General features: G+C 57.8%; 41 protein-coding genes and 6 pseudogenes (2 of these 47 cut by a window edge). 17 read left to right on the forward strand and 30 right to left on the reverse strand.

Going from position 1 to position 57,671, the window contains the following annotated elements:
• Positions 1 to 254, reverse strand: partial view of a prolyl oligopeptidase family serine peptidase gene (locus HZZ13_RS23400; protein ID WP_197961873.1) — the beginning only. It extends 1,861 nt beyond the left edge of the window; 254 of the gene's 2,115 nt are visible here — the first part of the coding sequence; the start codon lies at positions 252 to 254; its stop codon lies beyond the left edge, outside the window.
• A 755-nt stretch (positions 255 to 1,009) separates the two neighbouring features.
• On the opposite strand from HZZ13_RS23400, the gene HZZ13_RS23405 reads away from it, so the two are divergent.
• On the forward strand, positions 1,010 to 1,300 hold the full coding sequence (locus HZZ13_RS23405; RefSeq protein ID WP_197961874.1) for a hypothetical protein: 291 nt from the start codon (positions 1,010 to 1,012) through the stop codon (positions 1,298 to 1,300).
• Between the two features lie 113 nt (positions 1,301 to 1,413).
• On the opposite strand, the gene HZZ13_RS37240 is transcribed toward HZZ13_RS23405, so the two are convergent.
• The 3 genes and pseudogenes from HZZ13_RS37240 to HZZ13_RS23415 all read right to left on the reverse strand — a co-directional run bounded on the left by HZZ13_RS37240 (position 1,414) and on the right by HZZ13_RS23415 (position 4,887).
• Complete coding sequence (locus HZZ13_RS37240; RefSeq protein ID WP_311972749.1) at positions 1,414 to 2,424, reverse strand: trehalose-6-phosphate synthase; 1,011 nt, start codon at positions 2,422 to 2,424, stop codon at positions 1,414 to 1,416.
• A gap of 58 nt (positions 2,425 to 2,482) precedes the next feature.
• Positions 2,483 to 3,277: pseudogene (locus HZZ13_RS37245) on the reverse strand (trehalose-6-phosphate synthase); the annotation flags it as partial.
• Positions 3,278 to 4,677: 1,400 nt separating this feature from the next.
• On the reverse strand, positions 4,678 to 4,887 hold the full coding sequence (locus HZZ13_RS23415) for a helix-turn-helix domain-containing protein (protein ID WP_197961875.1): 210 nt from the start codon (positions 4,885 to 4,887) through the stop codon (positions 4,678 to 4,680).
• A 596-nt stretch (positions 4,888 to 5,483) separates the two neighbouring features.
• On the opposite strand from HZZ13_RS23415, the gene aepX reads away from it, so the two are divergent.
• Together aepX and HZZ13_RS23425 are read left to right on the forward strand one after the other, a co-directional pair.
• Complete coding sequence (aepX, locus tag HZZ13_RS23420; protein ID WP_197961911.1) at positions 5,484 to 6,341, forward strand: phosphoenolpyruvate mutase; 858 nt, start codon at positions 5,484 to 5,486, stop codon at positions 6,339 to 6,341.
• Between the two features lie 310 nt (positions 6,342 to 6,651).
• A complete protein-coding gene (locus HZZ13_RS23425) occupies positions 6,652 to 7,422 on the forward strand; it encodes a phosphocholine cytidylyltransferase family protein (RefSeq protein ID WP_197961876.1) in 771 nt (256 codons plus the stop codon).
• 218 nt (positions 7,423 to 7,640) lie between these two features.
• On the opposite strand, the gene HZZ13_RS23430 is transcribed toward HZZ13_RS23425, so the two are convergent.
• Positions 7,641 to 8,075 carry a UTRA domain-containing protein gene (locus tag HZZ13_RS23430; protein ID WP_197961877.1) on the reverse strand — a complete coding sequence of 145 codons (435 nt, stop codon included), beginning with the start codon at positions 8,073 to 8,075 and terminating at the stop codon, positions 7,641 to 7,643.
• A gap of 605 nt (positions 8,076 to 8,680) precedes the next feature.
• Between HZZ13_RS23430 and HZZ13_RS23435 the strand changes: the two genes are divergently transcribed.
• Positions 8,681 to 8,914, forward strand: a complete 234-nt coding sequence (locus tag HZZ13_RS23435) for a hypothetical protein (protein WP_197961878.1) — start codon at positions 8,681 to 8,683, stop codon at positions 8,912 to 8,914.
• 848 nt (positions 8,915 to 9,762) lie between these two features.
• Here the strand turns inward: HZZ13_RS23435 and HZZ13_RS23440 are convergent.
• Positions 9,763 to 10,017 carry a hypothetical protein gene (locus HZZ13_RS23440; protein WP_197961879.1) on the reverse strand — a complete coding sequence of 85 codons (255 nt, stop codon included), beginning with the start codon at positions 10,015 to 10,017 and terminating at the stop codon, positions 9,763 to 9,765.
• Between the two features lie 316 nt (positions 10,018 to 10,333).
• Here HZZ13_RS23440 and HZZ13_RS23445 point away from each other — a divergent pair, with 316 nt between their 5' ends.
• Together HZZ13_RS23445 and HZZ13_RS23450 are read left to right on the forward strand one after the other, a co-directional pair.
• Positions 10,334 to 10,615 (forward strand): helix-turn-helix domain-containing protein, encoded by a 282-nt coding sequence (locus HZZ13_RS23445; protein WP_197961880.1) that lies wholly within the window; start codon positions 10,334 to 10,336, stop codon positions 10,613 to 10,615.
• 166 nt (positions 10,616 to 10,781) lie between these two features.
• A complete protein-coding gene (locus HZZ13_RS23450) occupies positions 10,782 to 11,690 on the forward strand; it encodes a LysR family transcriptional regulator (RefSeq protein ID WP_246504533.1) in 909 nt (302 codons plus the stop codon).
• A 263-nt stretch (positions 11,691 to 11,953) separates the two neighbouring features.
• On the opposite strand, the gene HZZ13_RS23455 is transcribed toward HZZ13_RS23450, so the two are convergent.
• The 3 genes from HZZ13_RS23455 to HZZ13_RS23460 form a co-directional block, all read right to left on the reverse strand.
• Positions 11,954 to 12,493, reverse strand: coding sequence for a DUF2285 domain-containing protein (locus tag HZZ13_RS23455; protein WP_197961882.1), 540 nt, complete (start codon positions 12,491 to 12,493; stop codon positions 11,954 to 11,956).
• A gap of 46 nt (positions 12,494 to 12,539) precedes the next feature.
• The gene (locus HZZ13_RS36940; RefSeq protein WP_311972750.1) at positions 12,540 to 12,782 is read right to left on the reverse strand and encodes a transcriptional regulator domain-containing protein; all 243 of its coding nucleotides are present in this window, start codon (positions 12,780 to 12,782) and stop codon (positions 12,540 to 12,542) included.
• Positions 12,783 to 12,900: 118 nt separating this feature from the next.
• Positions 12,901 to 13,173, reverse strand: a complete 273-nt coding sequence (locus HZZ13_RS23460) for a DNA -binding domain-containing protein (protein WP_197961883.1) — start codon at positions 13,171 to 13,173, stop codon at positions 12,901 to 12,903.
• 632 nt (positions 13,174 to 13,805) lie between these two features.
• Between HZZ13_RS23460 and HZZ13_RS23465 the strand changes: the two genes are divergently transcribed.
• Positions 13,806 to 14,087: a helix-turn-helix domain-containing protein gene (locus tag HZZ13_RS23465; RefSeq protein ID WP_197961884.1), complete on the forward strand. Its 282-nt coding sequence runs from the start codon at positions 13,806 to 13,808 to the stop codon at positions 14,085 to 14,087.
• A gap of 407 nt (positions 14,088 to 14,494) precedes the next feature.
• Here HZZ13_RS23465 and HZZ13_RS23470 read toward each other — a convergent pair whose 3' ends face one another.
• Positions 14,495 to 14,887 (reverse strand): hypothetical protein, encoded by a 393-nt coding sequence (locus HZZ13_RS23470; protein WP_197961885.1) that lies wholly within the window; start codon positions 14,885 to 14,887, stop codon positions 14,495 to 14,497.
• 576 nt (positions 14,888 to 15,463) lie between these two features.
• Here HZZ13_RS23470 and hisC point away from each other — a divergent pair.
• Positions 15,464 to 16,564, forward strand: coding sequence for a histidinol-phosphate transaminase (gene hisC / locus HZZ13_RS23475; protein WP_197961886.1), 1,101 nt, complete (start codon positions 15,464 to 15,466; stop codon positions 16,562 to 16,564).
• A gap of 168 nt (positions 16,565 to 16,732) precedes the next feature.
• Here hisC and HZZ13_RS23480 read toward each other — a convergent pair.
• Positions 16,733 to 17,164: pseudogene (locus HZZ13_RS23480) on the reverse strand (cation:dicarboxylate symporter family transporter); the annotation flags it as partial.
• Between the two features lie 816 nt (positions 17,165 to 17,980).
• Between HZZ13_RS23480 and HZZ13_RS37660 the strand changes: the two are divergent.
• Complete coding sequence (locus tag HZZ13_RS37660; RefSeq protein ID WP_376707075.1) at positions 17,981 to 18,199, forward strand: FAD-dependent oxidoreductase; 219 nt, start codon at positions 17,981 to 17,983, stop codon at positions 18,197 to 18,199.
• 579 nt (positions 18,200 to 18,778) lie between these two features.
• On the forward strand, positions 18,779 to 19,255 hold the full coding sequence (locus HZZ13_RS23485; protein ID WP_197961887.1) for an Lrp/AsnC family transcriptional regulator: 477 nt from the start codon (positions 18,779 to 18,781) through the stop codon (positions 19,253 to 19,255).
• Between the two features lie 327 nt (positions 19,256 to 19,582).
• Here HZZ13_RS23485 and HZZ13_RS23490 read toward each other — a convergent pair whose 3' ends face one another.
• Both HZZ13_RS23490 and HZZ13_RS23495 read right to left on the reverse strand, forming a co-directional pair.
• Positions 19,583 to 19,990, reverse strand: coding sequence for a ubiquitination-like system serine protease family protein (locus HZZ13_RS23490; RefSeq protein WP_197961888.1), 408 nt, complete (start codon positions 19,988 to 19,990; stop codon positions 19,583 to 19,585).
• 363 nt (positions 19,991 to 20,353) lie between these two features.
• A complete protein-coding gene (locus HZZ13_RS23495; protein WP_197961889.1) occupies positions 20,354 to 20,563 on the reverse strand; it encodes a helix-turn-helix domain-containing protein in 210 nt (69 codons plus the stop codon).
• 580 nt (positions 20,564 to 21,143) lie between these two features.
• On the opposite strand from HZZ13_RS23495, the pseudogene HZZ13_RS37665 reads away from it, so the two are divergent.
• The 4 genes and pseudogenes from HZZ13_RS37665 (at position 21,144) to HZZ13_RS23520 (ending at position 26,157) form a co-directional block, all read left to right on the forward strand.
• Positions 21,144 to 22,102: pseudogene (locus HZZ13_RS37665) on the forward strand (isocitrate lyase/phosphoenolpyruvate mutase family protein).
• A 7-nt stretch (positions 22,103 to 22,109) separates the two neighbouring features.
• Positions 22,110 to 22,715 carry a CDP-alcohol phosphatidyltransferase family protein gene (locus HZZ13_RS23510; protein WP_197961890.1) on the forward strand — a complete coding sequence of 202 codons (606 nt, stop codon included), beginning with the start codon at positions 22,110 to 22,112 and terminating at the stop codon, positions 22,713 to 22,715.
• 240 nt (positions 22,716 to 22,955) lie between these two features.
• The gene (locus HZZ13_RS23515; protein WP_197961891.1) at positions 22,956 to 24,065 is read left to right on the forward strand and encodes a pyridoxal phosphate-dependent aminotransferase; all 1,110 of its coding nucleotides are present in this window, start codon (positions 22,956 to 22,958) and stop codon (positions 24,063 to 24,065) included.
• Positions 24,066 to 25,212: 1,147 nt separating this feature from the next.
• A complete protein-coding gene (locus tag HZZ13_RS23520; protein ID WP_197961892.1) occupies positions 25,213 to 26,157 on the forward strand; it encodes an XRE family transcriptional regulator in 945 nt (314 codons plus the stop codon).
• Between the two features lie 25 nt (positions 26,158 to 26,182).
• Here the strand turns inward: HZZ13_RS23520 and HZZ13_RS23525 are convergent.
• The 4 genes and pseudogenes from HZZ13_RS23525 to HZZ13_RS23540 all read right to left on the reverse strand — a co-directional run.
• A pseudogene (locus tag HZZ13_RS23525) lies at positions 26,183 to 27,288 on the reverse strand (IS3 family transposase); the annotation flags it as partial.
• A 382-nt stretch (positions 27,289 to 27,670) separates the two neighbouring features.
• On the reverse strand, positions 27,671 to 28,876 hold the full coding sequence (locus HZZ13_RS23530) for a pentapeptide repeat-containing protein (protein ID WP_197961893.1): 1,206 nt from the start codon (positions 28,874 to 28,876) through the stop codon (positions 27,671 to 27,673).
• A gap of 1,364 nt (positions 28,877 to 30,240) precedes the next feature.
• Positions 30,241 to 31,743: an alkaline phosphatase family protein gene (locus tag HZZ13_RS23535; protein ID WP_246504535.1), complete on the reverse strand. Its 1,503-nt coding sequence runs from the start codon at positions 31,741 to 31,743 to the stop codon at positions 30,241 to 30,243.
• 999 nt (positions 31,744 to 32,742) lie between these two features.
• Positions 32,743 to 34,158: an MATE family efflux transporter gene (locus HZZ13_RS23540; protein WP_197961895.1), complete on the reverse strand. Its 1,416-nt coding sequence runs from the start codon at positions 34,156 to 34,158 to the stop codon at positions 32,743 to 32,745.
• A gap of 1,664 nt (positions 34,159 to 35,822) precedes the next feature.
• Here HZZ13_RS23540 and HZZ13_RS23545 point away from each other — a divergent pair.
• Positions 35,823 to 36,029, forward strand: coding sequence for a cold-shock protein (locus HZZ13_RS23545; RefSeq protein ID WP_091886187.1), 207 nt, complete (start codon positions 35,823 to 35,825; stop codon positions 36,027 to 36,029).
• Positions 36,030 to 36,764: 735 nt separating this feature from the next.
• Here the strand turns inward: HZZ13_RS23545 and HZZ13_RS23550 are convergent.
• From HZZ13_RS23550 to HZZ13_RS23580, 7 genes are all read right to left on the reverse strand, one after another.
• Entirely contained in the window at positions 36,765 to 38,333 is a 1,569-nt protein-coding gene (locus HZZ13_RS23550) for a porin (RefSeq protein ID WP_197961896.1), read from the reverse strand.
• Between the two features lie 1,285 nt (positions 38,334 to 39,618).
• Entirely contained in the window at positions 39,619 to 40,392 is a 774-nt protein-coding gene (locus tag HZZ13_RS23555) for an ABC transporter permease (protein ID WP_512699607.1), read from the reverse strand.
• Positions 40,393 to 40,497: 105 nt separating this feature from the next.
• Entirely contained in the window at positions 40,498 to 41,430 is a 933-nt protein-coding gene (locus HZZ13_RS23560; protein WP_197961913.1) for an ABC transporter permease, read from the reverse strand.
• Positions 41,430 to 42,428: an ABC transporter ATP-binding protein gene (locus HZZ13_RS23565; RefSeq protein ID WP_197961897.1), complete on the reverse strand. Its 999-nt coding sequence runs from the start codon at positions 42,426 to 42,428 to the stop codon at positions 41,430 to 41,432. The genes HZZ13_RS23560 and HZZ13_RS23565 overlap by 1 nt, the downstream gene beginning before the upstream one ends.
• Positions 42,425 to 43,411, reverse strand: coding sequence for an ABC transporter ATP-binding protein (locus HZZ13_RS23570; protein ID WP_197961898.1), 987 nt, complete (start codon positions 43,409 to 43,411; stop codon positions 42,425 to 42,427). The genes HZZ13_RS23565 and HZZ13_RS23570 overlap by 4 nt, the downstream gene beginning before the upstream one ends.
• A 23-nt stretch (positions 43,412 to 43,434) precedes the next feature.
• A complete protein-coding gene (locus HZZ13_RS23575) occupies positions 43,435 to 43,920 on the reverse strand; it encodes a hypothetical protein (RefSeq protein WP_197961899.1) in 486 nt (161 codons plus the stop codon).
• 82 nt (positions 43,921 to 44,002) lie between these two features.
• On the reverse strand, positions 44,003 to 45,583 hold the full coding sequence (locus tag HZZ13_RS23580) for an ABC transporter substrate-binding protein (protein ID WP_197961900.1): 1,581 nt from the start codon (positions 45,581 to 45,583) through the stop codon (positions 44,003 to 44,005).
• 407 nt (positions 45,584 to 45,990) lie between these two features.
• Between HZZ13_RS23580 and HZZ13_RS23585 the strand changes: the two genes are divergently transcribed.
• Positions 45,991 to 46,545 (forward strand): aminotransferase class I/II-fold pyridoxal phosphate-dependent enzyme, encoded by a 555-nt coding sequence (locus tag HZZ13_RS23585; RefSeq protein ID WP_246504536.1) that lies wholly within the window; start codon positions 45,991 to 45,993, stop codon positions 46,543 to 46,545.
• 55 nt (positions 46,546 to 46,600) lie between these two features.
• Here the strand turns inward: HZZ13_RS23585 and HZZ13_RS23590 are convergent, their stop codons facing one another.
• From HZZ13_RS23590 to HZZ13_RS23615, 6 genes and pseudogenes are all read right to left on the reverse strand, one after another.
• Positions 46,601 to 47,956: an aspartate aminotransferase family protein gene (locus HZZ13_RS23590; RefSeq protein WP_197961901.1), complete on the reverse strand. Its 1,356-nt coding sequence runs from the start codon at positions 47,954 to 47,956 to the stop codon at positions 46,601 to 46,603.
• An 882-nt stretch (positions 47,957 to 48,838) separates the two neighbouring features.
• Positions 48,839 to 51,376, reverse strand: a complete 2,538-nt coding sequence (locus tag HZZ13_RS23595) for a CaiB/BaiF CoA transferase family protein (RefSeq protein ID WP_246504537.1) — start codon at positions 51,374 to 51,376, stop codon at positions 48,839 to 48,841.
• A 289-nt stretch (positions 51,377 to 51,665) separates the two neighbouring features.
• Positions 51,666 to 52,454 (reverse strand): SDR family NAD(P)-dependent oxidoreductase, encoded by a 789-nt coding sequence (locus HZZ13_RS23600; RefSeq protein ID WP_197961902.1) that lies wholly within the window; start codon positions 52,452 to 52,454, stop codon positions 51,666 to 51,668.
• A gap of 579 nt (positions 52,455 to 53,033) precedes the next feature.
• Entirely contained in the window at positions 53,034 to 54,311 is a 1,278-nt protein-coding gene (locus HZZ13_RS23605; protein ID WP_197961916.1) for an aminotransferase class I/II-fold pyridoxal phosphate-dependent enzyme, read from the reverse strand.
• 635 nt (positions 54,312 to 54,946) lie between these two features.
• Positions 54,947 to 55,967, reverse strand: a pseudogene (locus HZZ13_RS37670) (IS3 family transposase).
• Positions 55,968 to 56,061: 94 nt separating this feature from the next.
• Positions 56,062 to 56,559, reverse strand: a complete 498-nt coding sequence (locus HZZ13_RS23615) for a hypothetical protein (RefSeq protein ID WP_197961904.1) — start codon at positions 56,557 to 56,559, stop codon at positions 56,062 to 56,064.
• A gap of 666 nt (positions 56,560 to 57,225) precedes the next feature.
• On the opposite strand from HZZ13_RS23615, the pseudogene HZZ13_RS23620 reads away from it, so the two are divergent.
• Positions 57,226 to 57,671: pseudogene (locus tag HZZ13_RS23620) on the forward strand (IS3 family transposase); it runs 725 nt beyond the window's last position.

A 57,671-nucleotide genomic window follows, 5' to 3' on the forward strand; every position in this document is an offset into this window, starting at 1 on the left:
GAAACATATGCGATCCGATCCTTGGCCTGCAGGATGGAGAGCGCCTGTCCGTAGAAGTGCCCATAGCGAGGATCTGACTGAAGCACCCCAAGCGTCTTCTCGTTCTCGGCGCGAGTCCAAGCCACTGCGTCTGGCCCTTCGATCTCCTCGAGCCAAAGGAATGGGTCATCAGTCACCGCCGCATCCGTTCGCAGCGCCGTGGAGGCGAAGCAGGCAATCGAAAGCAACGTGGCGGAGAGGAGTGATGTCTTCATGGATTCGCTCCGGCTAAGGTCGAGAGGCCACCATCGCAGGCCGCGGCGCGTCAAGCAGAAGCGGCGGAAAGCACGCAAACGCATGACATAGCGCGGCTTGCGCTATGTGGCGGGCCGTTCACTGCAAGCTGCGTGCCGGCTAAAGAGTCGCAAGTTTCAGCCGTTCGGAGCTGCACGACCCTGTTCGGTTGCCGACATTGGTTGCCAAGCGGACATCACAGCGTGTCGGCGAACCGCCTGCCAGACAGCGCCTTTGATTTTAGTCTTCAGTGGCAAAAACCCGGGACGCAGCGATGCTCCTTTCCTCCGCATATGAGCTTGTTCCTTTCGCTAGCGTCACCGGACCGGCTTGTCGACAGGCATCATCCCCACGAAGAGCTGCGCATTGATCAGCAGCCAAGTCGACGTCGGCAAGGGTGGTATGCATTGGCGACGTCCGACTCGTTGACTGCAAGCGCTGCCCATTTTGAACGAGCTTTTTCCTCGCGAAATCCACTAGTCACGCCGATAGCTCGGTTCGTTGACTGATTGCCGAGAGGATTGCGCTCGAGACGAGGAGAGTAAAAGCGCCCTAGCAACGGCCTACGTTGCAACACGTCTTGAGATTGAGCCAGCAATCAACAACAGGTACAAGCACCAGATCAGGTTGTTCGGCGCAAAACGGCGAAATGAAGCTGGGCATCAGCAGCAATGGAGGGAGCTACGGTCCAGCTTAAGCGATCCTGATCCACCCGGCGGGGACCCAGGCACGAGCCGTGGTCCTCATCGACCCCTATTACGCAAAGAAGATCAACGGCGAGATTTTCGATCGAGAATGCCCGCTGCTGCCGGATCATCCGGGCTGGTTCAAGGCTAGTGCAAACCCTACTGCGAACTGTTCCGTAACGGTGCTGTTGCGGCTCAGAGCAAGCGCCGCTTTCCGGGGCGGAGCGATCAACGGGCAGCAGCGCGCCGACTGGCGCCGCCACCACTCGCTTCAGCGTCGTTTAGAGATAGAACCTGAGTTGACTGTATCGCCCCCTTCTGATCATGGACCACTCGCATGATGTCTTGATTTTCATGCGGCCCTGCGCCGCCCGCGAGAATCGCGTCAGCGCCCTGGATTGCTTCTCCGTCCTGCTATAGAAGCCTGTCATCCGCCGCGCTATGCTTTTCGCGGTCAGTCCTCGCGGGCACCGAGCTCTTGTCCACGATGACCATCGCGTGAAGCTGCCGGCGCCGGCAGATCCCAGAGTCTGTCCTGTGTATGCTTCAGTGGGGCCGCCAAAGCCTCAAAGGCCAACTTCACGTCTTCATAGGCAGCCTGCTTCAAAGCGGCATCAGCGGGATCGATCTCGCTATAGGCGGTCAGCGCCGCGGCATAGTTTTGATACAGGGGCATTTGAGCCTCGTTGGTCCAGCCGAGACCGAGATGGTGGAACTGATCAGCCGGAATGGTGATGCGGCTCTTGTCCAGCTCCCGGAGGTAGTCCGCCGACCAGTCGTGGATGGTATAGGATTCAATCTTATCCATCATCGACCGCCAGCGTTTCACACGCTCGTCAAGCGGCATATTGGCCGCTTTCGAAATAGCGTCCGCAATTTCTTCGGGATGGTTTGGATCTACCAGCAGGGCCTCGTCCTCGTTGAAGTCTTCAGCCGCCCCAGCAAACTTCGATAATACCAGAACGCCGGGATCCTCCGGATCTTGGGCAGCAACATATTCTTTCGCGACCAGATTCATGCCGTCCCGCAGCGGCGTGACGACACCTACATGTGCCGCGCGGTAAAGACGCGCGAGTGCAGCCTGGCTGAACGGCTCATTCGTGTAGTGGATCGGCCTCCACTCCTCTGTGCCATGCTCGGCATTGACATGGTTGATCGCATTCTCCACGTCCTCCTTGTACTTTCGATACTCGTCGACGTCGGCGCGTGAGGACGGCGCGATCTGCAACAGCGAGATGCTGCCCGGCTCGGCCGCCAAGAGCTGGTTAAACGCTTCGACGCGTTTGTCGATGCCTTTCGTGTAGTCGAGCCGGTCCACGCCGATTGCGAACTTGGCGCCCTCGAAGCTTTGCAATAATGACGAGATTTTTTCTTGCTCTGCGGGCGAGAGCTCTGCCGCAAGATACTGTGCGAATTGCCTGGGGTCGATACCGATTGGGATTTTTTTGAAGTCGCGTCTGGCCACGCTCCGTGGTCACGACGCCATCCTTGCTCTCCAGCCCGAAATAGGTTCGCAAGGAGGCCAAGAAATTGTTCAGATCCCGGTTTGTCTGAAAGCCGAGCAGATCGTATTCCAGCATCGACTTCATCAGTTCGCGATAATTGGGTACGCGCTCTATCATGTCGGGCGTCGGCCATGGCGTGTGCAGAAAGAAGCCGGTCGGCCGCTCGATGCCGAGGTTATGCAGATCGCCCCCGAGCGGGAGCAAATGATAATCATGCACCCAGAATGCGTCCCGATCCCGCAAGTCGAACGCCGCACGCGCGATGAAGTTGTTCATCTGTCGATAGCTGTCGTATCCCTCTTCCGCGCGCGACATCCGGTCGGACAGGGAGTGTAATACCGGCCACAAGGTTGAATTCGAATAATCTCGATAGTAGCCGCGATAGTGCGCGGCCGGCAGATCGAGTTCGGCCACATGGCCTTCGCCAGCCTTCACGAGTGGCAGGGGCCGCTCAGTCCCGTCGCCGCGGTTCTCCGAGGAGAACATCCAGACCGCGCCGGAACGTTCGACGACCGGCTCGAGGGCTGCGGCAAGTCCGCCGGTCTGGGGTTTATTGGGGTCGAATGGCGCGCCGCGGTTCGAAATGACGACCAGCTTCATGTCGGGTTGCTGGTTTACCGAGCGATGTTCCGCGTCGGCGGAGGCAACAGCATGGGAAGGACCTGCACCTCCTTCTTGCTCCTGCTCCAAGGGTATCGCATCGAGGTGCAGGGCGAAGGCCGCTTGGCCTAAGGTTTCATCTTGCTGGGTCGCGCCTGATGTGCTGCTGGAATCCAACCTTGCGGTGTGGAGGGTGTCATGGATTCGAACCATCTCGTAACTCCCTTTGGCGATGTTTAAGTTCGATGCAGGTCGCAGATCGGCCCCGAGATATCTCCATTACGCCACGATGACAGGTCCAGCTTTCCGGAAGCTGACCAGTCGAGCAAATTCGTCGGATTACGCATCCAACCAGGACTTCAAGGTGGTCGTGGGGGATGAGGCGAGAATTTGTCGGCCTAAGGCAAGACGACGGTCGGCTTGAACGATTTAATGAGTGCAAGCAGAGCGTTGCCGTCGTAGCCGGCGACGCACAATCGGTCTCGACGCTAGGAAGATTCGGGCGCTCTGGCGAAGTCACCGTCCTGATCGGCTCCCTTTGAACGGCGCGAGCGCGCATTGACGAGGTCTATGGAGTAGGTCAATCCTCTGGATGTCGCAGATCGGCTCGCGAACATCGGCGGCGCTGCGGCATCCTGACGGTACGATATAGACGGCCATCATAGGGCTCCTGGGGTGGTGCTCCGTGGCGTATCAGCGCCCATCCGAATGCGAGGTAAAAACCTGCAGAGAAGCTTCTTTCAAGCTGCAGCGGCCCACGACCTTGGCTCTATCAGGTTGTGGCCCTGTGCGACGATACGATCCGCTTCCATGACATGCCCCTTCATACCGTGAGGACGATACCTCCGATGTGGTCGGCTTGATGCTCTGGCGGCGGCACAAACAATCCGGCCGGCTCCCACTATGCGATAACGAACGAAATTGCAGCTCGAATGCTTGACCAGTTTAGCGGGGGACGTGCGTGATTAATGGCTCCGTGCGAGTCGTACCCACCTCGCGGAGAATGCATAATGAGCGCACCGATTTGTGGCCACGTTGCGCGCCTCGACTCCTCCTTTCGAAATCATCGATGACGCCCTCTGGTCGTGGTCCAACTCAGTAAAATCGACTTCGGGTCGCCTGCCTTTCCAGAAACACCGGGATCGCGGCCCCGCCGCAAACATATCCAGCTTATGGCTCAAATCCGCTAGATCATCGAGAAACGCGAAGGGCAATTCATCAGCTAGCTACGCTTGTGAGGATCGGCCGCACTTGGTTGAGCGCGCAGAGCGTGTGCTGGAGCGTCTACCAGCAGCACGCGTTTCGAACTGCGTTTACGAACTATCACTGCCGTCTTCGTATACGGGCTAGTCCGTCTATCCCGCCGTTCCGATCAGCACGACTTCAGCACCTAAGCCGCGACGATCACCTCTCTTCAGCTTGCGTCCCGCATACGGCCGCCGCGCCCCCGCAGCGGGGGGCGGACCGACCACAACGCTTATACAGGAAGCCGACGGCCGTCGAACTTCGTTATGCGCCGGTGATCTCATCTCGCCTAGTGGTCCACGGCGCCGCGTGACAATCGGCGACGAAATAGAAGCAGGCCCTCTTCAGGGGCAACGGAACTGCGACCGTTACTCAAGAAGACCCAGACGCCGCGCCTTGACGACGCACTGGGTCCGGCTGGTCGTTTCCAGCTTTCGCATCGCATTCTTGATATGAAAGTTGACGGTGTTATCGCTCACGCCCAGGATGACTGCAATCGCCCAGGATGACTTCCCCTCCTCCACCCATCGCAAACACTGTCTCTCCCGTTCCGACAGCACAACCTCTTCATCCGCCATGAATTTCTCCTGGAGCCGAGAGGCCAAGAACGAGATCAGCAAGTGCCATGCCACTCAGTGACACCCGCAAATTCTCGCGCCAGGACAAGTTCTTGGGAGATTGCCGGTCCGTTCTCGGGAGACTGCCATCGAACTGCAGCCTTCTCGACGGGATTGCGACATATGTCTCAACGCAATAGCAGCATTTACGACAATCGTAGCAGTCGATATTTCAACATCTGTGTGAGCTGGATATCACCCTTTGACCAGGCGCTCTTCCCGCCAGGGCTGAATGCTCTGTGAAGGGCCGTAGCACGGGGCTCGCGAGCCCAGATCTTTCACTTGCACCAAAGCTTTCCTTTCCAGCGTGTCGGCTCGACGCTCATCGACCATAACGATTGGCTAGCGTTCGGCGCCAATCCTATGGCGATCATGCAAGCTTTTACGCCCCAATAAACTACCAACGCTGGTCATTGATCGACATCACGACAAAACAATATGAATAGTGAAGTTTGCGCCAATCGAAGCTCGGCTTTCAGGATTTCTGTATGCAGTATCAGCCACAATCCGTGCGGCCAAACGCAGGTCATCAATGCACTCGTCCGTCGTCTGTCGAAATGCTTCGCGCCCAGGTGTGCTCGAATGATGATCTGTCGTTTTTGATGGAAGCGCATGATGGCCTGTCTGCCACGATCGCCCAGCGCTCGGGATTCAAGGGGCTCTGGGCCTCTGGTTTGTCGATTGCCAGTTCGCTCGGCTATCGCGATGCCAATGAAGCTTCATGGACCCAGCTCGTCCAGAGCGTCGAACGCATAGTGGACTCGACCGATTTACCTGTGCTCGTTGACGGTGACGGGGGCTTCGGCAATTTCAACAATGCTCGCCTCCTCACACGAAAACTTCATCAGGCTGGCGCGGCGGGCGTTTCGCTTGAGGACAGCTGCTTCCCGAAGATGAACTCGCTCATTGGTGAGCGGCATCCGCTCGCCGATATCGATGAATTCGCCGGTCGCCTGCGGGCTGTGAAAGATACGGTCGCTGAACACCTTGTTCTCGTGGCTAGGATCGAAGCGCTGATCGCTGGACATGGATTGAACGAAGCCATCTTGCGTGCTCATGCCTATGCCGAGGCAGGCGCCGATGCAATCTTGATTCACTCGCGAAAAAGTACCGCATACGAAATGCTTTCGTTTGTCAGCGAGTGGCGGAACCGGCTACCCGTTGTGATTGTTCCGACGACCTACTATCGAACGCCAGTGTCAACTTTTCGCGATGCGGGGATCTCCACGGTCATCTGGGCCAATCACTCTATGCGAGCTGCAGCAGCTGCAATGCGGCGTGTCTGCGATAGCATCGCAGCTCACGAGAGCGTTGCGAGCATTGAATCTCATATCGCCCCCGTCAGCGAGATCTTCGAGCTCCTGAGGTACGACGAACTCGCATTGGCCGAAAAACGATATCTGCAGCCCCGCTAATCTATGGTGACAGGTTTTGTCTTTTAAGGTTGCTCTCTTGAAAGCCCGCGCGATGCGAACACCCCTCGCCTCTCGTCAGTCTTGCTTCAGTGTCAACCAACAGGCAGTCAACTTTGTAATCCTTGTAACGCTCTGACGCGGCGGAACAGCTTTCCCCTGCCACTTGGTAAGAAAGCCCTATCCGCGGATGACGATCATACCGACGTGTTTCAATCTTCGGGGCCATCTGACAGGTCTGCGGCGGTCCGCAAGACTGAACAGAGACGTTCGAAACGCTCGCGCGTCATACACGGGATAGAAAGCGAATGAAATGCCTGCGAATCCTCCCAAGAATGCTGTCATTCTTGCCGCTGGAGTTGGCTCTCGTCTGCGGCCGCTAACGGAGCTAAACCCGAAACCTCTAGTCCAAGTTCATGGCACTCCCATCCTGCACAACGCGCTACATAACCTTGGGCGTGTCGGCGTGGAACAGGTGACGATTGTTGTCGGGTATCGCAAAGAGGCGATCCAAGACGCCTGCGGCAGCCGCTTTGGCGGCGTTGCAATCAAATACGTCGAATCCCCTGTTTACGACCGTACTGGGAGCGCGTATTCGCTCTGGCAGGCGCGTGACGCGCTCGCTTCCGGGGACCACTTCCTTCTTGAGGGCGACGTCTTCTTCGAGGAAAATGTATTGCGGCAGCTGCTCATCAGTGAAGCGCCCGACGCGGCTGCTGTCGCTCCCTTCCCCGAGCTGATGCAGGGATCAGCGGTCCTGTTGTCCGATCTTGGCTTCATTTCAGAGTTTCGTTTGAAACAAACAGCGAGAAATCTCATCGCGGGTGACCCGCCTCTTTACAAGACGATGAATCTGTTACGGCTGTCCGCGTCTACTCTGCGGACAGAGGTTATTCCGGCCCTAGACGATATGATCAAGTCCGGAGCTATCCAAGCCTACACCGAGGAGCTACTTTCCTTTCTCGTGGAAACACAAGGCCTGCTGCTTGCTGCGGTGAGATGCGATGATCTCAGGTGGTACGAAATCGACGACGCGGAAGATCTGCGTACCGCCGAACGCATCTTCGCAAGAGCCGACGTTTGATCCAACCGCGCAGGGCGAGGTTCACGACCGAGTTGGCGCCAGAGAATTTGTCCAGCGGTCCGAGAGTGCGTTTCGCCGGAAAGTAGCTATGCGCAACGATCACGGAAGATTTGACGCTGCGCCTCTTCACGACCTGCGGCTGCCTCCGATACCGGCCGTGTAATGATGCCAAGCCCGCCAGCTTGATGGGGCCGCAACCAACGCGGCCGCTGATTGCCTCAGATGATTTCGAAAGCAGATGATTTCGATTTGCTCGCTTGCGCTTTTCCGGATCGAGGCTTTCCTGTAAGCGGCTGCTCCGCGGAACTAATCTCTTTAAAATCGAATCTGAAGCTGATTCTTGGTGCGCACAGTACATTCTCGCCAAATTTGATCGGAATACCCCCGGAGCAGTCAAGGCTCTCTTTGACGAAGACCGGCGCCGAAGTGGACATTCCAAGCAGGCGCGCCTCCTGCGCAGAGGGCAGACGTGCGCTTATCGTCACCCACTGTCGCGAGTAGTCGTCAATTCCGATGCGCCTGAGAGCAGTCGAGATCGAGTTGGCGCCAGAGAATTTGTCCAGCGGTCCGGGAGTGCGTTTCGCCGGAAAGTAGCTATGCGCAATGACGATTGGGATCTCGTCCTGATAGCTCAGTGTGTCGATGCGCAGCACATCGTCACGAGCCCGCAAGTCGAGTAGCCGGCGAGCCGCTCGTCTGCCTTTATCGTTGCAGCAGACAGGATCTTACGACGTGCCAGGCGGCCTTGCGAGATGAGATTATCGGTCAGCCGGGTTTGAGAGGAGAGCAGATAAGATGTTGGATGTTCGACAACGAGGTGCCTCTCCCCTGCTCGACACGTAGCAGTCCCTCCTGCTGGCGAACTGCGGCGCGTATGACGGTGGCCCAGCGTCATGTTGATCTTGGCCCAAGGGGTGAGTAGGCCGGGGCCCTTAAGCATCGATCGCGTCGTTGGCCCAAAGCAACGGCAGAGCCAAAGTCCTCAGGCATACTCAGTATACTCCGGATTCTTTGTTGACCCCAGAACTGGTAGCAGAACTCGGTTCAGCTTTGACGTATTCTGTAGGCAAAGTCGGTGGCTGGCGACCAGAGCCTCGACCTATGGGCGGCCGGCAGTGAAACCGATGTTTGACGCCACCAGTGTCTCGAGAGCGGTCATGCAAGATAGCGTCACAATTTCGATCACGAGCTGGAAGCCGGGCGATGGATTTTTAGCATCTCGACTGGTGAACCTGAACCGCCAGGTCACGGATGAGACATGATGACTCAGCTCTGCGAGCCTCCGTCGCGTGGCTCGGCACCGCCGATTGTTTTTGTTGGCAGGAACCGACGCGGTAACTGGGTCGCCCGTGAACAAAGGGGCTGCTTTGGCGGCCTTTTTGTCAACCGCGCCCAAGCTTTGAAATACGCTTTTGTCGAGAACGGCCGCCATCCAGAGAGCATAATCGAGGTGACGCGTGAGATCGAACTCGATTTTCGGACCGATCCATGAACTACATGCAAAGAGCGTAGGCGTTGGCCGCCTGCCCCCATGACCGGAATCCCATCACTCATGTCGTGATAGCCTCGTGTGATGATCAGATTTCAAGCTGTGGCGTCATCCGACCTGGACCTCGTAATATTCTGTGAGCAGCGGTTACTCAGGCCATTTATTCACGAACAAAGTTGACGGCTTTAGAGGTAAAGCTCGCTATAAGCCAGCCTACCCGATTCCTTCATTTTCTATCAAGTCTCTGAGGGTCTGCGCTCGACACACCGCTAAGCCTCGACCGAAAAGGCAGGCAAATCGCACGCTTGCGAGCTTTGGTCTTCTCAGCGATGAGAGGACCCGAGGCACAAGGCAATCAGCTGCTGATCGAAGAGAGGACCCGCGGACGGAAGTATTACGGCGTGACCCTCCCTTTCTGCCCATCGACCGCGAGATTGCCGCTGCTGAGATTGGTCGACTTGAAGTAAGCACCGGACGGGTCGCCTGGCGTCGCGCCGCAATAGCTATATCTGCCGATACCGCCTCCCGGTCCAGGCGTTACGAAATCTCCTCAATGCCAGGCGGGCCACCGTTTCCACCGCCGCCACCGTTGCTGCCTCCCCCCGATCTAACCCGCGGAAGAGAAACACAATGTTCAGCAGACCAGGTGGGATTGGCCCGCTTGGATGGACCAGTTCGCCTACCACGACATACACGTCTTGGAGCTGCTTAGTGAATGCCCCAAGGCCGGGTCCGCCAGGCCCCAAGGATAGCCAGATTTCGTTTCTGTTTGTCTCGCTGGAATGATCCCCGCCCGTTGCATCGGGTGCTCCAGGGCTCCCGTTACCGGCGCTGAGCTTCGAACTGTGTTTCTAGATAATACTGTAGGCACCGGGCCTGGTAACTTTGATCCGTTGCGCTGCCAGTACAATCGAGGGAGCGTCAAGTTTGGTCATACTCATTCGTGCTACTTCGCAGAACGCGATCTGATCGGTCTTGATGATCTGTTGTGAATACTTTTCCTCTACCGAGATCAGGATAAGCGTTTGCGTCAGGGCGCGACCTTGATCGCGCCAGCAATCTCCGCCGGTGGAGTTCCGACTGCTGGTTTGCGCCGGCTCATTCATCAGGACTGCAAGTCCATTTCGTTGAATGGAGGACCATCGGCTCCCTGGCAGTCAGCCTCTTTGCCTTTGGATCGCGGCCATTTGCGCGAATGGGCAGCGAAATCGAACGGCTGCCGAGCCAGTGGAACGGCTGAGCGTCGGTCAGCGCTCGCAAAACCTGCGCCGCCGCAAATTGATAGACGGTCGACATAGCGTCAGGCGAACAACGATTCGGTGACACGCACCGAATAGCTCGATCGAAAACCTCCAACTTTGTGAATTTTTATGTAGGTTATAGGCAGTGGTTTGATGACCATCGAAATGGCTGCCTTCGCGCATGAGAGCTCGTGCGCTTGTGGCTTACAATGTGCGCCGGATCCGCGTCGAGCGCGGTATTCCGCAAGAGCAATTGGCCTACGATGCAGGTGTTGATCGCTCCTATATGAGCGGACTGGAGCGCCAGCAGGCGAACCCGACAATCGATCTTCTTGATCGTCTTGCCGACACGCTCGGTGTTGCTGTCTCCGAGCTGTTTGTTCGGCCATCCAAGGGTGCGCCGCCGCCCGCCACCTTACCTAAAGGTCGCAAGCCCAAGGCGGCACGCCGCAAAAGGACCTAGTCCCTCTGACAGGACCGAGCCGTGAACGCCGATCTTGTGCGGTACTGGACCAAGTATGAAGGCGCTCCCACGCGGATTTTGTGCGCAGCCGAGCCTTGATTCGCGGCGATCCCGCCATGGACATCGAATAATGTGATGGATGTTCAATCTGGCGCCGGAGCAGACAATGGCGGCTCAAGACGATGAAGTTCCTCTAAACGCCATCCGCGCGTTTGTGATCGTCGCCCGCGAAGGCAGCGTCACGCGCGCCGCCAGCAGCTTGGGAACGACTCAAAGCTCGGTCAGCCGTTATTTGTCCGTCCTGCGGGACTATCTCGGTGCGGACCTCATCGAGCGGCGCGGCCGACGCAGTCATTTGACCGAGTTCGGAAGACTATTTGCTAACGCAGTCTCTGAACCGCTCGAGACAGTCGGCTTCACCGCCAAGAGAATGCGACGGCGGGCGGCCGCGGGCACCAATCGGATTGTCGTTCGCACATCACTATCGACTTTTGCTTCCTCGCTTCTGATTCCAAATCTGCAAGCATTCTCTGCTGAAGCTGGCGGTGTTATCGTGGACGTCGTCAGCTCGCTGTCGCCGCCGACATCTTCGGATGGCTACGATATATTGATTACACGCGACCTTTCCGTCATCGAACCTGCCGATAGCTGGGAGATCTACAATGAGGAGCTGGTATGCGTGGGGCCGCCAAATCTAGTCGCGGGCAGAGAGCTCTCGATTGTTCGATCAACGCCGATACTGAACATCACATCTCGTCCCGACATCCTGCCGACATGGCTGAGGGCGATGAACCTGTCCTCAAACGACATCCGAGCGGGCGCGCGCTATGATCACAACTATCTTGCTCTGCCGGCAGTCATGACAGGAAAATGCCTTCTTGTCGCACCAGAAATCATCGTCAGTGATATGGTGCGAGGGGGCGCTTTGCAAATCATTCCCGGCTCACGCGCTCCAAGTGGCATGCAATATCGCGCCTATGCGGTGGATCGCAGCGAGCATCCCGAGATCGCTCGTTCTTTTTGCCGATGGGTTGCTCGTCTTTGCAAGAAGGCGACGCTAGCTCGGGCTACCTGAAACGCCTCTCCAGGTCTCCGCCATGACTCTGCGCCAGATCGCTGTACCGCCCCCATTCATGTCGAGAGCCGTCAACCAGAAAGACAATCCGAACAAGGGGCGACGTCTTCCTTCCGGCTGCGATTACCTCTCGGTTGCATTCATCCCGACGACAAGGGACAGAGTGAGAGATCGGAACGCAAAGATCTCCTGCTATCCGCCATCGTGCCATATCAGAAGAATGGCTTGGCAGAGCGGAGGTATGCCATTGATCGCCCGAGAGCTCATGAACTGTCATTCCTGCGTCGGCCCTTGTGGAGCAATGCGCGGCAGCGAAGGCGCATGAGGCGCCGCCCCAGCTTAACCAGTCGAATGGTTTGGGCGCGCAGTTCGTCTGTTTTCCAGCCCCGCTCGGCAATACGATGGCTTCCAAACAGACCTTGCGCGATTTGGCGATAGTTATTTCCTTCCTGCCATCCATCCAGTGCGCGCAGCGCGAGGATAAGGCGACGCCGCTTCAAAGCTGGCAAATCAAGAGGAGGCGTTCCGAGCGGCCGATGCTCAAGGGCGAGCCAAAATCGACGTGCGGCCTGCAAGCGAAGCTCGAAATCCGCGTCGAGCGGCAGATCGAGCACGACAACAGACCCACTCGCCGGAAGGCTCCTCAGCCAAAGGCGATGCTTCGCGCCTCCGAGCGGCACGATGGCGTGCCAGCCATCCGGCGCGCGACGAACGTCGCTGCCCGGCAGATTGCCGAAATCGATCTGGTAGCTTTTGGGCGCCACGCAGTTGGCCGCCCGCACATGCAGTACGGTCGACAGCACTTCGGGTGCCCAGAAGACTGCTTGCTTGTCGAATGCCTTTTGCGGATCAGCTGGAAAACGAGAGCCCCCACTTCCGTCGCAACTGCTCCGTGGTTGCGCTGGATCGTTGGCGGCGAGACAAGCGCCTATAATCCTGATGGTAATCGGGATCTCGGCGCAGCCACTCCCAGGCCACGTCGGCAGCTTCTGCCTTCTTGAGGTTGCTGTATGCTTCCTCAGATCTCCAGTCAGTACCCGGCATTGTCACAATCTCCCCGCAAGATTTCACACGCGAGGAAGTGCACCCCATGATTGTGGCACATTCCGGTTAGGTACGTACCGCGTACCGGCCCTGCACGCACTTAATCGATGGAATGATAGTTATTTGCGATTGCTAGAAATTCCCCCGATCCTGAGAGCGACGGTGTTCATTGCTTTGGCCAACCGCCACGCAGCAGATCGCGATAGCCGTGGCCTGCTAGCCACTTTGCCCGCGTCAGATGACTTACGAAGGTGCGTCGCGCACGATCCGGTTCAACGGTCGGGTCAAGCCCAAGCACAACGCGCGCGATTTCGCTCCAATCCGCTTTATCAGCGTCGGCATCGAGAAGTCGCATGTAGGTGACGGCGTGCTCCTTGTCATATGACGTGAGCTCGTGCGCGCTGGGAGCCAGTTCTGCGATCTTCGGGTCGGCCGGCACTGACTGAAACTCCTACCGAACTGAAAATTCTATCGAAATCCGAGCAACGATAACGAACTTAGGGTCATTTTGGTACCGCTCGAATCGTCGCGGCCCCTTGGCTTTTTGATCGTACCCTAACCGCGAACGCATCTGGAACGGCTCCATTCTGTGCACTTGCTCTTTGATCGGCGCTGAATCTGCCTGCAGTCCATACGGTGGCTGATCGCAGACTGGCCACACAGCTGAGGCTGTCCTTGCCTCCTCACCCTACGGGCAACGGAGTGGAGGCCAGTCGTTTACCCGCCGGCTGGTGAAGGCCGCAGCCCAAAAGGGCAGCCAAGTGGAAACAATTCGTTGACTTTTCGAGCTCCAGCTGAACTGTCGTCCTATAGGGTCGCGGCGCCGGCAAAAAGCCGCAGGAAACTCTGGGGGCATTTTGCTGTCCCGCCAGTAGCGAGTTGTCGCGCTGCGAGGTCGCTTGTGATGGGCCAACGGCATTAAGAAGACAAACTCCAGGACATCTGCGTCTCACGTGACCTGCTGCGTTAAAGCAATAGTCCGCCGACAGCCAACTGCTTGTGTCGGAGCTTATCGGAATAGCTCGGCTATAACCAGTGGTTTCATAGCCGTCAGAATGACTGGCTTTGCGCATGAACGCTCGTGCGCTTGTGGCCTGGAATGTGCGCCGGATCCGTGTAGATCGCGGCATTCCGCAAGAGCGATTGGCTTATGATGCCGGGATCGACCGCTCATATTTGGGCGGCATTGAGCAGCAGAAAGAGAACCCGAGCATCGATCTCCTGGACTGTATCGCCGGCACGTTAAGTATTCACTTGTCCGAATTGTTCGCTGAGCCGGCCAGGGGTGCGGCGCCTCCCAAACCGATGTCCAGAGGACGCAAGCCAGCCCACCCGTGTCGGAACAGGAGGTAAATATCGAGAGAGCGATGTTTATCGCGAACGACGGGGGCCCCGGAGCGGCTCACGTGCCCCCTTCGAGTCTACGGCGGCCATTCCGACCTCCGGCTGCAAAACAGCGCTCAGCGCCATCTGTGCCCAAGTAAGCCAGAGCATCTTCGAGATGAGCGCTTACGCCGCTCGCGTAAATCGATTGACCGGCCGCTTGAGCCCGAGGCTTTCTCTAAGAGTGCGTCCGGAGCTTGCCGACCTAAACTTGCCGCGTCGGCGCAATTCTGGACCAACAAACTCCGTGAACCCGCTCGAACCGATCTTCGGAATCACATGGAATCCATCGGCTGCATATTGAACGCGCCACACTAAGTCGTGCTCTCCCGAACGACTGAAGCATCATCGTCACGAAGCTCTCAGTACCAAAAAACTCAAAAGAAATGGAAAACGATACAAATCGAGGCGGCAATTTCCGTGACGTTCCCGCTATCGCTGAACAGCTTGACCAAAGGTTGGGTAAAACTCACAACGGCCGCAGAAGACACAACCGAAAGCGCGACAGTCATCGACAGCATGAGCGTTGCGGCCTTGAATAACCGAAACCCAGAACAGCTTGATAGCCCATAAAAAAGCTGGTGGTAATGCAGTGCGCCGATCGGGAGCAATCGCACAGCTATTCCCCTGGCCGCGATGCAATCGTCCCCGAACGGCGCAGCAGCCCCGTACAAGAGCATGGAGGCACTGGCAGATAAAATGCCGGTCTTGGTCGCTGGCGCTCCGACCGCATATGACGGAAATGTCGCGGTCGTCCATAACGGAATCATCGAGAACTTTCGCGAGTTGCGCGCTCAACTTAACAGAATGGCGCCAAATTTGCCTCCGACACGGACACTGAGGTCGTGAGACGGGTCCAGGGCGAAGAGGCGGCGCGGAAAATGGCGCTGCAAACCCGCTCGATGGTTCAAGCTCGCGCCAGCCGCCCGCCGAGCACGTCGACAGGACTTGATTCGCACGTAGCGTCAAATTGTAGTTTCGAGAAACAAGCCGCCACGGCCGTTGGAAAAGCCGGCGCAGGCCAGTGCCTCACCCGGGAGCATCGCATGACGCCACCTATGTACCGACTATAGGCCAAGGCTCGCGGCTTCGGTTTGGAAGGGCTTGGCTTGGCAACTCCGCACCGCTGCACGCAGTTGCGCTGAGATCGACAAAGCGCTCGCAACTTGGCGCACCACCGACTAGGGCCTACGAGCAATGGGCTGTACTTTAACCGCCCACTGTCGGCTCGCGCACCGCCAACGCCGCAGACTGCGCCATGCCACGTCCACGAAACGGACTGTTATTGGATCGTCTTGCGCACTCTCGATGGCAACTGCCGTCTGCGCATCAACAGGGAAACCGACATGATCGATGCAAAGCTGCAAAGTGTGCTCTCTTCTCTTGCGCAGCCGGCTAAGGAGCTAGGCGCTCAATCACCCGGACGGCGGGCGCCAGATGCACGTTACGTGAAGCTAAACACCAATGAGAACCCATTTCCACTACCAACAATGGTATGGCGAAGTGCGATCTCGGCGCTCGAACGTCAGTATTTGTATCCGGAAGACGACAACATCGGCCTGAGAGAAGCCGCCGCTGACGCCTACGGCCTCTCAAAGGACCATGTGATCGCCGGCAACGGCTCGTCGGAGCTTCTCGCCCTGATCTACAGGGCCTTCCTTGGACCCGGCGACAGCGTCGCAATGATATCTCCTGGATTCTCGTTCAATCGAAAGCTTGCTCTGTTGCAGAGCGCCAGGCTCCTCGAAGTATCGTGGATCGACTCGCATTCGATTCCGATTGACCAATTGCTCTTCGGTCCGGCAAAGGAGGCCAAGTTCATCTTGCTGGCCAATCCCAATAACCCAACCGGGACGTTCGTCTCTATCGCCGACATCGAACGGCTCGTTGCACAGTCTGATCGCTTAATCGTGCTGGACGAGGCCTATGTCGACTTCGCGCCGGATAACGGTCTGAGGCTCGTCCGCCGCTATCCCAACCTTCTGCTCCTGAGGACTTTGTCGAAGAGCTATGCGGCCGCGGGCATTCGCGTCGGCTTCGGCCTTGGTCACCCAGAGATTATTGGACGGCTGCGAAACATCCAGAACGTTTTCAACATGAACATCATAGGGCAAGCGGTCGGAGTCAGCATCCTTTCACATCGCGCGGCCTACGAGGAGAATCATAGGCATATCAAACACGAAAGAGAACGAGTTGCGGCCCAACTGCGTCAATTCGGATTCGGTGTAGCGCCTTCTCATACCAATTTCTTGCTGGCGCGGGTGCCGAATGGACACGACGGCAGTTGGTGGCATGCCGCGCTGGAAAGTCACGGCATACTCGTTGCTGTCTTTGCAGATGAAGGTCTTGACGACTGCATTCGCATCAGCATCGGCACAAGGGAGCAAATGGACTCGTTCTTGACAGCGGTTGCGGCGATCTCAGAGCGCATGAAAAGAGATGAATAGCCAACCGCACGCCGATGTGCGCTCGTTTCACTATACTGCTAGTGGAACGAGAAGGCCGCAACAGCGCCTCGCAGCAGACACCCCATGCAGCTGAGCGCCAAGCGGTCGCCAATACTGGCTTCCCCCGCGGATCCTGCGGAGCCGAAGCGTCACCACGATGTCGCGCCTCGTGAGTTGCTGGTCAAAACTAAGATCGAGCCAGAGGGCCGCGCGATGAACAATGTCTCCAGGGGGATATAAATGTTGGTGCCGTCGAGCTTGAAGGAATAGCCGGTCGGAACGACGAGCCCAGCCACGGGCTCCGAGCAGCCGAGCCGCTCGAACTTCTCCATCGATTGTGGCGGCGCACTCTCTGACGACGATGTGCCGAGCACAATCAAGAGCTCGTCTTTGAGATAGGCGATGAACCTGAAATAGGCGAAGCCGACGAACCGCGCGATCAACCCGCGATCACGAATAGCGCAGCCGCCGCTTAGAACAGCGCGATCAATCCGGTAAGATTGGCTAGCGCCGAGGTCCGAAACTGCCGATTGTAAATACCATGGCGGCGAACGCTCCGATCGGCGCGTCTTTCAGGATAATGGCGAACACGCCGAACACAGGCGGCCTCAGACGGGCCGCGCATGCTGGTGAGCTGGTTAGAAGGCTTCGATTTCAGCCGTTTGGTCGAAATGGGGCATATTCACCCGGATGTCCGCGTTCCTGAGTGTGTCGGCGACCGAGAATGCCGTTGCCGTGATTCCCCCTTTCGGCCTCCGCGCGGGAAGCCTCGATTTGGGTGCGCTGTCAGGCCTCGCCACGCTCTGTTGTCGGATAGCAGCTTCACCTCAGCGTTCCGAATGAAGCGGCAGCCGACTTGGTTGCGGACGGCCCAAGACTTGTCAAGACGATGAAACCTTCCGCGATTCTCGTCGCCGCCCTCAGGACAACGTGAGCCGGAGCGACGCGGGCCTACAGAGGAGCTTGTCGCCAAGCGAGATGGCGAGGCCTGCAGTTCGCGGCTGCGGGACGGGATGAACTTAGGCGATATGAGATTGAGAGTATCGATTGATCCGCGGCTCACGGAAGCGCATTTTCGCATTAAGCTTGCATGTCTCAGGCGTCGATAATCGATGGAACAGATGATGATGGCGATGTTTTCACTGGCCGGCCGTGCGCACGCCCGTAGCGACGATTGGATGAAAATCTCTCCCAATTTGGTGCGATCAAAGACTCGTCGGTTCGCTTTCTGTGAAGGGCGGTGCGAATGTTGATGTTCTCTTTCCTTTTGCGTACGCTACCAAAGTTAGCAATTGGTCAGGATCAAAGACGCGTGTCACTGACAGGTTGATGAACGTCGGACCAATCAAACGTTAGCTGCAGGTGTTCGGACATGGAGCATCAACCACAATTGGTTCTCACCGGCGGCGCTGATCGATGCGCAGACTTGTCGCCTGCGGAAAAGCTGTGCGCTTCCTCCAACGAGCGTCCGGCTGGCTGAGAGAGGACTCATTGTTGGTCGCTGTTGCCGGAGCCGGGATTATGGGCGTGTCGCTCGCGCTTCATTTCGCCGCGAACGAAATGACGGTATTGTTGTTTGATGGTACTGTCCCCGGCTCTGGAGCGACTGCAAAAAGTTTCGCGTGCCTAAACTAAGTGATGATTGCAATATCACCGCGCGAAAGTCGAGCGCCGGGGACTGCGCTTCGCGTCTCCAGCAAGATGGGGTTACGAGCAGGCTGCAGCCTGTGCCGGTCGCGGCTGGCAAAACGAGCCGCGCACAAAAGGCGTCCTGCGATCCGGAGTAGCTCCGGCGGCTGTTATCGAGCTGGAGGACGAGGTCGATAAGGTTCGCGTCTGCGAGGCAAACGGCGCCTTGGCGCGCACTCCTCGGCGGGCGCGTAGCTGGCTAACTTCAATCAAGATGACCTTTCGGTATGGATTTATCACGCGGCATGGCTCGGTTGCGTTTTGGCTTCGCTTTGGTTCACATCTTTGTCGAAAACGAAGACTCGGGGTCTCATCCGAAAGGCCGGCCTTGCGGCTTCGCTCCTTGCCGCGCCACAGCATGCCGGTGGCAAGGCCCATCATCTCCACTTTGATAGTGCTATGCGACAACACCCATCCAAGTTTGGCCTTTGTCACGGAAGATTTCCTCGTATTTTTCACCCTCGAGGATTTCCTGCGCATAGTGGTTATATGGCGGCGGAATTCGTCTCAGGCTGGGAGGTGGTTATGCAGTACGACCGAATAGACGCCCGCATTCTCGAGATCGTGCAAAAGAATAACCGTCTGACTTCAGATGTGATCGGCGAGATGGCCGGGCTTTCTGCTACCGCGTGCCAACGACGGTTGAAGAGACTCCGCTCGGAGGGCATCATCCAGGCCGACGTGTCGGTTGTATCGCCGAGGGCGGTCGGGCGACCTATTCAAGTACTTGCGCTGGTGACCTTGGAGCGCGAAAGCGCCGATATCATCGATAAGTTCAAAAAAGCCATCAAATCATCGATCGACGTCGTCAACGGCTTTTACGTCACGGGCGATGCCGACTTCGTCCTGTACATTACCGCGCGGTCCATGGAGGAGTATGAGGAGTTCACACGGCGCTTCTTCTACGAAAATCGCGATATCAAGGGCTTCAAGAGCATGGTCATATTGGATCGCGTAAAGGCCGGATTTGCCGTTCCGGTTGAGCTTCCCCCAGACGATTGACTGCACCGATAAGGGCGATCGTCTCGCGCCCGCAATTGAGGTTTTGACCTGACCGTTCCAGCCCGGTCATGCGGCAATGCCGTGGACGCAATCATCGCACAGCTAGACTAACGGCAAGATACAAAAAGAAAATATGTAGTGCGTTGAGTCCGACCATTAGCGGGCACGCTGGACAAGGCCGGCGAGTAATCTCACGCTCAGAATTGTGATTGTAGCCTAGGCCAGCGCGAACCAATCCCTCTGTTTACCAGATCCCCAAATAGCCAATTTGCGGCGCACGCGCGTCTGTCCTGCCCGTGAGAATTCCCATTTAATCTCGTCGAGTCCTTAGGATTTCCTCGGCGCTACGCAGTTCGTGTCCTCGCAACGAATCCAGAACGCGCCGAGCGCGACGAGGTCGAAGTTCGGCTCGACGGTACCTTCTTCAAAGCGGTCACACCACAGGAGCTGGCCGCGCCAGATTATAAAATGACTGCAGCATCCTCCGTCTCGCCAAACCGACGGATAGAGGGTTGGCTTGTCGGCCGCATATCTGGTCTCCAAGACTTTTCCTACGCGTGGATCGAGATTGACGACGAGCGCTTCGCCGCATCCGTCGGGACAGCGTATCAGGACCGAGCGCAGCGCGCCTCGCTGAATGACCACCACATCGCCCGGAGCGGCAAGGCATCTTTTCTCGCTCATGCGGTATTCCGCAAAACCGAGCAGGTTCGCCCTCCTCGCAACCATGCTCATGTCTTCCTCGCCGCGTCTGGATCGCTCGCAGCGGATGATCACGCCGCACCCGCGCCTACAGATCAAACGTAGCTAAATAGCTCGCGCGTTCGATTGTCACCACCGCGCACGCATCTCCGTATCTCATCGGGGTCAATGAATCGTGGGCGCTGGTCGGCGGCCAGCGCCGTTTCCTACGGCCATGCTAGTGGTCCGCGGAGCCCGCAGTGATGATCGGCGACCAAATAGAAGCACGATTCATAGTAACGGCGCCTGTAATATGGCTATACAGCTGCGGGCCCGCATTTCCGCCGGGGCAACCCACAGTGGCCCCTTACATTTCGCTATATCTGTATTAGCGGGAACCGAACCGCGGCCGCCACCTTAAATAAGGCGCAGACGCCGTCCCTTGACGACGCACTGGGTACGGCTGGTCTCTTCCAGCTTTCGCATTGCATTTTTGACATGAAAGTTGACGGTGTTGTCGCTCACTTTCAGGATGACTCCGATGGCCCAGGATGACTTCCCCTCCTCGACCCATCGTAAGCACTGTCTTTCCCGCGCCGACGAAACAATCTCTTTCACATCGGCCATGAGTTTCTCCTGGAGCAGAGAGGACGTGGAATGAGATCAGCAAACGCCATACCAGTCAGTGGCATCGCAAACTCTCGGGGAGATTTCCGGTTCACTTGTCCGGAGACTGCCACCCAACTGCAGCCCTATCGACGGGATTGCGACATATGTCGAAAACGCAACAGCAGTAACTACGACAACCGGAGCAGTCGATATTTGCTCAACGTCTGTGTGAGCTGGATATCACTTTTTGGCGAGACGTCCTCCCGCAAGGGGTGAATGCTCTGTGAAGGCGCCGTAACACCCGGCTTGCGAGCCGAGATCCTTCATTTGCACCAAAGCTTTCCTTTCCAGCGTGTCGCTCGGATCCACCCATCACAACGGCCCGGCGTTCGGCGTCCATCCTGAGGCGATCATGCAAGCTTTTACGTCCCAATCACCTACCAACGCTGGTCATTGATCGGCAGCACAGCAAAAAGGTATGAGCAGTGCGGTTTGCGCCAATCGACCGCCGGCTAACAGGAACTTCTGTATGAAGTATCAACCACAATCCGCTCGGCCCAACGCCGGTCATCAATGCACTCGGCCGTCGCCTGTCGAAATGCTTCGTGCCCAGGTCTGCTCGAATGGCGAGCTCTCATTTCTGATGGAGGCGCATGACGGCCTGTCCGCCACAATCGCCGAGAGCTCAGGATTCAAGGGTCTCTGGGCGTCCGGTCTGTCGATTGCCTGTTCCCTAGGTTACCGCGAGGCGAACGAAGCATCGTGGAGCCAGCTTGTCGGGGCCGTTGAGCGGATCGTTGATTCGAGCCAACTTCCTGTCCTGGTTGACGGCGACGAGGCTTCGGGAATTTCAACAATGCTCGCCTGTTGGCGCGCAAGCTCCTCCAGCGCGGCGCTGCCGGCGTCGCACTGGAGGACAGCTGTTTTCCGAAGATGAACTCGTTTGTTGGGGATCGGCATCCCCCTCGCCGATATCGACGACTCAGAATCAAATATGTCGAGTCGACTGTTTTTGACCGCACCGGAAGCGCCTATTCTTTGTGGCTGGCGCGCGACGCTCTTCTCTCCGGCGACTGCTTTCTTCTCGAGGGCGACGTCTTTTTCGAAGAGGATGCGTTGCGATATTTGATTATCTGCCGGGAGACTGACGTGGCTGCAGTCGTTCCCTTCGATGATTCCATGGAAGGATCAGCCGTTCTGTTGTCTTAGAACGGCTTCATCTCAGGCTTTCGAATGAAGCAAACGGCGTCAAATCTTGTTGCGGATGGCCCAAAGCTATTCAAGACGATGAACCTATTACGTCTCTCGGCGCCGACACTCAAGGCAACGATCGTTCCGACCCTGGACGATATCATCGCTGCCGGGGCTAGGCAGACCTACACCGAAGAACTTTTGGGTTATCTGATAGAGAGACGAGGTTTACAGCTCGCCGCGGCGCGATGCGATGGCCTCAACTGGTACGAAATTGATAATGCTGAGGATTTGCAAATTGCCGAGCGCATTTTCAGGAACCGAATGAACGCCTACACGCCGACACGTGATTTGCAGACTAGGTGAGAGTCCAATGCTAAAATACCTTTGGGATCCAGCGAACGCCATAACAATCACAGGTCTCCTCTTTTCCTCCACCAGCCTATTTCTTGCTCTCTCTGAGCGCCTCGAGCTATCTGTGGCAGTAGCGCTTTGGGCTGTTCTATCGGACCACCTCGATGGTTTTGTGGCAGGTCGTACGAAGGGTCGCGATCCAGATGTTGCAAAGATGGGAGCGAGCCTCGACGGGTTTGCCGATATTGTCTATGGAGCCGTTCTGCCTGCGGTAATTGTGGTACAAGTCAGCCAAGCCTCGCCGCTCGCCCTTGCGACCGCAACGATGCTACTGGTCGCCGGTGCAATAAGACTTAGCTACTTTGCGAACTTTGGCCGGTCGTGCGATGGGTGCTTCTTAGGCGTTCCGTTGTCTTACGACGTGCCGTTCCTGGCGCTCTTATTTCTTCTCAAGCCTCTCATTCCTGCTGAAGCATTTTCTGACGTCGTGAGCATTGGCTTCTTGCTGCTCGCCATGGCGCATGTCGCGCCTGTTCGTGTGCCACCACTCAGCGCAATAATGTATGCGGCAATAAGCATCTTCGCAGTCGCATCATCGGTGGCTTTGGCTAGTCGGTCCCTTTGATTGCGGATGGCAGTATGATCCAGCGAGTGAGCTGCTGCGTGTTGCAGGCTTTCCCCACCGCGCAGGTCGCGTGATGACGTGTAGTCTCGCCAATCGCAATGTGCGCGCACCAGTCCTATTGCCGGGCAAATTTACACGCGAATCGGCGCTCCCCGATGGTTGTTCGCCGTGAGCTAGTCGAGAGAATGCGATCGTTCTCGAATTTTAGTCGTCCCTGAAACGTTTCAGCTAGTCTCAAACATGAACAGCACTGCACAATTCAACGTACCGCTTAGGTCGAGCGACGTCTCCGACCTCATCAACCGATTCCCCGGCGGCTATTGGAAATATGATATCAAGGACTTTGTCCTTCTGGTGAATCCTTATTTTCCACCGCAAGCGTTCCTTGATGAACTTAAGGACGCTCTACCGCGGCTTATCACCTGCTATCCCTCTCCTAATGTGCAGATGCTTCAGCTTCTTGCGGATGCGGTGAAGATTCCGGCGCATAATCTTGTCATTTGCAATGGCGTGGCTGAACTGATTCCCATCCTTCTTGGTCGACTGGGTATGAGGATTGCGGTCCCGGTCCCAACCTTCAATCCCTATGAAACCACCGCCTTGCCCGGGCGGTTGTCTCGCTTCATCCTGCCACCGCCAGATTTTGAACTCGATGTGCACGGCTATGCAGCGTTTGCGCGTGCAAATGGTGTCGACGGCGCGGTCGTGATATCGCCGAATAATCCAACTTCGCGGGCCGTTCCCTATGCGGATTTGCTATATCTCGCTTCCGCGCTTCGAGATCAACAGCGGCTCCTATTGATCGATGAGTCATTCATCGAGTTTAGTGAAGTCGGACGAAGTGCGAGCCTGGAAAATCACTTGCTCGAATTTCCCAATGTGATCGTTCTCAAAAGCCTGGGAAAGATTTACGGGACATGCGGTTTGCGGCTCGGGTATGCGGCATCGTCAAATCCACAGACGATGAACGAAATTAGAGCTGCCCTGCCCGCGTGGAATGTCAACACGTTTGCGGAGTTTTTTCTAAGCAAGCTTCCTCACATGGCGCACGCGGCGAAGCAGAGCTGGATGAGGGTAGGCAGCGATAGGGACAAATTGTACGCAGACCTGCGCAGCATCGACGGAATGAGGGTTCTGAAGCCAGATGCAAATTTCGTGTTCTGCGAACTCCCGCCCCATTTTCCCGATGGGGACGTGATCGCCTCAAAACTTTTGAAAGATGGACGGATATTGATCAGGCACAATGGCGGCAAGACGCTTCAGAATGGCAAACGATTCTTGCGCATCGCAAGCCGCACTGAAGACGACAATAGGCTTTTGGTGGAAGCACTGAAAGTCATTTCTGATTAGCGCAACTTACCGAGCCTTCGAATTCGCCGGGACAGCTCCCCCAGACTCTCTTTGCCACCGCGCGAAAGGCACAGCCCGCGCGGAGCGGGGGCCCCTCATATACGAGCTGTTACAGCGTTGGTTAGCGAGTCGCGATCTGAAGATGGACGCACTTCATTCGCGGAATTTCGGATCGGCCCTCAACGAATTCGACGACTGATAGTGGCGGTTGGCGAGTTGAAAATCCACCCGGCACATGTCGTAGGAAGCGAGACGCTCCTTCGATCTCCATTCGCCGATCCGATGGCTTGCAACACTCCGCATATGGCCGGCTTTCCGAGCCGCATCCGCAGAGTTCGTTGTCCTTGCACTCGCGCAGCCGGTAGTAGGCCTGCACCAGGGGATCGGCACCGGTCAGTCCATATTGCTTTCCCGGCCAACGATCGAAAACTTCGAGGTACAGATGGCGCGCTGCCCAGGCGCTGTAGAGATCGAGCAGTGTTCTCAGATCGCCGCCGTCGAACCACGCTCCATCATTTGGGGAGAAGGCGCAGATCGATCCGTCTCGGAAGTTGGTGTGTCGCGGTCCGATCCAACTACACGAACCAGCAGCTGCCCAAAATCCCCATGCTCGGGGACCTACTTCTGATCGGTATGGAAGAGCGACAAGAAACGTGGCTTCCCGCTCCAAGCCCGGGATGATCGAGCTTCTTGCAAGGAGCCACATTCCGTCGTCGTCTGGAAAGGTCCGAAGCGAGGGGTACGCTTCGGTAACGCATTTTAACTGGCCCTCGTACGCGGCGCGGAGCACGTCGCGGCTGACCCGTGGTGGGGGACTGGCCGACCGTGGTCCACTGGCTGTCCCTTTCCGTCGGGTGGGCCTTTCCCGTGATCGGGCTGCGGATCTTGTCTTTCCTTGTCGTTCATTGCCGAACTCCTTCGCTGAGGCTGTTACGGAGGCTTCCAGGGCGATTAGCCCGTGATTACGCACTCGAAGCGGGCGGTGCTCGTCCAGAGCGGCCCCGATTTGCTGCAACACGGATCGAGCCTCCCCCTCCGGAGCCAAGGCGGCTTCACCTGGTAGCGGAAATGTGCGAATCTGTGTCACGCGCACACGCTGGGCCCAAAGCCCCTGGTGTGTCAAGGCGTGTCATTCGCACGGAACAAGATGCCCCCAACTGACGAAAAGCTAGTCCAAGCCATAAAAAAGAAGCGGGAGGCAGACGGGCTCAGCATCCGCGCCCTGTCAGCAGCGATAGGGGTAAGTTTTTCTACGTTAGCCCGCATCGAACGTGGAGAGGGACAGCCGGACAACAACTCAAAAATCCGGCTTCTGCAGTGGCTCGGTGCAGAGGCAGAAGAAGCGGGACTCAGCTTCGATAGTGTAGCTTTCGTGCACTTCCGTGCAGGCAAGAACATTCAGTCTTCGACCGTGCACACGTTGCTAACGGCTGCCGAGCGTTTAGTTCAATCAATTGGACGCCCCAGCAATTCGAGAGGACAGGAAGCTATCGAGGACAACTCCCCTACCAATAGTGATTCGCTGTCAAAGGAAGATCTTGAGCGAGCTGCAGCGAAGTTCAGAGCGGACTTGGGTTTGTCGCAAAATGAGGCGCTAGACAGTCTTCGCGTCGAAGTTGACGGCGTCAGGGTTATTCCAGTCGGAAAGGCAGACTGTTTGGAAGCCCGAACCATAAGCCAGTTGAGGGGCAAAGCCGGCGACGAATGGTCCGCAATGAGCGTGCCGCTTGATCCTGATCACGAGAATTGGGCGGTGCTCTTGAACGATACCCACACCGTGGAGCGTCAGCGGGTTACGCTATTGGAGGAGTTCTGGCACATCTTGCTCGGGCACAAACTCACTAAGATTGCCAGGATCGCTGACGCTTACGGACGCACCTATGACAAGGCCGAGGAACATGACGCATACTATCTCGCCTCGGCGACGCTCCTACCGAAAGCAGCCATTGTTGCTGCCGTGAGTAAGAAGCGCTCTTCGGAGCAGATCGCTGCAGCATTCGGGACATCCTCTGAGCTGGTCGACTACAGAATCAAGCGGCTCGGACTTTGGCGGGAACACGTGGGCAAGCAGATCAGACTCTCCTCAGTCTGAATGCTGCTGACCTTGCCCCCAAGTTTTATCCAGTCCTGAGTTCGCTCTGGCAGTTGGGTCTGCCCTTTTGGGCGGTGGTAGCGACGGGAGCTGGCGCGGAGCCCTCGGCATAGCGCAGCGCCAGGTCCCGGCGCGGGTTGCAGGTGATGGCGAACTCGGACGGCGTCTTCCATCCGAGCCCCGAGTGTGGTCGTGCATCGTTGTAGTCGGCGCGCCAGCATCCGAGTGCGACGCGAGCCTGGGCCAGCGAGGTGAACAGCGTCTCGTTCAACAATTCATCCCGTAGCCGGCCGTTGAAGCTCTCGATGAAGGCATTCTGCATGGGCTTGCCCGGCGCGATGTAGTGCCAGGGAACGCGGCTCCGATCGGCCCATGTCAGGATGACGTTGCTGGTGAGCTCGCTGCCCTTGTCGCTGACCACCATCTTCGGCTTGCCACGCTCGGCCATCAGCCGGTACAGTTCCCGTGCCACTCGGGTGCCCGACCACGGTCAAGATACGGAAGCGGCGGCCGTCGGTCAGCTGATCCGACACGAAGTCGAGCGACCAGCGATCGTTGGGAGCCATCGGCACCATCATCGGTGCCCTGGTCCCGATCGCCCGCTTGCGGCCGCCGCGGCGGCGCACTGCAAGCTTCTCCTCCCGGTAAAGCCGGAAGAGCTTCTTATGGTTGATCAGATAGCCCTCCCGCTTGAGCAGAACGTGCAGGCGCCGATAGCCGAAGCGGCGGCGCTCCTGGGCGATCGCTTTCATGCGCTGGCGAAGGCTGGCATCGTCCGCCCGGGCTGTCTGATATCTCATGGTCATGCGGCAACAGCCGATGGCTTTACACGCCCGCCGTTCGCTCATCCCGTAGAGGTCCACGAGGTGGGCGACAGCTTTCCGCTTTCCGGCGGGCGTCACCATTTCTTTCCCAACAGGTCCTTCAAGGCCGCATTGTCCAGCATGGCGTCGGCCAAAAGTCGCTTTAGCCGCGTGTTCTCATCCTCCAGCGTCTTCAGCCGCTTGGCCTCCGAGACCTCCATCCCGCCGAACTTGGCCTTCCATTTGTAGATGCTGGCGTCGCTGACGCCATGCTTGCGGCACAGATCGGCGACCGACACGCCGGCCTCATGCTCCTTCAAAATCCCATGATCTGCTCTTCCGAAAAGCGACTGCGCAATGCTCTGGTCCTTATGTGGGCCAGAGCGAACTTCAAACTGGATTAAGCCCGTGGGGCAAGGTCAAAGCTGATCTCCAGTGTCGTCAATCTCACACACCTTTAAGCCCTCAAAAAGTATTCGTACCTCTGTGTGTACGCGCTGCCTGATCTCGTGGATGCACTTGTAGTGCTCATCGATGCTCTGTTTAGTCGCGAGGCGAAACTTTTCGTGCAGTTTGGCTAAGGACGACGACCGGCCAAAGATCCTATCCGCAGACCGTCAAGAACTACTTGACCCCAAATCGGGGACTAGGCCTGCGGTATCCGTAGCCCTCAGCGTAACGCTAGGACTCCAGATGATGCCGTTATGTGCTTAGTCAGATGCACATCGCTGAAGGTCTTTTAAAATCGACGCCGGCAATTCGGTTTTTTCGTCAATACAAGCGCCTTCAAAGTTTGCTCTGTCAACATTGATCGCATTCATGAAGCGCGCCTTCGTCAGCTTGGTTTGCGCGAAATTGACTTCAGCAACGTCAACGCCGGAAAAGTCTGCTTCGATCAGTCTCGCCTTGTAGAAATGAGCCTTCTTGCCCTTCAAATCGCAATTTGCCGTATTGCCCAGGTTCGCGTTCTTGAAAAGGGCTCGAGATAGATCGGTTTCGTAAAAACGAGCTCCGGCGAGACAGGATTCTATGAACGATGCGCCTCCCATGGCGACATGATCAAATCCCGCGTCTTTGAGCGTAGCGCTCGCGAAGTTAACGGTGTAATCTTGGCGGGTATTCTCATAATCGTCGGGATTCGCAATTTTCTTCTCCCACTCGGTACCATATGCCTCCCAGTCGGCCATGTAGGAACCGTCAAATTTCGCACCTGTGAGATCTAAGCCGCTAAAGTTAGCTCCGTAGAGTCTTGCGCCCTGAAAGTTTGCTACGACGAACGCTTTAGTGTCTCTTAGCCTGAAGTCTCCGCCTACTAAGTAAGATTTGCGCAAATCGACATCTATCTGGTGGTTTAGATTGAGATTGGCTAGGATGCTGATCGCTGATTGTGCATCTCCTTGAATAGGATGATCGATCGGATTTCCACTTTGGCTAGCATCGCCAATACTCATGATGAATCCGATTGCGGCACGAATGGCTGGAATCAAATATCTATTTCTTCCATCACTAGCCTGCTTTGATTCTGCAATCTGCTCGATCGCATACAAAGCAGCTATGCGGGTACTTACGGATTTTTCCTTCAAGAGCCCAGACGCGGCAATAAACTGCTGATTGATGAACTGATCGCGCGCCTGTCGTTGCTGTTCGAAGAATTGGTCTGTCTGCGTCTTGAACTGAGCCCGAGATAAGTCGATTGCTTCCCTGTCTTTGTAGAAGGTCCAGGCGAACGTGGCTATCAGTACGATAGCACCGAGTGCTTGACCTATGGTCTTACGATAGTTGTCCGTAACATCGGCTTTGTCTTTGGTGTCTGTGATGCCGAAGCGATTGACTATACACGGTGGCACAAACCACCAGACTATATAAGCTGCGAGTAAACCGACGAGTGGCACGATGATCCAACTAGTTGACTCCATTTGTCGCTCCCAATTCAATGAGGGATTCGCCGCGAGCCTTCCTGGCAACGTTCGCTCCCCCGACCCGGTTGAAAGAGGAGCGTTTCAAAGCTCGAAGAGGTTACTAGCTTGCCGGTCACGTCCCTCTTTGATGACCTAAGTCAACAATTATGCATCGCGGAGGAAGGATGAATTCGCTGAAATCAATCCATTATAATATTTAGTTCATTCACGGAGGAAACGCAATCGCAGGTAGTTTGCTGTTGTATTTCTCTCAGGTCCCAACCCTGCAGCGCACCGATCGCCCAACTGCCGAGCGCAAAGCGCCGATGGAAGGTATTGGGCCGCAAAGAATCGCAAGGCCGCTGACGAATTCGCATTTCAACTCAGGACGAAATTGGATGCGGATATATTGCGGCGATCTTACAGTGAGATGGTGGGCACTTGAATGATGCGGGCATCACAATGGTGACCGGGCGGAAGTTCTACAGGATTTTCCTGAGCCATTCTGGCCAGCGATTCGTGTCGCCAAGGTCGGTAGCATCTACGAGGTTGATACCGCGAAAGTTGCTAATCAAAGACGATCGATTTTCAACTAACTCTCCAACCGCATCTTTTTGGTGAGACCATCCGCTCGATGCATCGGAAATCGTCCCAGACTTGCCGCAGCCGCCTGGCAGAACGATCCCTACTTCACGCTCGTCTGTGATTTCCTGGGCGAAGTCCGCGAGGTATCGTAGGCCTCGCGCTACGGCTCGCGCAGTTGCTGAATGGTGAGGGCATAGGAACTCTTGCGGTTGAATCCCATACTAACACGACCGGCCTTGCAGAGCGCAGAAGGCCCCCGGTCGGCTGTTGGACTTGCGGATCATTAGTTAGGATCGCCGATCTCGCAGACTTGAGTGGCGCACATCATTTCCTGCTTAATGCAAATCCACCAAGCGCCGAACTGCTTCCGGTCGGGTAAAGAGCGGATTTTTGCTTGGCGAGGCGGGGCTCATTTTTCCCCGCCACGCCAGTTGCGAACTAGGCTAGGCGCGCGCAATGTTCGCGGCGCGGCCGCCCGCCGGTGCCGGAGGCGAGATATATTGCCGTTCGATGTTATTGCCCTCGGTACACTTGTCGTTGTCGTGATAGACGTTCCGCGCATTGGGCTTCTTTGAATGAAATGGTGATACCTTCGACATAAACCGGCCCTTCCCGATGGATGGTATTTATTCGCACAGGATAGCAAACATGTGGGTTTGATTTGATGCAGTAACCCCGCGGTCAGCGCATAAATTTCGCGCTCCATCGAATTTTTCGACGAATTCCACCATCAATCACGGATCGAGATACGCAACGCGACTATCCCCCTTGATGAGCTTTGCGGATCGACGCTCATTTCATGTGAGGTTGCTGGGACGAGCTACGACGTCAGCAGCATCAAGATAAACGGCCTCGCCGACCTGCACACGACGAAGATACTGCCGGTATGTGCCGCTGCTGGTCTCGTATATCTTCTCAACCGTACCAGGCAGGTCCTCTCCATTATGGATAAAGACCTCTGCGAGGGGGCGACCGGTCATCGTTGCCGACCGCGAGAGGCCCAGAAGACTGAGCACTGTCGGCGCAAAATCGCAAATGCTCGAGGGGATTTGCGAGGCGAAGCCGCCTTTGATCAGCGGTCCCGCCAAAATGCCGACCGACGACATCTCCTTGGCATGCAGCCCGCCGTGCACTCCGAAGCCGACAGGCCCATCCGCACTCCAAGTGCGGCCGTTAAGGCCAAATGGATCGAGTCTATCATCCGACCGGAACGAGAACAGGATGTCCGCCGATCGGGCATGGTCGGCGAACACCAAATGGCGGGCAAAGCTGCCCGGTGCAATGCCATCGACCGTGCCGCCCGCGGTGAACACCGGCCCACACCAGGGCCTTTCGATCATCGCCCCGACCGCGCGGCGGATAACGTTTTCCGATGGCACGGCGAGGTAAATTGCTCCGACCTGCCCAGGTATGACGATGGCATCGATCCCGGCTGCCGGTGTCGGGCCGCAGCGCAGCCCCGCAGCCTCCAGCGTCTCGATTAGATCGGCCTGCGCATGGACCGTCACGTGTCCATGATCGGAGGCGGCGATCAGGTGCACGCCTTGGGACAAGCCCTCAGCCTCCCACCAATCGAGCACGCGGCCGAACTGCCGATCGACAAAGCTGATTGCTTCAAGCGTCTTTGGCGCGCCAGTCCCACAATCGTGCGAGGAGATATCGGGCTCACTGAAGGAGAGGATTGCAACGTCGGGCCGAAGCCGAGGCCAGATGACGTCGAGAAATGCTGAGGTCAGAAAGGCTTGAGAGGCAAGATCTGGGGTGCCCGTGGGCGGGGGCGCCGGCGTCGGCCCCAGCAGAGTCTCCACTTCTCTGAGCATCTCGGCCGAAGTCGCGATGCAAGGGAAGTGACCGGAGAGCGTCACTTGGCCGAACTTTCGAGCCTTATGGTTCAGCAGGCGCGTTGCCCCCGCCGAGTTGGAAGCCAGGACCGCGAAGGTCCTGCCGTTCGCCGCTAAAATCTCGCCAAGTGACGGCACACCTAGTAGATGGCCGCCGCTCGCGGCATCAAGATCCTCGATCATGCGCGCGTCACTCGTGTCGATGAAGCGCGGAATCGGCGACTGCTGGTCGAGATATGAGTTTCCAACGATGCCGTGGCGATCCGGCGTCGCGCCAGTGACGAGGCTCGTGAGCGCGATTCGTGTTTCGCTGGGATAGACGGTGCGCTGCCGGGCCAGCACCGCACCGCGGCGCTGAAGCCTGACCAGATTCGGCGTTAGTGATGGCTTGACGAGATCGGGTCGAAGCCCATCGAACAGCACGATGAGAACCCGATTCCGGTGCGGTCGTTCGAACATGATCGTAAAGCTTTCGTTTAGCTGGGAGGTAGCGGATCGGGAGCGCCCAGGACTTGGCTGACGCGCCAGCGCCATCGACTTGGAACCGACAATGATTGCTAGCGCTGGCGCAATGCGGGCACGGAGCTCCCGGCTATGCTGACCAACGCCCGGCCAGCGTGTCGACGGGTCCCGAGCCGGGATTAGCCGCTCGCGAGCGCCAGCAGCTCTCCTCAGCCGTAGTCTGGGCCGAGTTGGATTGGACTCCAGCTGCAGTGTCAGCAGTTTGGTCTGAACATGGTCGCCTGATGCACGTCTCCGGGCGCAGCGCAAACCCTCGTAATTCATCACAGGCCCCGAGGGCCGCCGAGCCCCGGCGGGACGTTAGGCAGGACATCGAACAAGCCGAGGGTAGCCTTGGCCTCGCAAGCAACATTGGCAAATGCCGCGCCCAACCGAACCTGCTCGCTGCCGTAGCCGATCCTGATCTGGTCGCCATCGCAATTGAGCCAGGAATCGTCGCTGATGTGGGCCGTTTCGCGTGGCGGCTTGATTCCAGCGATGCATCTCGTGTGCTTGGGAGGAATTCCGCAGCTGTGAAGCTTGCAGACACAGGTCGGCGTGTTGAAAATTGATATGCCTGATATGCCTGATTAACGGTGATCGCATCGACGCCTGGTGGGCGCCGCTGGGCCGCACGATTTGCGGGCTTTGCTCTCGAAGGGAGGGACCCGTTGAGCCATTCTGCCAATAGTGACAAGTTTGAAAGCCTGCAAGTCGTCAAAGGACACTTGAGGGTTTCTACTCGCCCTCAAACGAGCTAACCACTTTGGTTATCGTTTTTTGAAATGAAATGATCTAATAACACGATGCTAGTTGCGATCTCTTCTTACGTATCTTGCAGTCGCGCCATGAAGCGCAACGTTTAATTTTCAGCCGGTCTTGCGTTCGACCCCTCGCATCGGCACTGGCAAGCATGCTGGCGTATGGTCGCCGTTTGGCATCAGTGATGCGCGCGCATCAGTGAGCGCGGCTTGTCAAGTGGCGGAACCGCAAGACGAGGAGCGCCGCATAGATGGTCGTTCCTATCGATAAGCCAATCCATATGCCAATGACGCCCAGACCGAACTTCAGACCGAGGCAATAGCTGAGGGAAAAGCCGATCAGCCACCAAGCGATGGCCGCAAACAGAAGCGGCACCCGCGTGTCCTTCAGTCCGCGCAGGCCGCCTGCCGCAATGCACTGGGCGGCGTCAGTGATAGAGAGGGTTGCGCCGACGATGAGGAGCTTTGCAGCAAGACCGATCGTCTCGGAATCGCGGGCCGATCGGCCCAGGAACAGCTCGACGATCTCAAAACGCCCGCCGATCAGCGCGAGGGTTAGCATTGCAGCTATGACAATACCGATCAGCATCGCGGCCAGATTTGCCCGTTTGACGCCTGCACTGTCGTGGCGGCCGGCTGCATGGCCAACGCGCACGGCTGCGGCTGTGCCAACGCCGAGATAAATCATGAACAGGATCGCGGCGATCTGAACAACGATCTGATGAGCGACCAGTGCACTGGTGCTGATCAAGCCCGCCAGCAGCGACGTGGCCCAAAATAGTCCCGACTCGATCAATGACGCGATGGAGATCGGCGTTCCAATTGCGATGAGCTGCCGCATTGCGCGCCAATCGAAACGCCAGAGTTGCGCAAGCACATAGTAGTCACGGAACGGCTGGCGCAGTGCAGCGAACCACAAACCGGCCAAAAACATGCCGCAGTTCACCAGCGTGGTCGCAAGCCCTGCCCCGAACAGCTCCAGCCGGGGCAGCCCAAGCTTTCCATAGGTCAGCATATAGACCAGCAAGGCATTGAGGGGGATGGCTGATAGCGTAATCCAGAAGACAGGCTGTGGCCGATGGACCGCCCCCATGAAACTGCGGATAGCCAAAAACGCCAGTGCCGGAGCCGCGCTGAAGCCTAATCCGAAGAGGTATTGCTGGGCGAGCCGCGCCACATCTGGAGCCTGACCTAACGCAAGCAGTATTTGCTCTGCTCGCAGCGCCACCGCAATGATCGGGAACGACAGGACCAGGGCCGTCCATAAGCCCATGCGCAGCGTACGCCGTACCGCGGCAAGATTATTCGCCCCAAACGCCTGCGCTGCCAAAGGCGCGATGGCACTTAATAGGCCCACGCCGAAGGTGAGGCTGATGACATAAAACCGGCCTGCCAACGCTGCCGCGGCGAGCGCCTCAGTGCTGATGCGCCCGACGAAGGCAAGATCGGTCGTCATCATTGCGATCTGCCCAACCTGCGTCAGCACCATTGGCCACGCGAGTTTCGCGGTTTCGCTGAGCTCGACAGCGAAACGATGGAGGGCCGTCCGTGCATTCACTTCCGATCGCGAGATTAATAACGGCCTTGTCTTGGTTATCTTGTCCATAATCATGCCGCCGTTTGCGTCGGCGAACGACGTGCCGCCTCATTCACGGGTCGCTTCCTGACCGGAATTCGCGGTCAGCCCGCATGCAGGCTCACAGGCAGCCTTGTGCGGCCGCACGTTTGGACGCGAAAACGGATCACGGTTTGGACGCTGGGTTTCGACCATCGCGGCCTCGATTTTCGCATGCGATAAGCGCCAAGGAGAGGCTGCAGATGCCGCCGCGGACTTGGCCAATCGCCGCAATCGCGCAACGGTGACGGCGTGCATCGGGCTCGAGCGAGGTCGATCAGAGGTAAAGTCATAGGCGAGCCACTGCGTTGATGCGAAGATTGGAGTACGCGAGCTCGGCCCGATCCACGCCATGAACTGAGAGCCATCATCCCGTAAGCCATACCTGCACTCCTGAGCAATCGATGAGATTCTCCCCTTCAAAGCACATGCCAACTGCGACAGCTTGATTATAGATGCTTGCTCGTCCAATCGGACTCTCGCGGGATCGGCAGCGTGTCGCAAATAGGACAATCGGCATTGCACGCTCGAGCCGGTGAGGGCGGCGATGCGACAACACGATGAGTGGCGATTTCATCGGTTATGAAGATGTGGGATTATGAACATCTGGCGGGATGATTCGACTCGAGCTCTGTACACTCTCGCCTGCTCGCGACTGAATCACAAACATCGACATGTAGTCACATATCAAGAGCTGCGCGGCCTCGATCCTAGGCTTGGCACATTGGAGAATGAAGTGCTCTCGGCATTGGGTCACGAGGCAGGAAGCCATAGACGTCAATGGTGACTTTCCGTCCCGTGGCCTTGCGCGCGTTTGTCCAGTTCGTCCACAGCGGACACATTCCGCTCGGCGGCTGCAGCCCTTTCTTCCATCTGTTTTGGTGAGGGCATGCGCCAGCTTGCAGGTCTATCGCGCGAGAACATAACAGGGACAGCTAGTCGACTCCCCGAGCGGCAGTTTTGTGGGCGGCGAGCGGCTCGGCCCAGACAAGCAGTGCGATCCGAGCTGCGAGGGCACATGAACGTGGCGAATCCGAAGGCTGCATATGGACTACAGTGATTTGCCCCCTTTGTTGGCCTTACCCGGCAAGGTTTCCGTTTGAAAAGCGACGATGTGCGCTAGCCGGTCTCGGGTAGCGCCGGTATTGTTGTGCTTTCATCGAATCTTTGCGTGCGCATGTGAGCTTTCAGCTGTCCATGCTGAAGATACTTGCCGGGCAACCGAGCGGCCGAGCCAGTCTTGAACTCGTCAAACAGCACTTAGCCATTTTTACACCAGCGGGCCCGATTGGCAGGAGCGCATGAAGCGCATCGCGAGCCGCAGGCCGAACCTCGATATCTTCAGACAAAAGCTCGTCGACCGGAAGTGGGATACTGGACCATCACTGAGGAGGGACGGAATTTCCTTGACGCCCTCGAGAAGCTCGATCGATGTGTGACGCAAAGCCAGCCCGCGGCACAGGCCAAGGAGCCAGCTGGCGCTGAGCGATCGCCATTGCCGGCTGCGCCCCCACGACCAATCGCCCGCAGGAACCGTCCTCGGCGAAAGCGATTGTGGACGCGTGAGGGGCGCTCAGCGTGAGATGTACCTATCGCGCGGACGTCCTTACGGTCAGGCACCCCTTCGATGAGATCGCGCACGTTCAGTTTGGAGATATGCAATGGCAATGGGGACTGTGAAGTGGTTCAACGCGGCCAAGGGTTACGGCTTCATCCAGCCGGAAGACGGAGGAGCTGACGTCTTCGTTCACATCAGCGCGGTCGAGAAGGCCGGCTACACCAATCTCGCGGAAGGCCTTCGGGTCAGCTATGAGCTGATGGCAGATCGTTCGGGCAAGATGAGCGCCGAAAATCTGCGCATCAGCTGATCGACTTGCCCTGAGGAACCGGCCGGGTTCTTTAGCGTTCTGAAGTCGCTTCTGGGTTGCGCGGGAAGCTTCGACACGGCTTCAGCACATCCCCCGGTGCCGCTGCGGGCGTTTCCTGTCCGACGATCAGTCGCTGTCGTCCGTATTGGAGCGCCGTGCAAGCGCCTATCGGGACGCATTCTCAAACAGACATTCCAGCGAGGGAACGCGACAAATCTCTCGGCTGCTTCAACGCGTTCAAACAAACGCGATGCCGGGCCGCTTGCAGTCGACTCCGCTGGGCCGTGCGCCAGCCCGCGGTGACAGGAAATGAGCCGATCCACCTCAGTGTCCTCAATTTGTACCTTGAGGATCCTGATCTCGGCTTTCGCACTGGAGAGAGCACAGCAATCGGGCGATCCCCACTCGAGTCGCGGACCGGGTGGAATTGCCGCTCCAATTAATAAGCCCTTTGAGTTCCGTTCCAGTAGGCCCCCTGGTCCGTTTTCAATCAACATTCAATAGTTGCGGCCTGCAATCCATAAACTGGCGCACTCGATCTCCTAAGTGCCTTCGGTTTCTCGCCGTTCAGATTGAGGCCTTTATCTGCGCAAAAGGACCGGGCGTGCCCCCTCTAACCAAAAGTTGCCATACATGTAGGAGGCCCTCGGCGGGCATGCCGAAGGCCTCCTTGGAGGTTAACGTGGATCCATAGAGCCCTTTCTTTTCTCCTTATCGCTGGTGTTTGGCAGAGACTCACCAGTTGCGCTGAGCTCGGAGCAGCAGTGTCAGCGTGCTCTGATCCTTCAACTCGTAGGTCGCAGCTGGTTTGGCGACAGCCGAAAGCAGCGGTAATGTTACCGTGCTTCCGCTCGCGTATTTTTGGTCGAGCATGGTGTAGGCGAGGTCGGCCGTAAAGGTCAGATTCCTGATCGGGGTCCAGCGCGTGACGAGGCCAACAACCCCGTAATTGAAGTCGGGATTACAGCCAGCCATGCCGCTCGAAAGCGCAAGCCCCGCAACGAACGCACCGCAGATATAGCCCTTGGCAGTGCTTCCATGCCGAACAGCGGCCCACGCGCCATAAACGGCCGTATTCCACTGTGGATCCCAATTATGGGTGTAGCCACCACGAAAGCCGTAGGTCGTGGTCAACTCCTGACTCGCGCCCGCAACGAACACGGAATCGGACAGACCGGCCAGGCCGACGCTCTGGTAGCCGCTAGCCAGGCCCGTACCGCCGTACATCGCGTAGGTGGTCGCCATGAGGTCATTGAAGTTGTAGCGGGTCGCACCATTCGTATAGGCGGCCGACAGGTTGATAGTGTCACCTATCCCTGTCGGGATGTTTTTGAGTGATAAGGCCAACTGAGCAGCCCAGCCCCATTTGTCGCTTGGATGGCCGGTGGTTTCGTCAACGCCGTAATAGGCCGCATGGTTATTATGCGCAGCAAGTGACGCCTGAAAGAGGCCCCAGGCCTGATCGATGCGGGCCATCGCGATAAGGTCAGGCGAGCGCGAAGCGCCGATGTCGTTGGTGCCGTACGCCCCCGTCGCGAGGCCGGCAGCCGTGGCGCCGCTCACGTTCCAGATATTGGTTGTACCATAAACGACTTGATCCTGGGCCGAGAGCGACGCTGTGATGCCTTGGCCGAAGTCGGCAGTATAGGTCAATTGGTTCACGCCAGTGACCCAGCCGCCGCCACCGGGAAGATCGTCATATTCGCTCGCCGGATAGTTGGTCCAAGGCGCGGAGAACTGCGAGACCGCCTTTCCCACAGTAAAGCCGGCGAACTGGATAAATGCGGAGTAGACGCCGAGCGATCCCTGTGCGATCGCTCCACTGCCCTGCCCTCCGGACACAGCAGCGTTATACATGGTTGCGCCTCCACCGTCGCCTGTACCGGCACCGATATAGCCACCCGAGGTCCAGCTGAACACGCCTTGAAAGAAGGTGCGAACCGCACCGTACTCGGTCGCAGTGCGCGTGTCGATACTCAAGCCCTCCCGCGACCGCCAGGTGTAGGAATTGCTCAGGCGATTTCGAGCTCCCGCAACACCATTCGCTGCGGGGTCAAAATCGCTGTTGCTGTTCAACACTAAGTCAGCGCGTAGGTAACCACCCAGCTTGATGCACGTGTCCGTGCCGGGAATGTAGTAGAAGCCGGCGCCATATAGCGCGCAAACCCTCACGTACTCGATCGCTTTGGACTTGGCAGGAAGATCGGCTGCTTGTGCCGCTTCCAACGCGAATAAGCTTGCCGCGGACGCCAGTACGAGCCGTTTGATCGTTTGATGTGGAGAGCTCAAATTTGAGAATGTCATTGCCCTATCCTCTTGGTCAGAACTTGTGCGGGCGAGGCTGTATCGTCGTCACGCAAACCTTCGGTGACAGACATCAAATCGTGCGATGAGCCGTTCTGATTTAATGATGGCATTCAAAGAAAGCGCGACCGCCTCGAAAACAGGCGCAATATCGATCACGGCTCGATGCTCAAAGTGACCCAAGAAATTCCATTGAGAGCTTGACCGAGTTTTCTGGCTCCTCCCGTTGCATGTTCGTGATGCACCACCTCAGCAGATAGAATGTGGGCACACTGCATTTGCAGCTAAACAACTCAGCAGCCTTTGTCGCGTTTGCGCGGCTGCAGCGCCGGGATAGCTTGGTCAGAGCTAAGGTTGCGTTGGGCCGAGACTGAATGTGGACGCTATGGGGCGTGGGGCTTTATTACTGCGGGTCGCGCTGATTGCCAAAGGAAGGACCTTGAAGCAGAGTCGATCGTCGGTCAGGTGACGCAGACTTAGCGCCGCAGATGGCGGTCACCAGAAATCAGCTCATCAAAACACTCGGAAAGTCCGTAGAGCTCGACTCTTTCTGCCAGACCGACTTCCGGCCAACGCGACCTTTTGGTCGTTGACTAGCCAGGTCGTCCCCTCCGGCGTAGACTCAGTCAAACACCCACGCGCGAGACTCGATACGAATTCTACGCCGACCAGCAACACCGATCGTAGGTCGCGCCACAAACCTAGTGTCCTCGCTCGGGTCAACTTCCCGATCCCGCGGCCAGCGCGATCTGTATCCTCTGTCGATTTCCGATCAGAGAGAGAGAGAGAGAGAGAGAGAGAGAGAGAGAGAGAGAGAGAGAGAGAGAGAAGCTCCGCCAATTTTGACCTATCAACCGCGGATTCAAGATCAGGAATCCAAAGGTGATGCTCGCGCGGAGCGCCCCAGCGCCAGCTGCAGATATTGTCATTGAGCTCATCATCGAGCCCGCATGTAGCAAAACAGCAGACTATACCTGTTCTGAAGTTTCGCCTTCACGCCCAAGGTGATGGTGCGTGTACGTCAGCGCATGATTAGCTCATGCAGCCGATTGGTGATATCGTCACGCTCGCGGAGCGTTGGCACACAGCTTGATGTCTCAACTAGCAACAGCTCACATGCCCAGCTGGTCCATCAACTCAGCGGCTCGGGCCTCCCCTGCGGATGCTGGCTCCGGGCAACGAAGTGTTCTTCCCTATTCGAATGCGGCGGCCGCGGGATCCGTGCAGCTGGTCGAGAGGCAGGATGCCGCGGGGCTGACGGATCGACAGCAGGGTTCTGGAGGCCTCACGATAATGTCTTGTCGATCCGGTCGCGCAGCCAATCGCCGACGAGCGAAATTGACAAAGTCGTGAGCGAGATGACCAGCGAAGGGAGCACAAGGATCCAGGGAGCACGGGTCAGATAGTCACGTCCGTAGCCGACCATATTGCCAAGCGACGTAAGCGGCGGCTGCACTCCAAGTCCAAGAAAGCTAAGACCGCTCTCGAGCAGAATGATGTCCGGAAACGCGAGCGTCATGGTGACGATCAAGGTCGACGCGATGTTCGGCATGATGTGGCGCAGGTAGACGCGCCATGGCCTTGCGCCAAGCTGGCGTACGGCGATCACGTAGGCATGCTCGTTGGCACTCATCGCAAGCGCGCGGGTGACGCGGGCGTAGCGTTCCCATCCGTGCAGACCAATGAGCCCCACGAAGAGGAGCAGAGAGTTGCCGAAGAAGGCAAGCACTGCGAGTGCCAAAACGAGAAACGGCATGCTGGCCTGGAAATCAATACAACCGAGGATGATCTGCTCTACCCAGCCGCGGAAGTGAGCGGCCAGAATGCCAAGCGTGATGCCAAGGACAGCGCCGATCAACGTTGCCCCGAAGGCGATAAGTAGGCTAATGCGGATCGATATAGCCAGGCGCGACAGCACGTCCCGGCCGAGCTCATCCGAACCGAAGGGATGCGCGATGGTTCCTCCGAGGCCAAGAGGTGCAGCAAGGCGATGATGAAGGTCGAGGGCGGCATAGTCATAAGGGGCGAGGCGATCAGCAAAGATTGCGACAAGAAGCATGAGGCCTAGCCAGGCAACCGCTATCCCGATTGCGCGGTCGCGCCACCACCATAGCCTGTGCGTCCTCGAAGACGGCAGAACTTTTTCTGCGGAAATGCTCGACACTTATCGCCTCCCAGAGCGCAAGTCGCGCAAACGTGGATCGAGCATGCCATAGAGCAGATCGATCGTGACATTGGTGGTAATCATGGCGGCGGCTACGACGAGCATGATGCACTGGATGACAGCCAAATCACGACTCACAACTGAGACGACCAGGAGGCTGCCAATGCCTGGCCACGAAAAAACGCTTTCGACGAGCACCGTTCCCGCGATGAGATTGCCAACCATGAAGCCGACAATTGTCAGCACCGCTATGGCCGCGTTCGGCAGAGCATGGCCGGTCACGACGCGAGGCCAAGGCACACCCTTGGCGCTGGCCGCACGAATATAGGGCTGCCCAAGCACCTCGAGCATGGCGCTGCGGCTGAAACGCGCCAAAACGGCCGCGCCGCCCAGACCGAGCGTGATGACAGGCAGCACCAAATGCTGCCAACCGCCCGCGCCGCCTGAGGGGAACCAGGGAAGCTCGACTGCGAAAGCCAGTACGAACACGAGGCCAAGCACGAAAGATGGCACGGTGAAGCCTACCACCGCGACCATCATCACCAATCGATCCGCGATGCTATCTCGTTTTAGAGCCGCGTAGATGCCGGCCGGAATGCCGATCAACAGATTGAGGATCAGCGCCGGCGCAGTCAGCATCAGCGTGACAGGAATGCGCTCGGCGACGACGGCGATCGCGGAACGCCCATCACGCATCGATTGGCCGAGATCTCCATGAACGACCGCAAAGAGGTATCTGGCGTATTGCACCCAGAGTGGCGCATCGAGCCCCCAGGCCTTTCGGAAGGCCTCGACCGCTTCCGCCGGGGTTTCCGGCGAAAGCAACGCGCGGGCCGGATCGCCAGAGACGCGCAGGACCACGAATGCGAATGTGACCACAACTGCGATGGTCAGCAACGCGCGCGCCAAGCGGACAGCTATGAAGCGAACCATCATGCCTCCTTGTCGAGTTGAGCGCCATGATCGCCGACCAGATGGCAGGCGACGCGACGCCCATCAGGAGCGGATCTGAACTCTGGGGCGAACCGCGCGCAAAGTGGAAGCGCTACCGGGCAGCGAGGATGGAATGCGCAGCCGCCCGGTCGCGCAGCCGGATCGGGCGGATCTCCTTGCAGGATCGTGCGAGACCGATGTTTCCCCGGCCTGGGCACCGCGGAAACCAGCGCCCGCGAGTAAGGATGCAAAGGATCCAGAAGAACCGCCTCAGAGGCACCCTCCTCGACGATGGCGCCGAGATACATCACAGCGATCCGATCGCTAATCAGCCGAACTACTCGCAAATCATGGCTGATGAAGATCAGCGCCATGCGCCGCCGCTCCTGCAGGTCGCGTAGAAGATTGATCACTTGCGCCTGGATCGAGACGTCGAGCGCCGAGACTGGCTCGTCGCAGACAATGAGTTCTGGATCGGTCGCAAGCGCGCGAGCCAGGACGGCACGCTGGCGCTGGCCGCCTGAAAGCTCGTGCGGATAGCGCCGGAGGTGATCGGTCCTGAGCCCCACATCCGCGAGAAGCGCATTGACCCGCCCGTCTCGTTCCGACTTGCTGCCAAGCCGATGAATGTCGATTGGCTCGGCCATTTGCGCGCCGATCGTCAGGCGGGGATCGAGCGCAGCTAGCGGATCCTGAAACACCATTTGGATTCGCATCCTGAGCCGGCGCCATCGAATATCGCCCATAGCAGGCAAAGCTTCTCCGCCGAAGCTCACCGTGCCGACATCCGGTCGGTCCAGGCCGATCAGGAGCCGGCCCGTAGTGGACTTACCGCAACCGGATTCGCCAACAAGTCCGAGCGTTTCGCCGCGAGCCAGCCGCAGAGAGAGCCCATTGACTGCGTGGACCAGCGCTGGACGCTGGAAAAGGCCCTGTCGCAAGCGGTAACGGCGGACAAGCCCATCGGCTTGGAGGATCGGCGGAGCAGTCCCGGTCATGCAGCCGCGACCTCGCCCGCGGGCGGTTCGCTCGTGACATGCAAGCAGGCGGCCCTGTGTCTGATGTCGCCATCCACCGAGGCGAGCTCAATGGCCCATTCACTGCAGCGTCCGATGCGCCGATCGCAACGAGGGGCGAAAGGACAGCCTGGCGGAAAATCGGCTGCGTTTGGCACGACACCCGGAATGGCGAAGAGGCGTTGCCGCGGCGCATCCAGACTTGGAAGAGCCGCAATAAGCCCTGTCGTATATGGATGAGCGGAATGCTCAAAAAGACGGTCGGCGGGCAATTCTTCGACGATGCGTCCCCCATAAAGGACCATGACGCGTTCACAGATGTCGCTGACGACGCCGAGATCATGCGAGATCAGGACCAGCGCCATGCCTGTCTCGCGTTGGATCTGCCGCAGAAGCTCAAGGATCTGCGCTTGAATAGTGACATCCAAGGCGGTGGTAGGTTCATCAGCGATCAAGATATCGGGCTGCCCTGCGAGAGCCATGGCGATCATGACGCGCTGGTTCTGCCCGCCGGATAATTCGTGAGGATAGGCGCCAAGGCGGCGCACTGCATCGGGGATGCCGACCTGGTCGAGCAGACGTCGCGCTTCGGCAAGCGCCGTGCGGCGGTCCATGCTGCGATGGAGGCGAAGGGCTTCAGAGATCTGATCGCCCACCGTGCGCACAGGATTAAGCGCGCTCGCCGGGTCCTGGAAGATCATGGCGATCTGCCTGCCGCGCACCTTGTCGAGGCGAGAGGCTGGCGCATGGAGCAGCTCCTCTCCGGCCAGGCGTACGCTGCCCGTGATTTTAGCGCGCTGCGTCAGCAGTCCGAGCGCAGCGAGCCACGTCACGGATTTGCCGCAACCGCTTTCGCCGACCATGCCCAGCGACTCGCCACGCCGTAGAGTGAGATCGATTCCGCGCAGCGTCGGCACACCGTCGAACGCCACACGCAAACCTGCGATCTGAAGAAGCGCCTCCATGGAAGGTCCCTGCCCTTCCTGCATCATAGGGATTGCACCAGGTCGGTTGGAACGCCGCCATTGCCACGGCAGGAGAGACACGATGCTACAGCGGCATCCTGGGGTGGCAACTTCGCCGACATTCGGCGATCAGCGGCAAGCGTGCCTACCCAGCGGGACAATTGCGCGACATGTGTGCGCGCGCGCCTGGAACTGCTGGCATCGACAATGTCTGCAAAGGAGCAGGAATGATCCCCAAATGAGATCGTATCATGCGCCTCGGAACGACCGATGTTCGTGCAGCGTTCACACATGGGCCGGGCACCCCCGACAGTCTTGACCTCGCATCCGGTCTCAAGGCGCTCCGTCACCCGCCGGCGCGCTGTCAGATCGTCGGTGGCCAGGCTTCGATGAGTGCGGCGCAGCGTCAGCGCCTCCCAGGCGGCGCGGCGCTCCCGTCGGATCGTCCGCGAGACTTTGACCAGGATCGCAAGATCGCCAGCGCCAAGGTTGCCGTCAAACCCGGTCATCGCCAAGACCTCTGGCCGAGGGCTAGCTCCAAGGGCTGATTGATATCGGACAGTGGTCGATTCAAGGTGTGCCTCATCGCGATCAGGTCCGGATCAGAGCTCTGTTGAACGGGCCGAAATTGAGATCGAGCGTCAGCCCCGGCAGCCACGGCACGTCGCGACGCTTGCCATAGAACTGGCCAGACACGTGCAGGATCACGCAAGGCGGATCGATCTCGTTGATGATCTCGAGCATGCGACGGATGATCGGCCGGCGCTGTTCGCCCTGGATGGTGTCCTGGAGCTTGGCGCCGAGCGCGAAATATTCCTCGTTCCTCCAGATTCCAATTGACTTTGGCAGGGTGCCGCTCGGACCGTATTCACGCCAGGGATGGCCGAGGTGATCCAGAAAGAGTGCCGTATTGGATGTATCAAAGATGGCACGCACCGGCTGGCGCTGAATTTGCGCGAAGTTTTCCATCATCTGCAGTTTGACGTTCAGGCCAACCGCACGCCACATCTCGATCATGGTCTGCGCGCCAGAGACCTGATTTGGGTAGTAGTTGTTGAGCAGACGATAGGTAATCTGCTCTCCCTTGTAGCCCGCTTCGGCCAGCAGCTCCTTGGCTTTGTCGGGCTCATAGCCAAGCGAGGGGAACTCGTGGATGTAGCCTTCGCCGTAGCTCGGCAACTGGTAACCGTTCGGAATCGGGAGCCGGTCCTCCCACAAGCTCCGCACGATCAGCTTGCGGTCGAGCGCAAGGCTCATCGCACGGCGAACACGCGCATCCTTCAGAACGGGGTCGGTCTGATCGAAGACGAGCGAGCGGATATTCTGCACGGCACCACCCACGACCTCGAGATCTGCACGTTTCTGGATGCCCACGAACTGGTCCGGCGGAATGTCAGTGGCGATGTCGAGCTCGTTGGCGAGCAGGCCGTTCACGCGCGCGGAAAGTTCGGGAATGATGCGGTATTCGATGCCATCGAACGGCGGCCGCCCGCCCCAATACGCATCGTGGACGGTCAACGAGACACGAATATCCAGCTTGTGATCGACGAGCTTGTACGGACCGCTTCCGACGGGGGCTGTGGTCCAGCGCTCCCACGAGCCCGCCGCCACGAAGGCGCGCTGACTGACGATCTCCGATCCCCAAGCAGCCAGACGCTGCTCGAGGAGCGCGTCAGCGCCCTTTGCATGCACAATGACGGTGTAAGGATCGACAATTTCGACCTTCTCGAGCCGATCAAGTGATTGAAACGCCTCGGACATTCCGCTGCGTCCAGGACCCAGCAGATGGTCGGGACCAAGGCTAAAGGTAACATCTTCGGCCGTCAAAGGCGCTCCGTCGTGGAAAGTCACTCCCTTGCGCAAAAACAGCCGCAACGATTGCGCATTGATCCGCTCCCAACGCTCGGCCAAGCCGGGCCGTAGCGCCATGTCGTGGGCGTGGTCGAAGGTGATCAGCGTATCGAAAAGCTGCGGCATGATGCGGCGAATGGCAGTATCGGTCGCGATGACCGGGTCGAAGGATCGTGGAAATCCAGACATGCCGACCCGAAGGCGCCGACGCGTCAATGTCTTAGGCTCGCCCTCCGCAGCGCCCGCGCCTGTGCTGGCGAAGACGCTTGCGGCAACGGCGCCTACGATGGCTTGCCGTCGCGTCAGATCAATACGGGTCATCACCGCCTCCGGTTCACTTCCATTGATTACGAATGCCACAACCGTGAATTCTCAAGATTGGCACGGACTTTGGCAGACCACCCAAATTGGGCGCTTGTGTCATTCAGGCATATTCGCGAATGTGCGCGACCTTAAAAACCTGAACTGCTACGGCAGGATGACGTTCATCGAATAAGTCGATGTAAGCTTGCGAACAGGCGATGTCCCGCGATCCTGTCCGGCTAATGAAGAGGGAAAGCTGCGACGCAAAGCATTGCGCAAGCGGTCAACAGAGCCGCACGAAGAAGCGATACAATTATCGCAATCTTCGATTTTATCCAAAGCCGCGATCACCTGCTTGGTTTAGCCGTTCGCGTTCGGATAGATCCTCACGAAACTGCCCATTCGAACTCATAGGATATTGTGTCTTGTCTCTCGTTTCAGAACGGCTCAAGGACGTCCGCCCCTCTCATACCGAGTTCATGACGGCTCGCGCCGCCGAGCTGCGCGATCAGGGCGGCGATGTGATTACGCTCAGCCAGGGCGAGCCGGATTTCGACCCGCCGTCCGCTATCTGTGAAGCAGGCATCCGGGCAATCCGCGACTTGCAGACGAAATACAGGGCGATCGCCGGGATTAAGCCACTGCAGGAAGCTATTCGGAAGAGCCTGCGTCGCGATTATGGGCTTGGCTACGGTATTGTCCAGATCACGGTGGGCTGCGGCGCCAAGCAGGTTGTGTTCAACGTTCAACGCACTATCGTCAGCCTCGATCCGGGCGACGAGGTTGTGATCCCGACACCGTGCTGGCTCTCTTATCCCGACATGATAGCCCTAGCCGGCGGCAAGCCGCTGCTCGTCGCCTGCGACGAACTCCATGGCTTCAAGCTGCGCTCGGAGGCGCTGGAGAAGGCGATCACGCGCCGCACCAAATGGTTGATGTTGAATTCGCCATGCAAGCCGACCGGTCCGGTTTACAGCTGAACTGATTTGCTCGCCCTTCGAAGTGCTGCCGACGAACGCTCTGCGTGCGCACCTATTATGACGATCTTTTGGACGCCTCAATCGCGTCTAACAGGTTTTGATGACGATCGAGAAAGCCTGCAAACGCATCAACGATGAACTGACCGTCGGCGCGAGTCATTGGTGTCGAGAGCGCTGCGGAAGCACCATACGGCAGGATAATGCCATTGTCCGCGAAGAAGCGCGTAAGCTGCTTCATTAGCGTTGCACCAGCAGCCGTGGGATAGATATCGCGATAGTCATTCGGAGCTTGTGCGCGCGGATGAAGTCGAAAGAGGGAGGCCGCCCCAGTCACGCACAGCGGCGCATCCCAGATTGAGATGGCCCGCCCAATCCCGTCACGGACAAAATCCCCGAGTGTCTCGAGGTGTGCGAAAGCCACATGATCTAAATGCCTCATTGCGGCGAGCCCCGCAGTCATGGATAGAGGATTGGCTGAAAATGTACCGCCTTGCGGAAGAAGCGGCCGCCCCGCTGACCCATCAAAGACTTTCATCACATCCTCGCGGCCGCCGACAGCTCCGATGGGCAACCCGCCCCCAATGATTTTGCCCATCGTGACAAGGTCCGGAACTAGGCCGTAACGGGCGGATGCACCATGGAAACTCTGCCTAAGATTTAAAACCTCATCGGAAATCACCAGAATGCCGTTAGCGCGGGCTGCTTCCTGTACCGCAGCAATGAATTCGGGCTTCGGCGCAATGAGACCGCCCCGGCTCGGCATCGGATCCACAATGATGGCGGCGAGATCGGCAGCATGCAGCGACATCACCCGGCGTAAGCCTTCAACATCATTGAAGCGTAGCACAACAACTTCGTCGAGCACACTCGCGGGCATCCCACGATAAAACGCAGTAGACTTGGGTTCCATTGGATCGCCCCAATTGTCTGGTGTCGCCGCTTGACTGACCTCCACCCAGTCGTATGCCCCATGATAAGCGCCCTCGAGCTTGGCGATTTTTGAACGACCCGTGAAGGCCCGAGCAGCCTTAATCGCAAACAGCACGGCTTCCGTCCCCGTGTTGACGAACCGAACACGCTCAATCGCCGGAATGCGGCCGCAAAGTAGTTCGGCCAGCTCGATTTCGCTCTCTGTTGGATTTGCGAAGCAACTGCCGCGTTGGATTTGGCGGGTTAGCGCTTCCACCACAGGCGCGAACGCATGGCCATGGATCAACGTCGTGAAGTTGCAATTGAGGTCGACAAAGCGGCGGCCGTCGACATCGAAAAGATAGCTGCCGATTCCGCGATCGATATAAAGTGGAGTCGGATCCCGCTCAATAGTGACTCGTGACGTTCCATCGGGGAAAACCAGCGATGCCCGGTCAAAGTTGTCCTTAGACTTCTGCCCTACGCGCATGTCGACCGCCATATTAAAACCTGCGAGCTCCTGGTGCACCGTACCCTTATCGATTTTTTCGGGACTTGGGCTGAGTGGGTCCAGCTATATCTGCAACCCAGCAACCAGTTGGTGGCCTCGCGTATCGGCGCGCTATCGGGACACGGTGTTGTTCTAAAAGTAAATCGACCGCAAATACTTGGACCTGCAAGTTTGACCCGGAGCAAATTGGCTGCAACCTCGTGCCGATCCGTGACTTTTCGGCTGCGTTTTTCATCCGAGCTAAAAGGCCTTGTTGTAATGGCGCTAACCGGAGCGCTCGCGCATCTCCCAATGGCCGGATTGGCTCCTTCTGGGGATAGCAGAATTGTCACCTGCCGCGGCTCCGTCACAGGCAATGCCCGGCCTCTCCGATGTCGTGAATTGCAAATTGACGTACACACTAATTATGGATTGGGCCACTACCTACTCTGGCGAGAGAAGTGGCGCGCCTTTGGCTATTCGAGAAGCGCCACGTATTAGGCTCCAGCTTGCAAAAAAAAGCAAAGAGAGACCGGCGATTCGTCTCAATCCGTCAGAAGTCGATTAATTCGGACACGCAGCAATAGGCTTTCTTCCCGAAGCTCGGGTTGAGCTGGCTCGTTTGCTCATCAGACCAATCGCTAATGGTTGAAATCTAAGTCGAATAAGAGCTTTTGGGGCTTCAAATAGAGCGCTGCTGGGCGTCGGCGGAAGCTGCGGTGACCGCTATGTCACCGGCGAACCTGTGCTCCGCCTTAGAGTATTTCGCCAAGTCGAAAGAAACTCATCCAGTCATCACTGATAGCGCAGGCGGTTTCGGCTTGGCGCAGCCGCTCTGAACGCGGCTCCAGCGTATGACTCGGGCTCTTTATTTCGGGCCGCAGTTCGGTAGCATCAAGCGCCCAGCGGTCGATCCGCACCGCTAGGATCCCGTTTCGGTGCGATAGAGTTGAATTGTTGGTCCGACGCCGCGTACTTGGCTTTTGCGAGCTCTGCTTCCGATACCATCTCCGTGCCGATGACCCCCTCCCTGGCCAGATGCGCGATCTCGGCGCTGGAAAGCCCCAAAAACCCTGAGAGGATTTCATTGTTATGTTGTCCAAGGGTTGGTGCTGGCGTGCGGATCGCGAATGGTGCTTCACCTTCCCGAATCGGCATTGACGGCTGCGGATGCAAGCCAATGAAAGCGCGTTCGACCTCCTGCAGATACCCACGCGACCTGAGATGCGGGTCATTGAGCAGGTCGATCGGCAGGCGGGCCACGCCAGCAGCAACTTTTGCAAGCTGCAAGTCGGACATAGCCTGATCCGGATCGCGGGTGAGCGTCCAAGATTCGATGCTGCTCTCAATGACATCCTCGATGCCGCGGCGCTGTTCGGCAGAGCTGAGCGATGTGTCGATGGCCCAGTCGTACCGCCCAATAAGCGCGGCAAGTCTCTGCCACATGCTCGCGTCCGTCGCAGCTATCACAATCCAATTGTCCTCACCCGCACATCGGAAGCAGCCATGCGGAACGAATTGCGGATGTCGATTTCCGTATCTTACCGGCGGTGTACGGTCGATCGAATGAACAGTAATCCATGGTGCTGCAAAAGGCATCATGCATTCGATCTGGGCAAGATCAATGAACTGGCCCTGCCCGGTGCTACGGGCGTGAATGAGAGCCACCAGAACCGCAGCGCAGCCGTTCAACCCACCCACGGCATCTCCGAAGGCGATATGGCTCATCACCGGCGGCCCGTCGGCCTTTCCGGTCACACTCGGCAGCCCCGATCCCTGCTCGAGAGTAGAGCCGTAGGCGCGGCAATTGCGACGCACGCTGTTCGTGCCAAAGGCTGACATCGACATCATCACGAGGCGGGGGTTGAGCTTTCTGAGCACGTCATAGCCAAGACCGAGCTTCGGCAGCACGTCGGCTGAATAATTATCGACAACAACATCGGCTCCTGCGGCAAGCCGTTTTGCGAGCGTGAGGCCCTGTTGTCGCGTCAGGTCTAGCGTGATGCCACGCTTGTTGCGATTTGCCATGCAGAAGCGCGCCGTCTTCTCATACATGCGATCCTTGATGTAAGCAGGCCGTCGATCAACGCCGCGCCACCAGTCCGGATACTGGATAGCTTCTATCTTGATGACGTCAGCACCAAGATCGGCCAGCGTGCGCGTACACAACGGACCCGCCCACCCCATCGAGAAATCGATGACGCGAATTCCCCGCAGTGGAGGCTCGCCAGCATCAATGCGACCGGAAGAGGTCGATTTGGTGTCGCTGAGATGTCTACGCCTGCTCGAAATCGTCTGCTGCTCGCCAAGACGCGGAACCTTGCCGCCCCGGCGCGGCGGGGTCGACGTCAGCCTCTGCATTGAGCCGACGGTCAAGCCCTTTTCTTGGTCCAGCAGGACGGGTACAATTGCGCCGCGCCCTTTCATCTGCGCGTCCACCAGTAGATCGGATATTTCAGGTACGGGCACGATTGGGATCTTACGCTTCAATCCCTCGAGAAACCACTCCTGCGCAGTCCGCGTCTTTAGCCTCGGGATGAACTGTCGTTCGATCTGCTCCATGTACTGCAGACGATCCGCACCGAGGACCATAGCCGGATCGTCCCGCAGCTCGGAGAGGCTGAGCATATCGCAGAACGCGCGCCATTGTGCCGGCGTTATTGTTGTAATTCCGAGCCATCCCTTTTTGGTTTCGTAAATGCCGACCGGAAAGTTCGGCCAGAAGCGATTGATGCCAATGCGGCGCATGACGTCGCCGCGCTGGTAAGCCTCGAACATCTGATACTCACTGAGAGCAAGGCTCGATTCGAAAATACTGAGCGACCACGACCGGCCTCTCCCTGGGCCCCGCATTCCCGCAACCGCCGAAGAAGCCGCGGCAATGAAGCCCCACAGACCGGCTAAGATACCGCACTGGAAGTCTGGTGCGTGGAACGGCGGGCCCTCGGCCGGTCCCGCCAGCTTGATGAGGCCGGCGAGCGCCCGGATTGTCGAATCGGTTGCGGCGAATCTCGCATAGGGCCCCTCACGACCAAACCAGCTTGCTTCAACGTAGATCAGCCCGGGGCATCGCTGCCGGATCGCGGCAATATCGATGGCGGGGCAGTCTGCGGAATCAATATCGCGGCCATCGACCAAAACGTCGCAATCTTCGATCAACGCCGTTAGCTGTGCTACCGCGTTCGGGTCGGTTGCATCCAAGATAACGCTTGATTTGTTCAAGTTCAAGAATGCAAACCACCCGCTCTGACCATGGGGCGTAAGTGGCGCGCTGCGGCGAATCGGGTCTCCCGCTGGGCACTCGACCTTACGAACATTGGCGCCGAAATCGGAAAACAAGCGCGCGCAATAGCTCGCGGCGGCCGAGCTGCCGATCTCGAGAACGCGCAAATGCGATAACACCTCCATAGAGCGCTCCATCTTCCGTACCATCTAATGCTCCCTTGGGCACGCACGCCCACGTTATCGATAGGCGAACGCCGGCACCTTCTAACCGGCGTCGAGACACCTGTTCGCGATTGGCAGAAGTGGGGCGGCGCTGTTACCGAACGCATGCAGGTCTTGATCCACGGCCGGATCATCACAATGAAACCGCGATGCGGGCCGTGCCGTTGGCAGCGAGCGCGCAGCTAAGACTACGCCGACAAGCACGTTTGGATTCCGCCAATCCGAATGGGATCCAGCATCGCGTCGTCGGTGGACAGGAGCGACCGGGCCGGGCTTAGGCCGCGAATTCGCCGCCTGTAATATCGATGGTTGCACCTGTGATAAAGCCCGCCATCGGTGAGGCCAGGAAGGCTGCAACGTGCGCCACCTCTTCAGCAGTTCCAAATCGGCCAACCGGTATCCTGCTGAGAGCCGATCGGTTGACCAAAGCCTCGGCGGGCCCAGTTAGATCGCTGAGTACCCGCCCAGGGGCAATACAATTGACTGTAATGCCATGTGGAGCGAGATCCCGCGCAGCAGCGCGGGTCAATCCGACCAATCCCGCTTTGGACGCGGCATAGTGCGGTCCGGCGATCATCGGTACAGCGCGGCCCGCGAGCGATCCGATGTTGATGATGCGTCCACTGCCTTTCGCAATCATCGCTGGCGCCAAGAGCCGCATCAGCATGAATGGGCCGTTGAGATTCACATCGATTACTCGCGCCCATTCATCGAGCGAGGTCTGAGAAAGCCAAGGTGCATCCGGCTCCACGCGCTTGGGGGAGATGCCAGCATTGTTAACGAGAACCGCTATGTCGTCCCAACGCGCCCTAATGCTGTCGACAAATTCCTCCACCTCCTTGTGTCGCGTTACGTCAATCCTTTCGGCATAGAGCCGATCTTCCGCACAGCTTAGAAGAGCAACCGCCCGCTCCACATGTTCTGTTCTTGTCGCCACGAAAGCGACCTGATAGCCGTCATTGAGAAACCGGCGGACGATCTCCAATCCAATCCCGCGTGCCCCTCCGGTGACGAGAGCAACGCGCCTGTTGCCTTGGCCGCTGGCCTTTGCTGGTTTCAACATGATAGTAAAGGGATCGCAAACCACTTAGGGATCGAGTTTATAGCGCCTGGACGGGGCCGCGACTCAGGAGGAAGTAATGCCCCGACCGCAAACCGCAAATGAGGACTTGGCTTCCGAGCCCACTTGCGTCGTAGCGCTTTGCGTGCATGACTTTGACTCCGCAATAGTCCCACCTGGGAGAAGAGAACGTCATAAATTCGACAAGGCGTAGCTTGAGCATTCCAACCACAGCAGCGGTAGAGGCTTTCTCGATCTTTGATTGGTCTGCATGGAGGTGGCTGAGACCCGCGGCAAAATCGCATCGCGAGCGCGCGAAAATCTTGCGCCAGCATCCTCCGCGTTGGCTGTCTTCCTGGGAGACACCGACCGAAGATGACGTATCGCGGTCGAGCATAGGCCCCCTCGGAACGAGTATTGCTCGAGGCAAATGGGCGCGCCGGGGATGTGGGTTGCGCCCCGGAAATACTTTCGTAGTTCAACAATGAATTGGGTTGTTGGCCATCCTCCTTGTCGGGATCGATTAGGGAACTCCCGCGCGCGACGGGCCAGCCCAAGCTCTTCGTTCGCGGAATCATTGTATCACCGAAGAGGATAGGGCTTTCCGGTTATTTCGGCTACTCTTGCCAAGAGGCAATCGCAAAGCCGCTCTATGTCTCGGGGCTCATGATCCGCCGTAATGCACACCCGAATCCCCGCTCTTCCCTGCGGGACCGTTGGAAAGAACGTAACCGAAGTGTAGAAGCCGGCACAAAGAAGCTCTTTCGCGATTGCGATCGCCTTGGCCTCCGATCCGAGAGCGATCATTCTGATTGGAAATGGATTTCCTTGCTCCGCGGTTGCGATACGACCGTCAAATGTCTTGATCCGTTCTGCCAATCGCATCTGCCGTTCGCTGAGCTCTGCCGACTGATGAATCTTGCATGAGCCAAGCGCCGCGCCAACCGCCGCTAGATTGGGCGGCACCGAAAACGCATATGGAATAGAGTACCGCCGAAACAGCGCCTCCTGGTCGGCCGTTCCGAGCATTACCATCCCCCCCGATGCGCCGAAGCCCTTGGCTAACGAGGCTATTATGACAGTACGGTCACCTAACAGTTGCGGAAACTGAGAGCGAGCAAATCCTTCGCCTCTGCTTCCGAAGATCGATATGCCATGAGCATCGTCTATATAGAGAAACAGCCCATATCTTTCCTGGAGATAGCGCAGTTCATTGATAGGTGCGTTCCCTCCCATGGAATACACACCATCGCATACGTAGGCGACCACAGAATGCTCGCGGCACAACCGCTCCAGTGCATCGATGTCGTTATGCGAAATCGTTTCCACCCGCGTTTCATCAGCGACTACCGGCTTGTGATATGCAAGAGATATGTGCGCGATGCGGTCAAAAACAACGACCGGTTTTCTTCCGCCGGTCAGTTGGCCAGAAGCAACGAGTGGCATCATGCCTAGATTGGCAAGCATGACTGTAGAACACGCGATTACACGTGAGCAGAATTGCTCCGATAGGGTTAGTTCAAGCTCTGCGAGAAGGTCGAAATTGAGTCGCGTTCGTGCGCATGACCAGTGCAACGAATTATGCGCCTTGATCGCGTCGATCGCGCCAGCTACGATCGCGGGATGGTTGTCCAAGCCCAGATAGGAACACCGCACGAAATCCACAATCTCGCGTCGACTTTCAAGTGGCCCCGTCCCTAAACTCACAACGCGTCCAGTCGTAGAACGTGCCGCGACGCCCATTAGACCTGCCCGGTGAGCCGCATCAAAGGATGGACGACTCTGGTTGACCATATAGCTCGTGTTCCGAAAATGTCCGACCGGTAGACCATCGTTGGAGACCGGAATCTGCTGTTGCATTTCATTCTCCGTTTCATCTGCCAAGATGGGCAGCCGACGGCTTACATGAGTGAGCCTGGACGAGATCGGCGCGCTCTCGAGAATTCTGAATAATTCTCTGCTCGACCACCCCTAAGGGGCAAACGGACCTTAACGAGTGGAATCCTGCTTGGCAGCTACCAAATCGGACAGGTTAGCGAGCGACAGATTCGACGTTGAACGTCAGCGAAAGATTGCTGTGCGCTCGCTGCGCTGAGGGGCGGTCAATTCGCCTAATCGCGAATTAAACTGGGCCTTTTCGCCCCCGACCCGTCAGAGGCCTTTCCGAGCTGCGTCATGGTACCGCGGTAGATGAACGTTTGGTGCCGGATAACGCATCGACCCCAACCACGTCGACTCGGCGAGGTCATCACCTGTGTTACACGGCTGCGACTTTTCCTTCATCTCATCTGACCATCAATTTTCGATAAAGCTACGGTGTCGCAAGGCAGGCAAGTACGGCGGCCAGTTTACCTCTGTGTTGGCAGGAGCCGTATTTTAACATCAAGCTGGCGCCTGCGTGCGCGGCAGTGGGTGAGCGTACAGTACGGCGGATCCTAAGTAGGTGCGGCGACATTGGAGTCATAGCTGATCTTCCCCCGAAAAAGTGGACGGCTTTAGGCGGGTTTTTGCTCCATTTCGCTTGGGGCGATATATCCGATAGCGGAATGGAGTCTTGTTCGGTTGTAGAGGCCCTCGATGAAGCTCTCCATCGGGGCGCTGTCGTGGCAATCGGCCTTGCGGCTCATCGATGCGGTGATGTGCGCGCCCGTGAGAGCATTGCGATAGGCGTGTGAAGCATAGTTGCACACCGCGATCGGAGTGATGGATCAATCCGCCTGCGGCCGTTGCTGCTGGATGGCCATCGCCAGTGCCGCGGATGCGAGTCCGACCTGCATATGATCGCGCGTGGCCCAGCCGACGATCTTTCGGTTGAAGAGATCCACGACGGCAGCCAGATACAGCCCCCCTCCGCGGTGGGGATGTAGGTGATATCGGCAAGCCAGACCCGGTTCGGGGCCTTCGCTGTGAAGTCACGTGCGATCAGTTCGGGGCGATGCAGGTCATGAGCGCTGTCGGTGGTGCGCACGCGGCGTGCTGCGCTATGATGGCATGGATACCACGCCGACGCATCAACCGCTCGATCCGCCCCCGGCTGGCGCCTCGCCCCGGCTGGCGCAGGGCGGCATGAACGCGAGGACTGCCGTAGCGGCCGCTGCTCTCTTGATGGAACTGCCGGACCGCAGCCAGGAGCGCGACATTGGATTTTGTCCGCTCACTCAGTGGGCGATCGTGCCAGGCATAATAGCCAGCCGGAGAGACCTCGAGCACGGCGCACATCAACCGCACCGGATAGGCATCGCGGTGGGTTTTCAATGAACCGGAAGCTCATGTCTGGATTCCGGCAAAGATCGCGATCGACTTTCTTAAATGTCGCGCTCCAGTCATTCGTTCTCCTAGCGCAGCCGGGCAATCCCCGAAGCCTGGTTTGCCGGAACTTGTCAACCCAACGCCGCAGCACCGACTCCCCCAGGCCGAGCTCCTTGGGCACAGGCCGGGTCGAGCGCCCGCTCGACAGTACCAACTCAACCGATTGCGCTTCTACTCGTCGCTAAACGACCGACGTTGACGTTCCATTCGACACCTCCGGGCTCAATGATGCTACTAAAGGTGTCCACTCATTCGGAGGAGGTTCATGGCCGCCTGATGCGACAGCAACCAAACCGGCGACTCACGTGGCTGGCGCCGAGTCGCTTACGTCCCCACAATCAACAAGACTCCTCAATTCCTCGCCGGTTAGCCAAACAAGCAAATCGTCATCCACAATATCCTCTTCCACCAGCCGCAATATCGACCCGCCAAATTCGTGGTGTGTATGACCGTATTGCGCAAGAACGCCCTTATCCACGGTCCAGCGTCCCGCAAGTCCACATAAGAAGTCGGGAGCCCACATAGCCAAAGACACGCCGCGCAAGATTGCAGCCATTATCTTGGGTAGGCCCTGCCCTCTAAAGTCTTTTCGCAACCAAAAATCCCCGTGGTAGGCTACTCTCCCGGTAATTTTCTTTGCGGTTGGCGCCGTGCAAGTGCAACAATCCTGAGGGTGTGCATGTAAAGTAGGATTAGCGTAAAAGGCTTTCAGAGATTCAAGATGCTCTGCAAAATTGCTCTGCGAGAGATCATATAGTCGAGCAGCCTCGACAAGTACCACATCGTTATTCTTGTTCACGCCTATCATCCAATATCCCTCGCCAGCCTTGATTGGCGAGCGATCCGGCCGGAAGTTTGGATAAGTCGGCCTCTTTGTTGGGAGGCGTTGTGTTATCGAGACATATTCTTTGAAATCGAACCCTATAGAAAGTTTAACGCCTTTTTTAGCTGCAGCGTCATCATATACTCGAAGGAATCGTGAGACTTGCAAGGGATCGATTATGCTTGTCATTGCTGCACTTAGTCGCTCGTGATAAGCTGCGCCTTCGCTTTACGGCGGTGTTACCGGCCTATACTACTGCATCAACACCGGACCGAGCCACTACCTACTCTGGTGACGAATGTTTGGCCGATAGAGGAAGAATATTGGCAGGCATCCACTTGAAAGCATTCTTCAGCGCAGGACGAATTAAGGGCGTGCGCCCCAACTCGAGGGAGTTGATCTGCCCAGCGTATTTCCTTCAGATGGAGTAGAGCCCGGCTCGAAGATGGACGGCCAGATGTAGCCAGGAAGGACTCGACGCGCGACCGCGGCGCGCTTGGCGGCGGGTGCTACATAAACTCGCGAGGGGCGGCCTCATAGAGCATCTGCTCGCCGAGAAGCTTCTTCTGCTCGCGTTCTCCTCTAAACCTCCTCCGAATCGATGGACACCCGTAGTAGGCTCGAAGAGCCAGGAGGTGTCGGATGGAAGGACATCAACGTCGCTCGTTTACCGACGACTACAAGCGGCAAGCGGTTGATCTCGTAGCGTCTAGCGGTCGCTCGATCGGCTCGGTTGCCAAGGAACTTGGCTTGCGTGATTCCGTGCTACGGCGGTGGGTGGAGCAGCGAGGGGCCCGGCTGGAGCCGACGGCGGCGGCGCGGCGCCCCGCAACGCAGGCGACGCTGCCGTCGGCGGACCACGCGGCGGAGATCGCTCGTCTGCAGCGCGAGAACGATCGGCTGCGTATGGAGCGCGATATTTTCAAAAAGTCCATTGCGATCTTTGCTGGAGTTCAGAAATGAGATTTCGCTTCATCGAAGATCGCCGCGCCAACTATCCAGGGACGATCATGTGCGACGTGCTTGGCGTCTCGCCTGCTGGCTATTACGCCTGGCGAGGGCGCCCTGAGAGCCAGCGGGCCATTGCC

It is taken from the genome of Bradyrhizobium agreste (assembly GCF_016031625.1).
Lineage (GTDB): Bacteria > Pseudomonadota > Alphaproteobacteria > Rhizobiales > Xanthobacteraceae > Bradyrhizobium > Bradyrhizobium agreste.

Excerpts from the sequence above, each read along its gene's own strand:
- HZZ13_RS23600 (WP_197961902.1), bottom strand. The coding sequence starts at position 52,454 with ATGTTGAAACCAGCAAAGGCCAGCGGCCAAGGCAACAGGCGCGTTGCT.
- HZZ13_RS23570 (WP_197961898.1), bottom strand. The coding sequence starts at position 43,411 with ATGGAGGCGCTTCTTCAGATCGCAGGTTTGCGTGTGGCGTTCGACGGT.
- HZZ13_RS23540 (WP_197961895.1), bottom strand. The coding sequence starts at position 34,158 with ATGATTATGGACAAGATAACCAAGACAAGGCCGTTATTAATCTCGCGA.
- HZZ13_RS36940 (WP_311972750.1), bottom strand. The coding sequence starts at position 12,782 with ATGGGGTGCACTTCCTCGCGTGTGAAATCTTGCGGGGAGATTGTGACA.
- HZZ13_RS23535 (WP_246504535.1), bottom strand. The coding sequence starts at position 31,743 with ATGTTCGAACGACCGCACCGGAATCGGGTTCTCATCGTGCTGTTCGAT.
- HZZ13_RS23590 (WP_197961901.1), bottom strand. The coding sequence starts at position 47,956 with ATGGCGGTCGACATGCGCGTAGGGCAGAAGTCTAAGGACAACTTTGAC.
- HZZ13_RS23555 (WP_512699607.1), bottom strand. The coding sequence starts at position 40,392 with ATGCTTCTTGTCGCAATCTTTGCTGATCGCCTCGCCCCTTATGACTAT.
- HZZ13_RS23495 (WP_197961889.1), bottom strand. The coding sequence starts at position 20,563 with ATGGCCGATGTGAAAGAGATTGTTTCGTCGGCGCGGGAAAGACAGTGC.
- HZZ13_RS23545 (WP_091886187.1), top strand. The coding sequence starts at position 35,823 with ATGGCAATGGGGACTGTGAAGTGGTTCAACGCGGCCAAGGGTTACGGC.
- HZZ13_RS23425 (WP_197961876.1), top strand. The coding sequence starts at position 6,652 with ATGCCTGCGAATCCTCCCAAGAATGCTGTCATTCTTGCCGCTGGAGTT.
- HZZ13_RS23560 (WP_197961913.1), bottom strand. The coding sequence starts at position 41,430 with ATGGTTCGCTTCATAGCTGTCCGCTTGGCGCGCGCGTTGCTGACCATC.
- HZZ13_RS23450 (WP_246504533.1), top strand. The coding sequence starts at position 10,782 with ATGGCGGCTCAAGACGATGAAGTTCCTCTAAACGCCATCCGCGCGTTT.
- HZZ13_RS23470 (WP_197961885.1), bottom strand. The coding sequence starts at position 14,887 with ATGATTCCGTTATGGACGACCGCGACATTTCCGTCATATGCGGTCGGA.
- HZZ13_RS23465 (WP_197961884.1), top strand. The coding sequence starts at position 13,806 with ATGAACGCTCGTGCGCTTGTGGCCTGGAATGTGCGCCGGATCCGTGTA.
- HZZ13_RS23565 (WP_197961897.1), bottom strand. The coding sequence starts at position 42,428 with ATGACCGGGACTGCTCCGCCGATCCTCCAAGCCGATGGGCTTGTCCGC.
- HZZ13_RS23485 (WP_197961887.1), top strand. The coding sequence starts at position 18,779 with ATGCAGTACGACCGAATAGACGCCCGCATTCTCGAGATCGTGCAAAAG.
- HZZ13_RS23550 (WP_197961896.1), bottom strand. The coding sequence starts at position 38,333 with ATGACATTCTCAAATTTGAGCTCTCCACATCAAACGATCAAACGGCTC.
- HZZ13_RS23510 (WP_197961890.1), top strand. The coding sequence starts at position 22,110 with ATGCTAAAATACCTTTGGGATCCAGCGAACGCCATAACAATCACAGGT.
- HZZ13_RS23440 (WP_197961879.1), bottom strand. The coding sequence starts at position 10,017 with ATGAATGAGCCGGCGCAAACCAGCAGTCGGAACTCCACCGGCGGAGAT.
- HZZ13_RS23605 (WP_197961916.1), bottom strand. The coding sequence starts at position 54,311 with ATGCAACAGCAGATTCCGGTCTCCAACGATGGTCTACCGGTCGGACAT.
- HZZ13_RS37660 (WP_376707075.1), top strand. The coding sequence starts at position 17,981 with ATGCGCAGACTTGTCGCCTGCGGAAAAGCTGTGCGCTTCCTCCAACGA.
- HZZ13_RS23595 (WP_246504537.1), bottom strand. The coding sequence starts at position 51,376 with ATGGTACGGAAGATGGAGCGCTCTATGGAGGTGTTATCGCATTTGCGC.
- HZZ13_RS23530 (WP_197961893.1), bottom strand. The coding sequence starts at position 28,876 with ATGGAGTCAACTAGTTGGATCATCGTGCCACTCGTCGGTTTACTCGCA.
- HZZ13_RS23580 (WP_197961900.1), bottom strand. The coding sequence starts at position 45,583 with ATGACCCGTATTGATCTGACGCGACGGCAAGCCATCGTAGGCGCCGTT.
- HZZ13_RS23490 (WP_197961888.1), bottom strand. The coding sequence starts at position 19,990 with ATGAGCATGGTTGCGAGGAGGGCGAACCTGCTCGGTTTTGCGGAATAC.
- hisC (WP_197961886.1), top strand. The coding sequence starts at position 15,464 with ATGATCGATGCAAAGCTGCAAAGTGTGCTCTCTTCTCTTGCGCAGCCG.
- HZZ13_RS23575 (WP_197961899.1), bottom strand. The coding sequence starts at position 43,920 with ATGACCGGGTTTGACGGCAACCTTGGCGCTGGCGATCTTGCGATCCTG.
- HZZ13_RS23445 (WP_197961880.1), top strand. The coding sequence starts at position 10,334 with ATGAGAGCTCGTGCGCTTGTGGCTTACAATGTGCGCCGGATCCGCGTC.
- HZZ13_RS23435 (WP_197961878.1), top strand. The coding sequence starts at position 8,681 with ATGATGACTCAGCTCTGCGAGCCTCCGTCGCGTGGCTCGGCACCGCCG.
- HZZ13_RS23520 (WP_197961892.1), top strand. The coding sequence starts at position 25,213 with ATGCCCCCAACTGACGAAAAGCTAGTCCAAGCCATAAAAAAGAAGCGG.
- HZZ13_RS23515 (WP_197961891.1), top strand. The coding sequence starts at position 22,956 with ATGAACAGCACTGCACAATTCAACGTACCGCTTAGGTCGAGCGACGTC.
- aepX (WP_197961911.1), top strand. The coding sequence starts at position 5,484 with ATGCTTCGCGCCCAGGTGTGCTCGAATGATGATCTGTCGTTTTTGATG.
- HZZ13_RS23415 (WP_197961875.1), bottom strand. The coding sequence starts at position 4,887 with ATGGCGGATGAAGAGGTTGTGCTGTCGGAACGGGAGAGACAGTGTTTG.